Source organism: Streptomyces sp. 4N124 (assembly GCF_052245395.1).
Classification (GTDB): Bacteria; Actinomycetota; Actinomycetes; order Streptomycetales; family Streptomycetaceae; genus Streptomyces.
On sequence record NZ_JBQQBS010000037.1, the window covers coordinates 1 to 57,003 of the forward strand.

General features: G+C 70.3%; 49 protein-coding genes, 1 tRNA gene and 1 pseudogene (1 of these 51 only partly in view). 23 read left to right on the forward strand and 28 right to left on the reverse strand.

What is annotated here, in order from left to right:
• Positions 1-26 precede the first annotated feature (26 nt).
• The 10 genes from ACTWQO_RS30870 to rsmI all read right to left on the reverse strand — a co-directional run bounded on the left by ACTWQO_RS30870 (position 27) and on the right by rsmI (position 12,504).
• Positions 27-1,877: an outer membrane protein assembly factor BamB family protein gene (locus ACTWQO_RS30870; RefSeq protein WP_443240658.1), complete on the reverse strand. Its 1,851-nt coding sequence runs from the start codon at positions 1,875-1,877 to the stop codon at positions 27-29.
• Positions 1,878-2,111: 234 nt separating this feature from the next.
• On the reverse strand, positions 2,112-3,911 hold the full coding sequence (locus ACTWQO_RS30875) for an ABC-F family ATP-binding cassette domain-containing protein (RefSeq protein ID WP_443240659.1): 1,800 nt from the start codon (positions 3,909-3,911) through the stop codon (positions 2,112-2,114).
• 361 nt (positions 3,912-4,272) lie between these two features.
• Positions 4,273-4,983 (reverse strand): alpha/beta hydrolase, encoded by a 711-nt coding sequence (locus ACTWQO_RS30880; RefSeq protein WP_443240660.1) that lies wholly within the window; start codon positions 4,981-4,983, stop codon positions 4,273-4,275.
• 192 nt (positions 4,984-5,175) lie between these two features.
• The gene (locus ACTWQO_RS30885; RefSeq protein WP_443240661.1) at positions 5,176-6,288 is read right to left on the reverse strand and encodes a peptidoglycan recognition protein family protein; all 1,113 of its coding nucleotides are present in this window, start codon (positions 6,286-6,288) and stop codon (positions 5,176-5,178) included.
• A gap of 210 nt (positions 6,289-6,498) precedes the next feature.
• A complete protein-coding gene (locus ACTWQO_RS30890; RefSeq protein WP_443240662.1) occupies positions 6,499-7,392 on the reverse strand; it encodes a 4-(cytidine 5'-diphospho)-2-C-methyl-D-erythritol kinase in 894 nt (297 codons plus the stop codon).
• Positions 7,389-8,282, reverse strand: a complete 894-nt coding sequence (gene rsmA, locus ACTWQO_RS30895; protein WP_443240663.1) for a 16S rRNA (adenine(1518)-N(6)/adenine(1519)-N(6))-dimethyltransferase RsmA — start codon at positions 8,280-8,282, stop codon at positions 7,389-7,391. The genes ACTWQO_RS30890 and rsmA overlap by 4 nt, the downstream gene beginning before the upstream one ends.
• 132 nt (positions 8,283-8,414) lie before the next feature.
• Positions 8,415-9,734 carry a ubiquitin-like domain-containing protein gene (locus ACTWQO_RS30900; protein ID WP_443240741.1) on the reverse strand — a complete coding sequence of 440 codons (1,320 nt, stop codon included), beginning with the start codon at positions 9,732-9,734 and terminating at the stop codon, positions 8,415-8,417.
• Positions 9,735-10,064: 330 nt separating this feature from the next.
• A complete protein-coding gene (locus ACTWQO_RS30905; RefSeq protein ID WP_443240664.1) occupies positions 10,065-10,946 on the reverse strand; it encodes a TatD family hydrolase in 882 nt (293 codons plus the stop codon).
• 72 nt (positions 10,947-11,018) lie between these two features.
• Positions 11,019-11,417 carry a hypothetical protein gene (locus ACTWQO_RS30910; protein ID WP_443240665.1) on the reverse strand — a complete coding sequence of 133 codons (399 nt, stop codon included), beginning with the start codon at positions 11,415-11,417 and terminating at the stop codon, positions 11,019-11,021.
• Between the two features lie 229 nt (positions 11,418-11,646).
• The gene (gene rsmI, locus ACTWQO_RS30915; RefSeq protein ID WP_443240666.1) at positions 11,647-12,504 is read right to left on the reverse strand and encodes a 16S rRNA (cytidine(1402)-2'-O)-methyltransferase; all 858 of its coding nucleotides are present in this window, start codon (positions 12,502-12,504) and stop codon (positions 11,647-11,649) included.
• Between the two features lie 62 nt (positions 12,505-12,566).
• Between rsmI and ACTWQO_RS30920 the strand changes: the two genes are divergently transcribed.
• From ACTWQO_RS30920 to ACTWQO_RS30930, 3 genes are all read left to right on the forward strand, one after another.
• Positions 12,567-14,318: a dolichyl-phosphate-mannose--protein mannosyltransferase gene (locus ACTWQO_RS30920; RefSeq protein WP_443240667.1), complete on the forward strand. Its 1,752-nt coding sequence runs from the start codon at positions 12,567-12,569 to the stop codon at positions 14,316-14,318.
• Positions 14,319-14,390: 72 nt separating this feature from the next.
• Positions 14,391-16,019, forward strand: coding sequence for a penicillin-binding transpeptidase domain-containing protein (locus ACTWQO_RS30925; protein WP_443240668.1), 1,629 nt, complete (start codon positions 14,391-14,393; stop codon positions 16,017-16,019).
• Between the two features lie 111 nt (positions 16,020-16,130).
• A complete protein-coding gene (locus ACTWQO_RS30930) occupies positions 16,131-17,810 on the forward strand; it encodes a penicillin-binding transpeptidase domain-containing protein (RefSeq protein WP_443240669.1) in 1,680 nt (559 codons plus the stop codon).
• 62 nt (positions 17,811-17,872) lie between these two features.
• On the opposite strand, the gene ACTWQO_RS30935 is transcribed toward ACTWQO_RS30930, so the two are convergent.
• Positions 17,873-18,220, reverse strand: coding sequence for an SsgA family sporulation/cell division regulator (locus tag ACTWQO_RS30935; RefSeq protein ID WP_443240670.1), 348 nt, complete (start codon positions 18,218-18,220; stop codon positions 17,873-17,875).
• 168 nt (positions 18,221-18,388) lie between these two features.
• Between ACTWQO_RS30935 and ACTWQO_RS30940 the strand changes: the two genes are divergently transcribed.
• The 6 genes from ACTWQO_RS30940 (at position 18,389) to ACTWQO_RS30965 (ending at position 23,291) form a co-directional block, all read left to right on the forward strand.
• Positions 18,389-19,435, forward strand: a complete 1,047-nt coding sequence (locus tag ACTWQO_RS30940; RefSeq protein ID WP_443240671.1) for an energy-coupling factor ABC transporter permease — start codon at positions 18,389-18,391, stop codon at positions 19,433-19,435.
• 1 nt (position 19,436) lies between these two features.
• Positions 19,437-20,198, forward strand: a complete 762-nt coding sequence (cbiQ, locus tag ACTWQO_RS30945) for a cobalt ECF transporter T component CbiQ (RefSeq protein WP_443240672.1) — start codon at positions 19,437-19,439, stop codon at positions 20,196-20,198.
• Positions 20,186-20,953, forward strand: coding sequence for an energy-coupling factor ABC transporter ATP-binding protein (locus ACTWQO_RS30950; protein WP_443240673.1), 768 nt, complete (start codon positions 20,186-20,188; stop codon positions 20,951-20,953). Before cbiQ ends, ACTWQO_RS30950 begins: the two co-directional genes overlap by 13 nt.
• Positions 20,954-20,999: 46 nt before the next feature.
• The gene (locus ACTWQO_RS30955; RefSeq protein WP_443240674.1) at positions 21,000-21,461 is read left to right on the forward strand and encodes a MarR family winged helix-turn-helix transcriptional regulator; all 462 of its coding nucleotides are present in this window, start codon (positions 21,000-21,002) and stop codon (positions 21,459-21,461) included.
• 129 nt (positions 21,462-21,590) lie between these two features.
• Positions 21,591-22,061, forward strand: a complete 471-nt coding sequence (locus ACTWQO_RS30960; protein WP_443240675.1) for an organic hydroperoxide resistance protein — start codon at positions 21,591-21,593, stop codon at positions 22,059-22,061.
• Between the two features lie 54 nt (positions 22,062-22,115).
• Positions 22,116-23,291 (forward strand): serine hydrolase domain-containing protein, encoded by a 1,176-nt coding sequence (locus ACTWQO_RS30965; RefSeq protein WP_443240676.1) that lies wholly within the window; start codon positions 22,116-22,118, stop codon positions 23,289-23,291.
• Between the two features lie 3 nt (positions 23,292-23,294).
• Here ACTWQO_RS30965 and ACTWQO_RS30970 read toward each other — a convergent pair whose 3' ends face one another.
• Positions 23,295-23,810: a hypothetical protein gene (locus tag ACTWQO_RS30970; RefSeq protein ID WP_443240677.1), complete on the reverse strand. Its 516-nt coding sequence runs from the start codon at positions 23,808-23,810 to the stop codon at positions 23,295-23,297.
• 129 nt (positions 23,811-23,939) lie between these two features.
• Positions 23,940-24,215 carry a DUF1876 domain-containing protein gene (locus tag ACTWQO_RS30975; RefSeq protein ID WP_443240678.1) on the reverse strand — a complete coding sequence of 92 codons (276 nt, stop codon included), beginning with the start codon at positions 24,213-24,215 and terminating at the stop codon, positions 23,940-23,942.
• 176 nt (positions 24,216-24,391) lie between these two features.
• Here ACTWQO_RS30975 and ACTWQO_RS30980 point away from each other — a divergent pair, with 176 nt between their 5' ends.
• Positions 24,392-25,909: a metallophosphoesterase gene (locus tag ACTWQO_RS30980; protein ID WP_443240679.1), complete on the forward strand. Its 1,518-nt coding sequence runs from the start codon at positions 24,392-24,394 to the stop codon at positions 25,907-25,909.
• A gap of 82 nt (positions 25,910-25,991) precedes the next feature.
• Here ACTWQO_RS30980 and ACTWQO_RS30985 read toward each other — a convergent pair whose 3' ends face one another.
• The gene (locus ACTWQO_RS30985) at positions 25,992-26,465 is read right to left on the reverse strand and encodes a hypothetical protein (protein ID WP_443240680.1); all 474 of its coding nucleotides are present in this window, start codon (positions 26,463-26,465) and stop codon (positions 25,992-25,994) included.
• Between the two features lie 457 nt (positions 26,466-26,922).
• On the opposite strand from ACTWQO_RS30985, the gene ACTWQO_RS30990 reads away from it, so the two are divergent.
• From ACTWQO_RS30990 to ACTWQO_RS31005, 4 genes are all read left to right on the forward strand, one after another.
• Positions 26,923-27,606, forward strand: a complete 684-nt coding sequence (locus ACTWQO_RS30990; protein ID WP_443240681.1) for a maleylpyruvate isomerase family mycothiol-dependent enzyme — start codon at positions 26,923-26,925, stop codon at positions 27,604-27,606.
• Between the two features lie 195 nt (positions 27,607-27,801).
• On the forward strand, positions 27,802-28,224 hold the full coding sequence (locus ACTWQO_RS30995; protein ID WP_443240682.1) for a hypothetical protein: 423 nt from the start codon (positions 27,802-27,804) through the stop codon (positions 28,222-28,224).
• A gap of 288 nt (positions 28,225-28,512) precedes the next feature.
• Positions 28,513-29,097, forward strand: a complete 585-nt coding sequence (locus tag ACTWQO_RS31000) for an RNA polymerase sigma factor (protein WP_443240683.1) — start codon at positions 28,513-28,515, stop codon at positions 29,095-29,097.
• Positions 29,094-29,666: a hypothetical protein gene (locus ACTWQO_RS31005; protein ID WP_443240684.1), complete on the forward strand. Its 573-nt coding sequence runs from the start codon at positions 29,094-29,096 to the stop codon at positions 29,664-29,666. Before ACTWQO_RS31000 ends, ACTWQO_RS31005 begins: the two co-directional genes overlap by 4 nt.
• 462 nt (positions 29,667-30,128) lie before the next feature.
• Here ACTWQO_RS31005 and ACTWQO_RS31010 read toward each other — a convergent pair whose 3' ends face one another.
• Positions 30,129-30,635 (reverse strand): YbaK/EbsC family protein, encoded by a 507-nt coding sequence (locus ACTWQO_RS31010; RefSeq protein ID WP_443240685.1) that lies wholly within the window; start codon positions 30,633-30,635, stop codon positions 30,129-30,131.
• A 102-nt stretch (positions 30,636-30,737) separates the two neighbouring features.
• Between ACTWQO_RS31010 and ACTWQO_RS31015 the strand changes: the two genes are divergently transcribed.
• Positions 30,738-31,367, forward strand: a complete 630-nt coding sequence (locus tag ACTWQO_RS31015) for a class I SAM-dependent methyltransferase (RefSeq protein ID WP_443240686.1) — start codon at positions 30,738-30,740, stop codon at positions 31,365-31,367.
• A gap of 136 nt (positions 31,368-31,503) precedes the next feature.
• Here ACTWQO_RS31015 and ACTWQO_RS31020 read toward each other — a convergent pair whose 3' ends face one another.
• Entirely contained in the window at positions 31,504-32,661 is a 1,158-nt protein-coding gene (locus ACTWQO_RS31020; protein WP_443240687.1) for an RNA-guided endonuclease InsQ/TnpB family protein, read from the reverse strand.
• Between the two features lie 225 nt (positions 32,662-32,886).
• Here ACTWQO_RS31020 and ACTWQO_RS31025 point away from each other — a divergent pair, with 225 nt between their 5' ends.
• Complete coding sequence (locus ACTWQO_RS31025) at positions 32,887-33,048, forward strand: hypothetical protein (protein WP_443240688.1); 162 nt, start codon at positions 32,887-32,889, stop codon at positions 33,046-33,048.
• A gap of 443 nt (positions 33,049-33,491) precedes the next feature.
• On the opposite strand, the gene ACTWQO_RS31030 is transcribed toward ACTWQO_RS31025, so the two are convergent.
• A complete protein-coding gene (locus ACTWQO_RS31030) occupies positions 33,492-34,061 on the reverse strand; it encodes a YceI family protein (RefSeq protein WP_443240689.1) in 570 nt (189 codons plus the stop codon).
• A gap of 98 nt (positions 34,062-34,159) precedes the next feature.
• On the opposite strand from ACTWQO_RS31030, the gene ACTWQO_RS31035 reads away from it, so the two are divergent.
• Positions 34,160-34,819 (forward strand): GNAT family N-acetyltransferase, encoded by a 660-nt coding sequence (locus tag ACTWQO_RS31035; RefSeq protein WP_443240690.1) that lies wholly within the window; start codon positions 34,160-34,162, stop codon positions 34,817-34,819.
• Between the two features lie 53 nt (positions 34,820-34,872).
• On the opposite strand, the pseudogene ACTWQO_RS31040 reads toward ACTWQO_RS31035, so the two are convergent.
• Positions 34,873-37,092: pseudogene (locus ACTWQO_RS31040) on the reverse strand (MMPL family transporter).
• 189 nt (positions 37,093-37,281) lie between these two features.
• Entirely contained in the window at positions 37,282-37,884 is a 603-nt protein-coding gene (locus ACTWQO_RS31045) for a TetR/AcrR family transcriptional regulator (RefSeq protein ID WP_443240691.1), read from the reverse strand.
• A gap of 191 nt (positions 37,885-38,075) precedes the next feature.
• On the opposite strand from ACTWQO_RS31045, the gene ACTWQO_RS31050 reads away from it, so the two are divergent.
• Together ACTWQO_RS31050 and ACTWQO_RS31055 are read left to right on the forward strand one after the other, a co-directional pair.
• A complete protein-coding gene (locus tag ACTWQO_RS31050; RefSeq protein WP_443240692.1) occupies positions 38,076-41,309 on the forward strand; it encodes a S41 family peptidase in 3,234 nt (1,077 codons plus the stop codon).
• 80 nt (positions 41,310-41,389) lie between these two features.
• The gene (locus ACTWQO_RS31055) at positions 41,390-44,050 is read left to right on the forward strand and encodes a hypothetical protein (RefSeq protein WP_443240693.1); all 2,661 of its coding nucleotides are present in this window, start codon (positions 41,390-41,392) and stop codon (positions 44,048-44,050) included.
• 62 nt (positions 44,051-44,112) lie between these two features.
• Here ACTWQO_RS31055 and ACTWQO_RS31060 read toward each other — a convergent pair whose 3' ends face one another.
• From ACTWQO_RS31060 to ACTWQO_RS31075, 4 genes are all read right to left on the reverse strand, one after another.
• Positions 44,113-44,331, reverse strand: a complete 219-nt coding sequence (locus ACTWQO_RS31060; protein ID WP_443240694.1) for a hypothetical protein — start codon at positions 44,329-44,331, stop codon at positions 44,113-44,115.
• A gap of 77 nt (positions 44,332-44,408) precedes the next feature.
• Entirely contained in the window at positions 44,409-45,293 is an 885-nt protein-coding gene (locus ACTWQO_RS31065; protein WP_443240695.1) for an SDR family oxidoreductase, read from the reverse strand.
• Complete coding sequence (locus ACTWQO_RS31070; protein WP_443240696.1) at positions 45,290-46,207, reverse strand: alpha/beta fold hydrolase; 918 nt, start codon at positions 46,205-46,207, stop codon at positions 45,290-45,292. Before ACTWQO_RS31070 ends, ACTWQO_RS31065 begins: the two co-directional genes overlap by 4 nt.
• Positions 46,204-47,709, reverse strand: a complete 1,506-nt coding sequence (locus ACTWQO_RS31075; RefSeq protein WP_443240697.1) for a flavin-containing monooxygenase — start codon at positions 47,707-47,709, stop codon at positions 46,204-46,206. The genes ACTWQO_RS31070 and ACTWQO_RS31075 overlap by 4 nt, the downstream gene beginning before the upstream one ends.
• Before the next feature lie 163 nt (positions 47,710-47,872).
• Here ACTWQO_RS31075 and ACTWQO_RS31080 point away from each other — a divergent pair, with 163 nt between their 5' ends.
• Complete coding sequence (locus tag ACTWQO_RS31080) at positions 47,873-48,493, forward strand: MerR family transcriptional regulator (protein WP_443240742.1); 621 nt, start codon at positions 47,873-47,875, stop codon at positions 48,491-48,493.
• Here ACTWQO_RS31080 and ACTWQO_RS31085 read toward each other — a convergent pair.
• The gene (locus tag ACTWQO_RS31085; RefSeq protein WP_443240698.1) at positions 48,490-49,281 is read right to left on the reverse strand and encodes an exodeoxyribonuclease III; all 792 of its coding nucleotides are present in this window, start codon (positions 49,279-49,281) and stop codon (positions 48,490-48,492) included. The genes ACTWQO_RS31080 and ACTWQO_RS31085 overlap by 4 nt on opposite strands.
• Before the next feature lie 68 nt (positions 49,282-49,349).
• Between ACTWQO_RS31085 and ACTWQO_RS31090 the strand changes: the two genes are divergently transcribed.
• Positions 49,350-49,841: a GNAT family N-acetyltransferase gene (locus ACTWQO_RS31090; protein ID WP_443240699.1), complete on the forward strand. Its 492-nt coding sequence runs from the start codon at positions 49,350-49,352 to the stop codon at positions 49,839-49,841.
• Here the strand turns inward: ACTWQO_RS31090 and ACTWQO_RS31095 are convergent.
• The gene (locus ACTWQO_RS31095) at positions 49,822-50,493 is read right to left on the reverse strand and encodes a response regulator (protein ID WP_443240700.1); all 672 of its coding nucleotides are present in this window, start codon (positions 50,491-50,493) and stop codon (positions 49,822-49,824) included. The two genes, ACTWQO_RS31090 and ACTWQO_RS31095, sit on opposite strands and share 20 nt — an antisense overlap.
• Positions 50,454-51,737, reverse strand: coding sequence for a sensor histidine kinase (locus tag ACTWQO_RS31100; RefSeq protein WP_443240701.1), 1,284 nt, complete (start codon positions 51,735-51,737; stop codon positions 50,454-50,456). The genes ACTWQO_RS31095 and ACTWQO_RS31100 overlap by 40 nt, the downstream gene beginning before the upstream one ends.
• Before the next feature lie 166 nt (positions 51,738-51,903).
• Between ACTWQO_RS31100 and ACTWQO_RS31105 the strand changes: the two genes are divergently transcribed.
• Together ACTWQO_RS31105 and ACTWQO_RS31110 are read left to right on the forward strand one after the other, a co-directional pair.
• Entirely contained in the window at positions 51,904-52,641 is a 738-nt protein-coding gene (locus ACTWQO_RS31105) for an ABC transporter ATP-binding protein (protein ID WP_443240702.1), read from the forward strand.
• Positions 52,635-55,172 (forward strand): FtsX-like permease family protein, encoded by a 2,538-nt coding sequence (locus tag ACTWQO_RS31110; protein WP_443240703.1) that lies wholly within the window; start codon positions 52,635-52,637, stop codon positions 55,170-55,172. The genes ACTWQO_RS31105 and ACTWQO_RS31110 overlap by 7 nt, the downstream gene beginning before the upstream one ends.
• Here ACTWQO_RS31110 and ACTWQO_RS31115 read toward each other — a convergent pair.
• Positions 55,120-56,655, reverse strand: a complete 1,536-nt coding sequence (locus ACTWQO_RS31115) for a carboxylesterase/lipase family protein (protein ID WP_443240704.1) — start codon at positions 56,653-56,655, stop codon at positions 55,120-55,122. The two genes, ACTWQO_RS31110 and ACTWQO_RS31115, sit on opposite strands and share 53 nt — an antisense overlap.
• A gap of 286 nt (positions 56,656-56,941) precedes the next feature.
• A tRNA-Ala gene (locus ACTWQO_RS31120) sits at positions 56,942-57,003 on the reverse strand (it continues 12 nt past the right edge of the window).

The window sequence follows — 57,003 nt, forward strand, 5'->3', positions numbered from 1 at the left end:
GGTCAAGGTCATGCCTGGTGCGCGCCTCACTTGCCGAAGGCGAGCATCAGCTTCTCCTTGCTTTCGTCGTTGCCGCTCAGCCGGGTGCTCGCAAGGTAGAAACGCCCGTCGACCCAGTCGAACACGCTGGAGAAGAAGCCGTTTTCGATGTCCGCGGTGCCCGCCGGGTTCTGCAGCAGCTTCGTCGGCGTGTGGCTGCTGCCGGTCACCGGGATCGACACGACCTGGCCGCCCGCGTCGTACGACGGCTGGACATACGCGATGAGCTTGCCGTCCTCGACCTTGATCGGCAGCATCGGCTCTTCCGCCGGGGACTTGACGCGCCACTTCTCCTTGCCGTTGGCGAGGTTGATCGCGACGATCTCGTTCGCCGTGGTGGTGGCGTCGGTGGGCAGGTAGAGCGTGTCGGCGTCGGCGGCCGAACCGGTGCAGCCCTGCAGATCACGCTGGAGGATGGCCCAGCCGCACTTGGAACCGATGTTGATGTCGACGCTGACCTGCGAGCGGAACTTGCCGCCGGCGCCGAAGGTGGAGATGTTCCACGCCTTCTTGTCCTCGTTGGTGCTGTAGATGACCAATGGGTCGATGGAGTAGACGCGCGCGACCTTCCAGCCCGTCTGGAACTTCCGGGTCCACTTGGCCTTGCCGGTCGCCGGGTCGAGCTCCTGCACCTCGTCGTGCTCATTGGTGCCGGTGGCATCGCAGGACGCCACGGCGATCAGCTTCTCGCCGCCCGCGAACGCGTCAGGGAAGCACTTGTCGCCGTACCTCGTCTTGTCCCAGAGCTTGTCGCCGCTGTCGATGTCGTACGCCGTACCGGACTGCGAGCGGCCCACCATCAGCGTCTTGCCGGTGATGGACAACTCGACGTCGAGCGTGCTGTCGAACAGCGCGCCGTCGCCGACCGTGCCCTTCCAGCCCTGTTCGCCGGTGTTGAGGTCGACCTGCTGGAGCTGGTTGCACTTGGCGCGGTCGCTGCTGCCGTTCATGTACGCCACGACGATCTTGTCGCCGGACGACTTCTGCGGCGTGACCGCGCAGATCTTCTGCGGGAAGGTGATCGGGTCCCAGGTCTCGCCGCCGTCGCCGACGTTGTAGGCGAAGAGCTGCTTGTACGCCGCCTTCACCGCCGCCTTGTCGGTGATCCACAGGCCGGGGGCGTCGGCGCCGCTGCCGGGCGCGTCCGGTGCCTCCTTGTACCAGAGCACCTTCGACTCGCCTGCCTGGCGGCCCTCGTTGAGGTCCTCCGGGTCGGAGCCGCCGTCACCGCCGCCGCCGTCACCGTCACCGGAGCCGGTCGGGGCGTCGGAGCCCTTCGGGTCGTCGCTCTTCTGGGCGACCGGCTTCTTGTCCTTGTCGTCGCCGCCGCTGGTCACCGCGAACACGGTGCCGCCGATGACGACCAGCGCCGCGACCGCGGCACCGATGACGAGTGCGGGCTTTCCCTTGAAGGGGTTGCGCGAGCCGGGGCCGGGCGCGCCCGGATACTGCGGCGGCGGGTAGCCGTAACCCTGGGCGGGCGGCTGGCCGTAGGGGCCGGGCTGCTGCTGGCCGTACGGTCCCGGCTGCTGCGGCGGCTGGGCGTACGGACCGGAGGTGTAGGGCCCCGGCTGCTGGCCGTACGGGCCCGTCTGCCCCGGCTGCTGCGGGTAGCCGTACCCCGGCTGCGGGGTGCCGGGCGGCGGGCCCTGCGGGGTCGGCGGTGCCTGGGGCAGGCCCTGGGGCGGAGGGGGTGTCTGGGGGGCGCCCTGCGGTGGGGGCGGGGGCTGCGGAGCGTCACCCTGCTGCGGGGGCTGCGGTGCTCCGAAGCCGCCCTGGCGTGGGTCCTGTGGTGCTCCGAAGCCACCCTGCGGCGGCTGGTTGGGCGGCTGACTCATGAGCGGTTCCCCCTTCGACCGGTGTGGTGCCACGTTCTGTGCCGTCGCGTCTCGGCCACACCAGCCGTCTCTCAGACTTTTCTCAGACGAGCCTTTCTATCACCCGCCGCCGACAGCGCACCGGCGCCCATCGGCCCCTGTTCCCAAGGGAGGACCGGCCTGTGATGCCCTCGTTATGACCCTTCACGCCCCCTTCACGCACCAGCGCCCCACCCGCGCGAAGGACCCCAAGTACTACGCGTCCTCGGCGAGTTCCAGCCAGCGCAGTTCCAGTTCCTCCCGCTCGCCCGCCAACTGGCGCAGCTCGGCGTCCAGTTCGGCCACCTTCGCGAAGTCCGTGGCGTTGTCGGCGATCCGGTCGTGCAGCTTGGTCTCCTTCTCGGAGATCTTGTCGAGCTGCCGCTCGATCTTCTGGAGTTCCTTCTTGGCGGCGCGCTGGTCGGCGGCGCTCGGCCCGGCGGCCTTCACCGCGACGGGCGCCGCGGCGGCCACCGCCTCCTCCATGCGCCGGCGCCGCTCCAGGTACTCGTCGATGCCGCGCGGCAGCATCCGCAGGGTGGCGTCGCCGAGGAGGGCGAAGACCCGGTCCGTCGTCCGCTCGATGAAGAACCGGTCGTGGGAGATGACGATCATCGAACCGGGCCAGCCGTCGAGGACGTCCTCGAGCTGGGTCAGGGTCTCGATGTCGAGGTCGTTGGTGGGCTCGTCGAGGAAGAGGACGTTGGGCTCGTCCATGAGGAGCCGGAGGATCTGGAGCCTGCGCCGCTCACCACCGGACAGATCACCGACGGGCGTCCACTGCTTCTCCTTGTTGAAGCCGAACGTCTCGCACAGCTGCCCGGCGGTCATCTCGCGCCCCTTGCCGAGATCGACGCGCTCGCGCACCCGCTGCACGGCTTCCAGCACCCGCAGATTCGGGTCGAGTTCGCCGACCTCCTGGGAGAGATAGGCGAGCTTGACGGTCTTCCCCACAGCGATCCGCCCGCCGGCCGGCTGCGCCTCACCCTCGGTCCGTGCCGCCTCGGCCATGGCGCGCAGCAGGGAGGTCTTGCCGGCGCCGTTGACACCCACGAGCCCGACGCGGTCGCCGGGGCCGAGCTGCCACGTCAGATGCTTGAGCAGCACCTTCGGTCCGGCCTGGACGGTCACGTCCTTCAGATCGAAGACCGTCTTGCCGAGCCGCGAGGACGCGAACTTCATCAGCTCGCTGCTGTCCCGGGGCGGCGGTACGTCCGCGATCAGCTCGTTGGCGGCCTCGACGCGGAAGCGGGGCTTCGACGTACGGGCGGGGGCGCCGCGCCGCAGCCAGGCCAGCTCCTTGCGGACCAGGTTCTGCCGCTTGGTCTCCTCGGTGGCGGCGATGCGCTCGCGTTCGGCGCGCGCGAAGACGTAGTCGGAGTAGCCGCCCTCGTACTCGTGGACGTCGCCCTTCTGCACGTCCCACATGCGCGTGCAGACCTGGTCCAGGAACCAGCGGTCGTGGGTGACGACGACGAGCGCCGAGCGCCGCTCGCGGAGGTGGTTCGCGAGCCAGGAGATGCCCTCGACGTCGAGATGGTTGGTCGGCTCGTCGAGGACGATCAGGTCCTGCTCGTCGATGAGCAGCTTGGCGAGCGCGATACGGCGGCGCTCACCGCCGGAGAGGGGGCCGATGACGGTGTCCAGCCCCTGTGGGAACCCGGGCAGGTCAAGCCCCCCGAACAGCCCGGTGAGCACATCCCTGATCTTGGCGTTGCCCGCCCACTCGTGGTCGGCAAGATCCCGGATGACCTCGTGCCGGACGGTGGCGGCCGGGTCGAGCGAGTCGTGCTGGGTCAGCACACCCAGCCGCAGCCCGCCGGAGTGCGTGACCCGTCCGGTGTCGGCCTGCTCCAGCTTGGCCAGCATCCGGATGAGGGTCGTCTTGCCGTCGCCATTACGGCCTACGACGCCGATGCGATCCCCCTCGGAGACGCCGAGGGAGATCCCGTCGAGCAGGGCACGGGTGCCGTACACCTTGCTGACGTTCTCGACATTGACCAGATTGACGGCCATTTCTCTCCTGACACGGGGGTCGATCGACCCTCCAGGGTAGTCCGCGCGGCGGTGCGGGGTCCGTCCGGCGGGGGTTCCCTGCGATTACCGCGACGCGATCCGCCAGGGATCGGGTCGCGTAGTCCAAGAAGGGCGGCTCCGCTCCACCTGTCCTCGGCGAATTCACCGTGGACGTTGCGGGTGCCCCGGCGGACTACGTGGCGCGTCTGCGCTCGGTTGTCTCGGCATGAGGACTCCAGAGGCTGGCAATGGCGGGACGTCACGTCAGCCGGCCCGTCCCGCGTGCGCATCTGGGTCGACTGCTGGCGCCCGGCACGTCGAAGGCCCCTTGGTCCGACCAGGATGCGGACCCCAAGCGGATCTACTCTCCGACCCCGCGGGCGACCTCACCGATCAGGTCGGCCAGTAGCCCCGGGTGGGACAGAAACGGATGGTGGCCGGTCGGCAGGTCGATCACACCGGACGCCCGCCGGGCGAACTCCCGCTGCTTCGCCGGCGGCGTGGCCCGGTCCCCGGTACAGACGACGTACGTCGAGGGGGTGTTGTGCCAGGCGATGCCGCGCGGAGCCTGAGCGAAGGCCGCCTGCGACTGCGGTCCCAACCGCCGGAAGGCGCCCGCCTCGGCCTCTTCGTCGCAGTCGTGCAGGAAGGCGCCCCGCAGGTCGACCGCCGTATTGGGGACGACCGTGCCGTCATCCCGCGGGACGACCCACGGGGCGGGTTCAGATCCGGCCAGGGAGGCGAGGGATTCACCGCGGTCCGGCACGACCGCGGTGATGTAGAGGAGGTGGCTGACGTCGTCCCTGCCCGCGGTGGCGTCGGTGATCACCATCCCGCCGTAGGAGTGCCCGCACAGCAGGGCGGGGTGCCCAGGCTCCTGGTCCAGCACGGACCGCACCGCGTCAGCGTCGGCGTACAGATCCGCCCCGTATGCGGCGCCCGCCCGCGCGCCGCAGCTGGGCAGTTCGACACTGCGGCTCTCCAGCCCCAGGGCGGCGAGTGGCTCCACCATCCGGTTCCACCACGAGTCGGCATCCCGCGCGCACGCGCCATGGACGAATACGACCCGCATCCAGGCCTCCCTCAGCTTCCCGGCCGCCCCGTGACAACCGCACGCCCAGGCCATCATGTCCAGCCCGAAGGTCAACCGCTTTCGGCCCACATGGCACCCGTGCCGGCCTCCCCCTTCCGGCACGGGCTGCGCCCCGTGAGGCAGCTGGCAGTTGGCCCGCATGCCTACGCAGGCCAACTGTCGGGCCGAACGTCAGGAACCCGTGCCCGCGACCGCCGCACGGACCTCGCCGAGGAGGTCGTACATCGTCTGGCCGGGGCAGTCGGTCTGGAGCCAGTCGCGGTGGCCGCTGATCGTGTTGACGTCCTTCGTGACGCCGTTGACCGGGTTGACGAAGGTGACCTGGGCCTGGGGGTCCAGGCCCTTGAGGCGGGTGATCACCTTGATGAGGCGGGTCAGTGAGGCCTTGGCGGCGTCGGTGGGCGGCTGGCCGGTCAGGTTGCCGAGGAGGGCGATGCCGAGGTTGCCGGAGTTGAAGCCGGCGGTGTGGAAGGCGGTGACGAGGTTGCCCTTCGGGTCGAAGGCGGGGATGCCGTCGTCGCCGGAGTAGCGGCCTTCGTAGACGGTGCCGGCCTCGTCGATGAGGAAGTGGTAGCCGATGTCGCCCCAGTCGTTGGTGATCGCGTGGAACTCGTAGATGCCGCGCACGGTCGCCGCCGGGTCGGGGTCGGCATTCGGGGTGTCCGTGTGGTGGACGGTGATCGTCTGCAACGGGTAGTACGTCTCGGGCGAGTTGACCTTGCCGTCCTTGTACCGCTTCGACTCGTCGGCGCCCCACGCGGGCCGCGACAGGTACTGCACCCCACGCACCCGGGTCGGCTCGGTCGGCACCCGGAAGGTCTTGCCGGCCCCGCCCGTCGTGTCGATCGCCAGCGAGCGCACCCCGCTCGCCCCCTGCGGCGCCTTCAGCTCGTACCCGGTGGCGTCCCCCGCCGCCACCAGCGCCGTGCCGCCGTTCTCGACGGTCGCGCAACCGCCGCTCAGCTCCTGCCACTTGCCGTCCGCGAACCGGATCCCGGCACCGGCCTCCGCGCCGGTCCAGCGGACGCCGACGTACGAGATGGCGAAGGGGGCGGTGGTCGCGGCGGTGCCGGTGGCGGCCTCGGTACGGGTGGCCGGGAACTTCTGGGGCTCGGTGCCCGGAGTGCCGGACGAGGTGTCCGACGTACCGGAGTCCGAGTCGCCGGCCGCGAAGACGACCGGGGTCAGAGCGGCTCCCGCGGCTACCGCACCGCCGGCGGCGATCATGCCGCGCCGGGAGAGGGAGCGCTTCCTGCGGTGGTCGGGTGTGGGGGATGCAGACACAGGTGTGCCTCCAGGATCAGTTCACTTGGGGGACACCGCGCCGCGCGCACTCTGCGATGTGACACGGCGAGTGCTTGAAGTTGAAATGACCCTACGCGCCACGCTCGCCCCACCCGCACCAACTCAGGCCAAGGAACGGTGAATTCACTGTGCCCGTCGGACAAATGGGGCGCGTTTGACCCTGGAGAGGTTTCAGAACCCGGGGATGCTTCAGACCACGGTTGCGCCCGGCGCCGGGCCCGACGCCTGCCGTACGGTCCGGCACGTGCCGGACGCGAGCAGCGCCTCCGCGACCTTCGACGCCGACTCCCGGTCCCGGGCGAGGAACGCCGTCGTCGGTCCCGACCCCGAGACCAGCGCCGTCAGCGCACCGGCCGCGCGGCCCGCGGCGAGGGTTTCGGCCAGCTCCGGGAAGAGCGAAAGCGCGGCGGGCTGAAGGTCGTTGGAGACGGCGGCGGCGAGCGCGTCGGGGTCGCCCTTCGCGAGCGCGTCGAGGAGTTCCTGGGAGGCCACGGGCTCGGGGATGTCCAGGCCCTCGCCGAGCCGGTCGAACTCACGGAACACAGCCGGCGTCGACAACCCGCGTTCCGCCATCGCGAACACCCAGTGGAAGGTGCCGCCGACCTCGAGCGCCGTCAGCTTCTCCCCGCGCCCCGTCCCGAGCGCCGCCCCGCCGACCAGACTGAACGGCACGTCGCTGCCCAACTCGGCGCAGATGTCGAGCAGTTCGTCGCGGGAGGCGTTGGTGCCCCACAGCGCGTCACAGGCGAGCAGCGCACCCGCGCCGTCCGCACTCCCGCCCGCCATACCGCCGGCCACGGGGATGTCCTTGACGATGTGGAGATGGACGTTCGGGGTACGGCCGTACCGCGCGGCCAGCGCTTCCGCCGCACGCGCCGCCAAGTTCGTACGGTCCAGGGGGACTTGACCGGCGTCCGGACCCTCGCAGGTGACGCGGAGTTCGTCGGCCGGCGTGACGGTGATCTCGTCGTAGAGGCCGACCGCGAGGAACACATTGGCCAGATCGTGGAACCCGTCGGGCCGGGCGGCGCCCACAGCCAACTGGACATTGACCTTGGCGGGAACGCGAACGGTGACGCTCACTGCTGACCGGGCTCCTTGTTGTCGGCGGCGCTCTTGCCGTGCTCGGCGATACGGACGAACTCCTCGACGGTCAGCGACTCGCCGCGCGCCTGCGGTGAGACACCGGCGGCGACGAGGGCGGCCTCCGCGGCGGCGGCCGACCCGGCCCACCCCGCGAGCGCGGCGCGCAGCGTCTTGCGGCGCTGGGCGAAGGCCGCGTCGACGACGGCGAACACCTCGCGCCTGGTGGCCGTCGTCTTGATCGGCTCGACGCGCCGGGTGAGGGACACGAGCCCGCTGTCGACATTGGGCGCGGGCCAGAAGACGTTGCGCCCGATGGCGCCGGCCCGCTTGACCTCGGCGTACCAGTTGGCCTTCACGGACGGGACGCCGTACACCTTCGAGCCGGGTGGGGCGGCCAGCCGGTCGGCGACCTCCGACTGCACCATCACCAGCGTGCGCTCGATGCTGGGGAAGGTCTCGAGCATGTGCAGCAGCACGGGCACGGCCACGTTGTACGGCAGATTCGCCACCAGCGCGGTCGGCGCGGGACCCGGCAGCTCGGTCACGTGCATGGCGTCGGAGTGCACGAGCGCGAACCGCTCGGCCCGCTCCGGCATCCGCGCGGCGACGGTGGCGGGCAGCGCGCCGGCGAGCACGTCGTCGATCTCGACGGCGATGACCCGGTCGGCGGCCTCCAGCAGCGCGAGGGTGAGGGAGCCGAGCCCCGGGCCCACCTCGACGACCACGTCATCGGGCCGTACCCCGGCGGTACGGACGATCCGGCGGACCGTGTTCGCGTCGATCACGAAGTTCTGGCCGCGCTGCTTGGTCGGACGCACGCCGAGGGCTGCCGCCAGTTCGCGGATGTCGGCGGGGCCCAGGAGGGCGTCGGGGGGGCTATTACTCACGGCTACAAGGGTACGGGGCGCTGGGCGCGGGCATTCGGGGTGTTCTGGGGAGGGTACGCAGGCTGCGGGCCGGTGGGGGCTGGTCGCGCAGTTCCCCGCGCCCCTTACGGGGCGCGACACCGCGGCGACCGGTCACCTGTGCAGGCGCGAACCACAATGCGGCCAAGGACTCGCCCCCCGCCGCACATACAACCTCTTCGCCCGATGCGTCTGTTCCTCCGCCGACGCGTCCTGCGGTCGGCCGCTGCCGCCGAGGCTGTGCCAGGTCTCCGTGTCGACCTGGTAGAGCCCGCCGTACGTCCCCGAAGGATCGACCGCGTTCGGCCGCCCCCCGGACTCGCACGCGGCGAGGCCCTGCCAGTCCAGGTGGTCCGCCCCCTGCACGGACGTGGGCATCGGCTTCGTTCCGACCGCCACGACCCGGTCCCGCGGCTCCCGCACCACCTCGGTCTTCACCCGCCGCGGCTTCTGCTTGACCCCGTTGACGGTCCGGAGCACGTATGTGACTCGCCGGAGCCCCACCTGGCCGGCACGTTCGACGACCTCCGTCCCCTGGAACAGCGAGGGATCGTCCACCCGCCGCACCTGGACCGGGATCGCTTCCTCCCGGACCTCCTTGGTCCGGGTGATCCGCAGGACGGAGACGGTCTGCCCGTCCCGCGGGAAACTCCCCGGCGCCACGGACGTGGTGTCCTGCCCGCGCAGGGTGACCCCGGCCTCCTCGACGACCTCCCCCACGGTCGCCGCGTTCGTACGGACGGTCCGTGCCCGTCCGTCCGCCATGACCGTCACCGAGCGCTCGGTGCGGACATCCAGCGCGAGCCCTTCACGGCCGATGCGCCGGGAGCGGGCGATGGACACGTACGCGCCCTCCGCACGCACCCCCAGCTGCTTGAGCGCCTCTTCCACCGTGCGCGCCGTCGTCCACACCTCGCGCCGCTGACCGTCGAGGGTGAGCCGCACGGGCCGCCCGTAGCGCACGGCGACCTCGTCACCGTTGGCGAGCGCCGCACCGGGCGCGGGCGCCACCTCGTCGTGCACTCCCGTCTCCAGGCCCTGGTCCGCGAGCAGCTCGGTCACGTCGTCGGCGAAGGTGTGGAGCGTGCGCGGCTCCCCGTCGACGGTGAGCTCGATCGCCTTGTCCTTGGCGACGAACGCGGAGGTGCCGCCCGCGAGGAAGGCGACGACCAGCGCCTGTGGCAGCAGACGGCGCATGGAGCCGTCGGCGCGCTCGGCGTACCGCGCCTTGCGCCGACGCGCGGACCGCCGATGCGCCCCGGAGCGCACAACGGGCGCGGGCGCCTCGTCATCCGCTTCCTCATCCGCGTCCTCATCCACCTCCACGGCACTCTCGACCTGCCGCGGCACCACCGGCTCGAGCAGCTCGTAGGCCGGCGCGTAGGTGTCCCCGTACGCCCAGGCGGTCTCCCCCTGCGCCTCGCCGGGCGCCATCCCGACCCCGTACCCCCAGGTCTCGGCGCTGTACGGATCGAACGCGCCGCCCGAGGCGTCGTACGCCCCGTACGACACATACGGCCCGTACGCCGCGTCCACTCCGTACGGCGACTCCCCCGCGTACTGCGAGTCCTGCACGTTCTGCGCGTACTGCGAATTCCGCGCGTACTGCGAGTTGCTCACGCCGAGACGCTCCAGAAGGCCAGAGGGGTCCGGATCGGGCCCAGAACCTAGCGGAGCGCTGATCACTCTCCAAAGTCACGCAACTACACAGAGTGGCAATGAGGCTGTGGTTGCACCTCGGGAGCGTTATCGGACGGTTATGCGTCAGTAGCCGAAGGCAGTAGCCGTGTTCGAGCCGAGGGCCGCGGCCAGCGTGTCCTCGTCGATGCCCCGTATGGCGGCCATGGCACGCACCGTGACCGGAATGAGATACGGCGCGTTGGGCCGTCCGCGGTACGGCACCGGCGTGAGGAAGGGCGCGTCGGTCTCCACGAGGACCAGCTCCAGCGGGGCCACGGCGAGCGCGTCGCGCAGGTTCTGGGCGTTCTTGAAGGTGACGTTCCCGGCGAAGGACATGTAGTAGCCGGCGCGGGCGCAGATCTCCGCCATCTCCGCGTCGCCCGAGTAGCAGTGGAACACCGTCCGCTCGGGCGCGCCCTCCTCCTTCAGCACGCGCAGGACGTCCGCGTGGGCGTCGCGGTCGTGGATGACCAGCGCCTTGCCGTGCCGCTTGGCGATCTCGATGTGGGCACGGAAGGACCGCTCCTGTGCCGCCTTGCCCTCGGGCCCGGTGCGGAAGTAGTCGAGTCCCGTCTCGCCGACGGCCTTCACATGGGGCAGCGCGGCCAGCCGGTCGATCTCGGCGAGCGCGGCGTCGAGCCCCGCGTCCCCGCCGGGCTCGCGCGCTCCCTGCCGGGACCAGCCGTCGGGGTCGCCGTGGACGATGCGCGGGGCCTCGTTGGGGTGCAGGGCGACGGCCGCGTGCACCGCGTCGTGCGCCGCCGCCGTGTCCGCCGCCCACTGCGAGCCGCGTACGTCACAGCCGACCTGCACGACCGTCGTCACGCCGACCGACGCGGCCTTCGCCAGGCCCTCCTCCACCGTGCCGGGCTGCATGTCGAGATGGGTGTGCGAGTCGGCGACGGGCACCCGGAGCGGCTCGGGCAGCGGCGGTGCGGCGTTCTTGTCGGACGCGTTCGAAGGCATGCCCCGATCCTACGAAAGGGGCATGCCTCCTCGGCGGGCCGTCTCAGCGGGCCCTCTCGGCGGGCGCCCGGATCAGCTCGCCTTGCGGTGGAAGACGTTCAGCAGATCGGCGAGGTGCCAGTGGTGGGGTTCCCGGGCGGCGGGCTCCGGCACCTCGACCGGCCCCGTCTGCGCCGGCACCGGACGCCGCCGATGCTCGGCGTCCCGCACGGACGAGACCTGCCCCGCCCGCATGATCCGTACGACATGGTTGTCGCAGTTCTGACACGTGGGCCGGCTCAACGGGGACGGCACGATCCGCCCGTCGGCCACATACATGACGAACTCATGGCCGTCGGCGTCCGTGTGGTGCTCTATCTCGTACGACTGCTCCCAGCCGTGCCCGCAGCGCATGCAGGCGAAGGAATAGGACTCGTTCACTACGGCGGTCGCCCCGTTGCGAAGGCCGGTCTGCCCTGCGATCTCACTCATGCCAGCTCCTGTTGTCCGCTGGAGAGGACGGGTTGCGTCCCGTCTTCCAGTGGACTGCCGGGCCGGAGCGAAAGCACGGGACCTGTCCAGTGTTGGGGCTCATTTGGGCGTTCCTTGCCGAAAGGGCCCGGTCGCTTTACCCGCCGATGGGGCGCTCGCTCAGGGGAGATGCGCCCTGCTCAGAGGGTGTTTACGCCTGTCTTACGCCCCTCACGCCCCCGCGTTCTTCTCACGCCCCCGCGTTCTTCGCCGCCACCACCGCGTCGAAGACCTCCCGCTTCGGCACCCCCGCCTCCACGGCCACCGCGGCGATCGCCTCCTTGCGCCGCTCCCCCGCCTCCTCCCGCACCCGCACCCGCCGCACCAGCTCCTCGGCGTCCAGTTCCCCCGCCCCCGTCTCCGGCGCCCCCTCGACCACGACCGTGATCTCCCCGCGGACGCCGTCCTCCGCCCACGCGGCCAGCTCGCCGAGCCCGCCCCGCCGTACCTCCTCGTACGTCTTGGTCAGTTCGCGGCAGACGGCGGCCCGCCGGTCCGCGCCGAAGACCTCGGCCATCGCGGCGAGCGTCTCGTCGATCCGGTGAGTGGACTCGAAATAGACCAGTGTCCGCCGCTCCTGAGCGACCTCCCGCAGCCGCGACAGCCGCTCCCCCGTCTTCCGCGGCAGGAAGCCCTCGAAGCAGAACCGGTCGACGGGCAGCCCGGACAGCGCGAGGGCGGTCAGCACGGCGGACGGCCCCGGCACCGCGGTCACCTTGATGTCCTGCTCGACGGCCGCGGCCACCAGCCGGTACCCGGGGTCGGACACCGACGGCATCCCCGCGTCCGTGACGAGCAGCACACGCGCGCCGCCGAGCAGTTCCTGGACCAGCTCGGGCGTACGGGCGGCCTCGTTGCCCTCGAAGTACGACACCACGCGCCCCTTGGGCGTCACGCCGAGCGCCTGGGTCAGGCGCCGCAGCCGCCGGGTGTCCTCGGCGGCGACTACATCGGCTCCCGTCAGCTCTTCCGCCAGCCTGGGCGGGGCGTCGGCGATGTCGCCGATGGGGGTACCGGCAAGGACCAGGGTTCCGGGTGCGACTGTCACGTTTCCATCCTCGCAGCACCCATGCACGGGACTCCCACAGAACGTTTCCCTACGATGGCGCGGTGACCAGTACAGCGTCGTCGATGGACTCCACGGACATCCGGCAGGGCCAGGCCCTTCACGACCAGCGGCCGTCGTGGCAGCAGCGGCTGCGCCGTTTCGGCTACACCGCGGGGCCCAGAACCGACATCCGGGACCGGCTGGTGCCGCCGTACACCCGGCCCAGCCCGCGTCTGTGGGCTGCGCTCGGACTGCCGCAGGCGCTGGTCGAGCGGCTGATGCGCTGGTCGGGCTGGGGCGGTCCGCTGCTGGTGACGCTGTTCGCGGGCGTGCTCCGGTTCTGGAACCTGGGCAGCCCGAAGGCGGTGATATTCGACGAGACGTACTACGCCAAGGACGCGTGGGCGCTGGTCCACCGCGGTTTCGAGGTCAACTGGGACAAGAACGTCAACAACCTGATCCTGTCCTCGAACGGCGACGTCCCGATCCCCACGGACGCGTCGTATGTCGTGCACCCGCCGGTCGGCAAGTACGTCATCGGGCTCGGCGAGCTGATGTTCGGCTTCAACCCGTTCGGCTGGCGGTTCATGACGGCGCTGCTCGGCACGCTGTCGGTGCTGATGCTGTGCCGGATCGGCCGCAGGCTGTTCCGCTCGACCTTCCTCGGCTGCCTGGCGGGCGGGCTGATGGCGGTGGACGGGCTGCACTTCGTGATGAGCCGTACCGCGCTGCTCGACGGCGTGCTGATGTTCTTCGTGCTCGCGGCCTTCGGCTGCCTGGTGATCGACCGGGACAAGACGCGCGAGAAACTCGCCGCCGCGCTGCCCGGCGACGCCGACGGCCGGGTCGGCCCCGATGTGCACACGGCGGAGAACACCAGGTTCGGGCTGCGTCCCTGGCGGCTGCTGGCCGGCCTGATGCTGGGCCTGGCCATCGGCACCAAGTGGAACGGCCTCTACATCCTCGCCGCGTTCTGCGTACTGGCCGTGCTGTGGGACGTCGGCTCCCGCAAGGTGGCCGGTGCCCGCCACCCGTACCAGGCGGTGCTCCGGCGGGACCTGGGCTGGACGTTCCTGTCGACGGTGCCGGTCGCCGTGGTCACGTACCTCGGCTCCTGGCTCGGCTGGATCCTTTCGCCGACGGACGGCAGCGGCGGCTACTACCGCAACTGGGCCGCGACCGACGGCAAGAACAGCGACTGGTCCTGGCTGTTCCCGGACTGGTGGCGCAGCCTGTGGCACTACGAGCACCAGGTGTACGAGTTCCATGTCGGCCTGAGCTCTCCGCACACGTACCAGTCCAACCCGTGGAGCTGGCTCGTCGACGGCCGCCCGGTGTCGTACTTCTACGAGTCCCCCGCCCCCGGCAAGGACGGCTGCCCGGTCGACGCGGGCGAGAAGTGCGCGCGTGAGGTGCTGGCGATCGGCACGCCGCTGCTGTGGTGGGTGGCCGCCTTCGCGCTCCTGTATGTGCTGTGGCGCTGGTTCTTCCGCCGCGACTGGCGCGCGGGCGCGATCGCCTGCGGTATCGCGGCCGGGTACCTGCCCTGGTTCATGTACCAGGAGCGCACGATCTTCTTCTTCTACGCCGTCGTCTTCCTGCCGTTCCTCTGCCTCGCCGTCGCCATGATGCTCGGCGCCCTCATCGGTCCACCGGGGTCCAGCGACACCCGCCGCGTGGCGGGCGCGACGGGTGTGGGCGTGCTGGTGCTGCTGATCGCCTGGAACTTCATCTACTTCTGGCCCCTGTTCACCGGGACGGCGATCCCCATCGACGACTGGCGGTCTCGGATGTGGCTCGATACCTGGGTCTAGTTGGGTAACTCCCCTCACAGTTCCCCCTCAGGCCACTTACAGTGCGAGGACTGAACGGGAGGGGAGCGCATCATGCGCAAGGGGGTCAAGACCACCGTCATCGGTGGGGTGTTCGTCGTGATGCTGGGAGGCGCGGGGTACGGCGCCTTCAACCTCGTGTCCGCGCTGAACGGTGACGGCGGGATCGGGGCGAGCGAGCCGGAGCCCGTGAGAACCGGGCCGCCGAGCGGCGACGAGGTCAAGGAGACGACGGGGAAGTTCTTCGCGGCCTGGGAGAAGGGGCAGGCGGCGACGGCCGCGGCCCTCACCAACAACGAGCTGGCGGCCGAGCCGCTGTTCACCGCCTACGGGCAGGACGCGCGCATCACCGGCGTCAGCATCACTCCCGGCGCGGGGACCGGGGCGACCGTGCCGTTCACGGTGAAGGCGACGGTGTCGTACGACGGGAAGTCCAAGCCGCTGACGTACAAGAGCACCCTCACCGTGGTGCGCGGGAAGACCACCGGGAAGGCGCTGGTCGACTGGAAGCCGTCCGTCGTCCACCCCGAACTGCAGCGGGACGACACCCTCGTCACGGGTGAGGCGGCGAGCCCGCCCATCGAGGCCGTGGACCGCGACGGGACCGTGCTGACCGAGGACAAGTTCCCGTCCCTCGGCCCGATCCTCGACGAGCTGCGCGGCAAGTACGGCGAGCAGGCGGGCGGTACGCCGGGCGTCGAGCTGGCGATCCGGCACGCGTCCGCCGAAGCCGCCGACACCTCGCTGCTGACCCTCGCGGAGGGCAAGGCGGGCCGGCTGCCGACGACGCTCAGCGCGAGCGCGCAGGCGGCTGCCGAGAAGGCGGTGAAAAGTTACGACGAGTCGTCCGTGGTCGCGGTCAAGCCCAGCACCGGCGAGGTGCTCGCGGTGGCCAACAACCGCAAGGACGGCTTCAACGCGGCCTTCCTCGGCAAGCAGGCACCCGGCTCGACGATGAAGATCATGAGCGCGGCCACGCTCATCGACAACGGCATCACCGAGATGAACGGCCCGGCTCCCTGCCCGAACGACGCGACCTGGCAGAGCCAGAAGTTCCGCAACATCAAGGGCATGGACCCGAACCTGAACGCGACCCTCTCCGAGAGCTTCGCCCGTTCCTGCAACACGGCGTTCGTGAAGTACGCGGACGCGGTGAAGGTGGACTCCCTGACCAAGGAGGCCGAGGAGCGGTTCGGGCTCGGCAAGGACAACTGGCAGACCGGCATCCCGTCCTTCGACGGCCAGGTCCCGGCCTCCGGTGGCCCGGACACCGCGGCCAACATGATCGGCCAGGGCCAGGTCCAGATGAACCCGCTGAACATGGCGTCGGTCACAGCGACCGCGATCACGGGCGCCTTCCGGCAGCCGGTCATCGTGCCGCAGAAGCTCGACGACCGTGAACTGGCGAGCGCGCGCGGCCTGTCCGCGGACACCGTCGGCCAGCTGCGCGCCATGATGAACCGCACCGCGACCAGCGGCACCGCGGCCGAGGCGATGTCCGGGCTGGCCGGCAGCATCGGCGCGAAGACCGGCTCCGCCGAGGTCGACGGGCAGAAGACGTCCAACAGCTGGTTCACCGGCTACCGCGACGACATCGCGGCGGCGGCCATGACCGAGGAGGGCGGGCGCGGCGGCGACGCGGCCGGGCCGATTGTCGCAGCTGTGCTACGGACCGGCGGCTGAACGGGCGGCGGAACTCACCCGCACAGGACGGGACTCTAGGGTGGTTGCCGTCGTTGATGAGGTGCACGAGGGCAACGGGGACCCTGGGGACTCGCGGAGGATTCGGAAGCTGTGGGAACGAGAAGGCGCGTCGCCGAGCGACGGAGCACGAAGAAACCCGCCGTCATCGGCGGGACGATCGCCGTCGTCATCGCCGGCGCCGGAGTGGGCGTCTACGCGCTGTACGGCGCGGGGGCCGCGGCCGACGACCGTACGTCTCCGACGGCGGCGAGCGCCAAGGAGAAGTCGGTCAAGACCGGCCCCCTGTCGGCGACCGAGGTCACCACGGCGGCCCGCACGTTCCTCACGTCCTGGCAGCAGGGCAAGGTGACCACCGCGGCGGCCGCCACGAACGACGCCACGGCGGCCACCACCCTGCTCACCGGCTACACCAAGGACGCCCACATCAAGGACGTCACCCTCACCGCGGGCACCCGCACCGGCGACAAGGTGCCCTTCACGGTCAAGGCGACGGTGTCGTACAAGGGCACCAGCAAGCCGCTGACGTACGGCAGTTCGCTCACCGTCGTCCGTGACACCAAGGACGGCAAGCCCTACGTCGACTGGCACTCCGCCGTCGTCCACCCGGACCTCGCGGACGGCGACACCCTGGTCACCGGCGCGTCCGGCACCCCGCCGGTCAAGGCGCTGGACCGGGACGGCGGGGAGATCACGACCGCCAAGTACGCGTCGCTGGGCTCGGTGCTGGACGGGCTGCGCGAGAAGTACGGCAAGACGGCGGGCGGCAAGGCGGGCATCGAGCTGCGGGTGATCCGCGGCAAGGAGTCGAAGGCCAAGGAACTCTCCGACGAGACGGTCCTCGAACTCAGCAAGGGCACCCCGGGCACGGTCAAGACGACCCTGGACCCGGCCCTGCAGTCCGCCGCCGAGGCGCAGGTGGCCAAGAAGGCGAACTCGTCGGTCGTGCTCCTGCGCCCGTCGACCGGCGAGATCCTCGCCGCCGCCAACGCCTCGCACGGCTTCAACACGGCGTTCCAGGGCTCCCTCGCCCCCGGCTCCACGATGAAGGTCATCACCTCGTCGCTGCTGATCGAGAAGGGGCTCGCGTCGGAGGACAAGGCGCATCCGTGCCCGAAGTACTTCACGTACGGCGGCTGGAAGTTCCAGAACGACGACAAGTTCCAGATCAAGGGCGGCACCTTCAAGGCGAGCTTCGCCCGCTCCTGCAACACGGCCTTCATCAGCCAGGCCCCGAAGCTGGACGACGACGACCTCACCCAGCAGGCCCAGCAGGTCTTCGGCCTGTCCCTGGACAACTGGGCGATCGGCGTCCCCTCCATGGACGGCTCCGTGCCGGTCCAGTCGGACGCCCAGATGGCGGCCTCGCTGATCGGTCAGGGCGGCGTCCGCATGAACCCGCTCAACATGGCGTCGGTCTCGGCGACGATCAAGACGGGCGTCTTCCGCCAGCCCTACCTGGTCTCCCCGGACGTCGACAACCGCACCCTCGCCACCGCCTCCCGCACCATGTCCGCCTCCACCCTCTCCCAACTGCGCGACCTGATGGCCTACACGGCGGCCTACGGCACGGCGGCGGAGGCAATGTCCGGCGTCACCGGCGACGTGGGCGCGAAAACCGGCTCCGCCGAGGTCGACGGCCAGAAGAAGCCCAACGGCTGGTTCACCGCCTACCGCGACGACCTCGCGGGAGCGGGCGTGGTCCAGTCGGGAGGCCACGGCGGAGAAACGGCGGGCCCGATCGTGGCGGCGCTGCTGAAGATGGGCAGCTGAAGCGCCGGCTCCGCCGCGTGGGCGCGACAAGCCACAACGGACCCGCAGACGAAGCACGCACCTCAATGCGGGACCGGCGCCGCCAAATACGTCCTACGCAGGAACCGCATCAACGCTTTCGTGTCGAACTGCACCACCGAAACACCCTGCGCCGAGTGGAACTCGACAACCGCCTGCACCCGGCCGCAAGGCCACACTCGTACGTCCCCGGTACCGGCAGGTGCCCGCAGCCCCTGCTCCAGCAGCGCCCGCGAGAACGTCCACTCGTGCGACGCCCCCGGCAGGCCGACCCGTACCGAACGCGGGTCGGCCTCGGGGTCGTAACGCAGGACAACCGGGATCGTGTCGCTGTCCTCGATGGGCGCGTCCGTGACGATGTGGGCTCGTGCGTACTGTTCGACTGCAGACATCGGACGGCCCCTTACACTGCGTTACCAAAGTAAAAACTGTGCATCCGCTTCCCCTCTAATGTCCCATATTTTGCGGATTACGCCTGCTGACGTCGCACATCTCACGTAGCCGATGTACGAGCCACTCGCTCTTGCAAGACGTTCGCAACAAGCCACTATCATCGAACGGTGCACGTACCTGACGGATTCATAGACGCCCCCACCTCCGCCGTGACCGGCGTCGTCGCCGCGGCGGCGGTCGCGGTGAGCCTGCGCGGCGCGCGCCGGGAACTCGACGAGCGCACCGCCCCGTTGGCCGGTCTGGTCGCCGCGTTCATCTTCGCCGTGCAGATGCTGAACTTCCCCGTCGCGGCGGGGACCAGCGGCCATCTCCTCGGCGGCGCGCTCGCCGCGATCCTCGTCGGCCCCTACACCGGCGTCCTGTGCGTCTCCGTCGTCCTGCTCATGCAGGGCATCCTCTTCGCCGACGGCGGCCTGACCGCGCTCGGCGTGAACATCACGGACATGGCGATCGTCACGACGGTCGTCGCATACGGCGTCTTCCGCGCCCTGGTGAAGCTCCTGCCGCGCACCCGCCGCTCCGTGACCGCCGCCTCCTTCGTCGCCGCCCTCGTCTCGGTCCCGGCCGCGGCTGCCGCCTTCACGTTCCTGTACTGGATCGGCGGCACCACCGACGTCTCCCTCGGCAAGGTCGCCACCGCCATGGTCGGCGTGCACGTCCTCATCGGCATCGGCGAGGCCGCGATCACCTCGCTGACGGTGGGCGCCGTGATCGCCGTACGCCCGGACCTCGTGTACGGCGCGCGCGACCTGCGCCAGCGCCTGAAGCTGCGGGTGAACGGCGAACTCGTCGACGCGCCCGCCCCCGAGATCGCCGTGGCCGCCCGCACCTCCCACCGCAAGGTGTGGATCGGCGGTCTGGTCACCTCCCTCGTGCTGGCCGGTTTCGTCAGCTTCTACGCGTCCGCCGACCCGGACGGCCTGGAGAAGGTCGCCGCCGACAAGGGCATGGACCAGAAGGTCGAGGAGCACGACACCGCGGACTCGCCGCTCGCCGACTACGGCGTCAAGGACATCGCGAACGCCCGCCTGTCCGGGGGGCTGGCGGGCGTGATCGGCGTGGGCGCGACGGTGGTCGCCGGCACCGGCGTCTTCTGGGCGGTGCGCAGGCGTCGTACGAGCGACGACTCCTCTCCCGTCAGCACGAGCGTCTGACATGGGAGCGGGCCACGCGCACCGGCTCTACCGGCACGGGCACTCGCCCGTGCACGCCCTGCCGCCGCACACCAAGCTCGCGGCGGTGTTCGCCTTCGTGGTCGTCGTCGTGTCGACGCCGCGGGAGGCGATGTGGGCGTTCGGGGGGTACGCCGTGCTGCTCACGACGGTCGCGGGCGTCGCGCGGGTGCCCGCCGGGTTTCTGCTGAAGCGGCTGCTGATCGAGGTGCCGTTCGTCGCGTTCGCGGTGCTGCTGCCGTTCGTGGCGGAGGGCGAGCGGGTCGACGTGCTCGGCCTCTCGCTGAGCGTCAACGGGCTATGGGGCGCGTGGAACGTGCTCGCCAAGGGAACCCTGGGCGTCGCCGCCTCCGTACTGCTCGCCTCCACCACCGAACTGCGCGAACTGCTGCTGGGATTGCAGCGGCTCAAGCTGCCGCCACTGCTCGTACAGATCGCGTCCTTCATGATCCGGTACGGCGATGTCATCGCGGACGAGATGCGGCGGATGCGGATCGCCCGGGAGTCGCGGGGCTTCGAGGCGCGCGGGGTCAGGCACTGGGGTGTGCTGGCCAAGAGCGCGGGCGCGCTGTTCATCCGCTCCTACGAACGCGGTGAGCGGGTGCATCTGGCCATGGTGAGCCGCGGGTACGCCGGTTCGATGCCGGTGATCGACGAGGTGACCGCGGACCGGGCGCAGTGGTCGTACGCTCTCGCCCTCCCCGCCGCCGCCCTTGTCGTCTGCGTGTTGGGATGGACCCTGTGAGTACTGCTTCCCTGGAGGTCTCCGGCCTCGCCTTCGCCTACCCCGACGGCCACCAGGCCCTGTTCGGCGTCGACTTCTCCATCGCGCGCGGCGAGCGGGTCGCGCTGCTCGGGCCGAACGGCGCCGGCAAGACGACGCTCGTCCTGCACCTCAACGGCATCCTGACCGGCGGTACCGGCACCGTGCACGTCGCCGGGCTGCCCGTCGGCAAGCGGCACATGGCCGAGATCCGGCGGCGGGTCGGCATCGTCTTCCAGGATCCGGACGACCAGCTCTTCATGCCGACCGTGCGGGAGGACGTGGCGTTCGGGCCCGCGGCGGCCGGGCTGAAGGGGGCCGAGCTGGAGGCGCGCGTCGACCACGCGCTGGAGCTGGTCGGCATGGCGGAGTTCAAGGAACGGCCGCCGCACCACCTCTCCTTCGGCCAGCGTCGCCGGGTGGCCGTCGCGACGGTGCTCGCGATGGAGCCGGAGATCCTCGTCCTGGACGAGCCCTCCTCCAACCTCGACCCGGCATCCCGCCGCGAACTGGCCGACATCCTGCGGTCGTTGGACGTGACCGTGCTCATGGTCACGCACGACCTGCCGTACGCCCTGGAGCTGTGCGCCCGGTCGCTGATCCTGAGTGAGGGCGTGATCGCCGCCGACGGCAAGACGGGCGAGCTGCTCGCCGACGAGGAGCTGATGCGGGCGCACCGGCTGGAGCTGCCGTTCGGCTTCGACCCGCGCACTGTGACCGCGGCGAACCGTCCATGATGCGCTTCCGTGACGGCCGTCCGCGGTCGTCCGTGACAATGGACGCGTGACGAACCAAGAGGACGCCGGATCGCTGCTGCTGGACGAGCAGCTGTGCTTCGCGCTGTACGCCGCCCAGCGCGCGGTGACGGCCATGTACCGTCCGCTCCTCGACGAGCTGGGGCTCACCTATCCGCAGTACCTGGTGCTGCTGGTGCTGTGGGAGCGCGGCGAGGCCACGGTGAAGGAGCTGGCGGCGGCGCTGCGGCTCGACTACGGCACGCTGTCGCCGCTGCTCAAGCGGCTGGAGAGCGCGGGTGTGGTGCGCCGGGAGCGCGCGGCACACGACGAGCGCTCCGTGGTCATCGCGTGCACGGGGCGTGGAGAGGAACTCAGGGAACGCGCGGCGCGCATACCCGGGGCGCTCCTCACGGCCACCCAGCTCGGCGGCGCGGATGTCACCCGGCTCCGCGAGGAGTTGTGGCAGCTCGCACAACGGGCGCAGGCCGCGGCCGAGCGCTCCCGCTGAGCTTCGGTTACCGCCGGTTTCCTCCCCCTCCCGCCCACAGCCGCCATTACCGGCGAGTACCTTGTGCACGATGCACTTGCACACACCTGTGTTGCCTGCTGCCCCGTCCCATCAGGGGGAGGTCCTGCCATGATCGACGGCGCCGAAGCCGACATCCGTCCAGACAGCCGTACCGACACACGCCCCACGAAGATCGTGTACGTCGCCGAGGCCACCGCCCACGGCGGCCGGGACGGCTATGTCACCAGCCAGGACGGCCAGATCGAGCTGAAGGTCGCGATGCCGCCCGAGCTGGGCGGCGACGGCAACGGCACCAACCCGGAGCAACTGTTCGCGGCGGGCTACAGCTCCTGCTTCCACAACGCGCTGGTCCTGGTCGGCCGCCGCGAGGGCTACGACCTGACCGGCTCGACCGTCGCCGCGAAGGTCGGCCTCGGCCCCAACAGACAGCGCGGCTACGGTCTCGCGGTCGCCCTCAGCGTCTCGCTCCCGGTCCTCGACACGGACATCGCGGCGAAGCTGGTGGACGCGGCCCATGAGGTGTGCCCGTACTCCAACGCGACCCGCGGGAACATCGACGTGACGATCCTGCTTGGCTGAGGTGAGGGGGAGACCCCGGAGCGAGACGAACCCGGCGAGACGAGGAGTACGCACGTGGACGTGAACGGCACTGTCGCCGAAGGCTTCGAGCCGGTCAGGGACGCGTTCGCAGCGAACTTCGAGACGCTCGGCGACCGGGGTGCGGCGGTCGCCGTATACCGGGACGGGCGCAGGGTCGTCGACCTGTGGGCCGGTACCAGGGACATCGACGGCACCGAGCCCTGGCTGCGCGGCACCGCGCAGATCGTGCGCTCGGCGACCAAGGGCGTCGCCGCCGCCGTACCACTGCTGCTGCACCAGCGGGGACTGCTCGACCTTGACGCGCCGGTGGGCGAGTACTGGCCGGAGTTCAAGGCGCGCGGCAAGGAGCGGGTACGGGTCAGGCACGTCCTGAACCACCGGGCCGGCCTGCCGGTCCTCGACCGTCCGCTCACACCCGAGGAGGCCCTGGACCCGGCACGGGGCGCCGAGGCGGTCGCCGCACAGGCCCCGGTCTGGGAGCCCGGCACCGACCACGGCTACCACGCGCTGACCTACGGCTGGATGCTCGACGGACTCGTCCGGCGCGTGACGGGCCTGTGGGCCGGCGAATGGATCGCCGCGGAGATCGCCGGACCGCTGGGCGCGGACCTGTGGCTGGGCCTGCCGGAAGCCGAGGAAGCCGCCGGCCGGACGGGCCGGGTGGGCCGTATCGAGACCCCCGAACCCGCCACCGGGGCGGGCCTGCGCGTCCGCCCGAGGCGTGCGGTGACCGAGGCGTACGACGACCCGGCCTCCCTCACCCGCCGCGCCTTCGCCGCGATCACCCCCTTCCCCGACCAGAACGCCCCGGCGTACCGCGCGGCGGCCCTGCCCTCGACCAACGGCATCGCGACCGCCGACGGACTGGCTCGCTTCTACGCGGCGCTGATCGGCGAGGTCGACGGCGCCGCACGGCTGTTCACGCCTCAGACGCTCGCGTCGGCCCGCGCCGAGGAGTCGGCGGGCCCCGACCGCGTCCTGGTGGTCAGCACCCGCTTCGGCCTCGGCTACATGCTGCACGGCAGCGCGTCCCCGCTCCTCGGCCCCGGTTCCTTCGGCCACCCGGGCCGCGGCGGCTCCCTGGGCTTCGCCGACCCGGAGACCGGCATCGCCCTCGGCTATGTGACGAACGGCTTCCGCAAGACCGTGACGGCGGACCCGCGGGCGCAGGCGCTGGTACGGGCGGTGCGGCGGGCGACGGCTGCATAGCCTTCAGCGGGAAGACAGCGAGGTCGCGCGGAACTGCCAGATCTGGGCCGGGTCCTGAGGGCGCAGGGCGGTCAGGTCGATGTGCGGCGGGTGGATCCGCAGCGGGCTGCCGTCGAGGGCGAGCCCGGTGCCGGGAGCCCTGAGGTGATGGCCGTTCGTGGCCGTGACGAGGGACCACTCGACGGGGACGGCGTGTCCCACGACCCGCTTGCGGAGCCCCCGGGTGCGCGCATAGCCGAGGTAGGTGCCTTCTTTGACGTTACGGATGGTCCTGTTGCCGTTGGCCAAGGGCTGGACCTCCCACACCTGGCCACCGCCCGCGCCCTCCGGCAGCAGCACGACAGCCCCCTCCGCTTCATTGAGCGTGAGGAACTGCCAGTGAAAGCGGGAGATCGTGTAGAGCCCGCTGCGCAGCGGCGCGGCGGCGCGGGCGGGACTCGCGGCCGGGAAGAGGGCGGCCAGCCCCGCGGCCGCCACGGCGCCGAGCGCGCCGCGCCGGCTGATGGATCGCTCTGTCATGCCGCGATCGTGACGCCCCGCCGCCTCCGCGATCCGCCCGGACCCGCTCGGGCGGGCCGATTTCCCTCAGCCGTGTGAGCCCGCCCGGACCGGTGTACCTCCCTGACCAGACGTGAATCGGATGCCCGATCAGACGTGAATCGGATGCGAAGTACGCCCGGACGCCGAGTCGATCTCGGTGTGCGCCTTGGTCAGCATCTGCATGGCGAGTTCGTTCAGTGCGCGGGCCGCGGCGATCTCCTCGCCGACCCGTGGCTGATTCGGGTCCGTGTGGTGGCGCGTGGCGTGCCCATGCGCCCGTACTTCGCTGCCGTCGGGCAAGCGCACCAGCGCGGCCGCCCGGGTGTGAGTCTCGTCCTCCTGGAACTCGAGCTCGACATGCCATCCCACTGTGGTGTGCATCATGACGATCACCTCCGGAACACTTGCTTCCAGGGTGCTCCTTCCGGCCTACGGCCGCATCCATGAGGCGTGTCCGAAGTCACGCGGACACGCCGCGAGTGACGGATGTCGCACGCCGGACCGTATGACGCCGCCGACAAAACCGCCGCAGTTAACGTCAACGGGGCACAAACTGCAGTATGCGCTGCTGCCTATCCGCTCCCCTGTCGGTCCTGGCCGCCCTCCCCAACCCCTGCGACATCATGCGCTCCGGCGCACTGCTGGGGCCCGCTGTGCTGCGCGGTGCCCTCACGCGCGCCCAGCGGGCACGCCACGCCTTCCCCCACCACCCCGACGCTCTGGCCGCCGTACACCTCGAACTGGTCACCCTCACCGAGGACCGCGCGATCATCACCTGGTTCACCGGCATCCCCGGCACCGACGACGGCTGGGGCCATATGCTGCCCGCCTTCACCGAGGGCGAGGTCGTCTACGGCACACACCCCGGCCGGCTGACCCGTACCGCGTCCGAAGGCCGCCTGACCGCGCACCACCAGGTGGAGATCACCGGCCTGGAACCGGGCCAGACGTACTACTACCAGGCCCGCTCCCGCGGTACGGCCGCCACACCCACGCCCCTGCACCTCGTGCGCGGCAACGCGGTCGGCACCAATCTGCACGGCATCGGCTCGCGCGGCGGGCCGTACTCCTTCACCACGCCCCAGCCGCCGCCCGGCCGCCACCTGATGTCCATCGCCCTCTGCAACGACCTGCACCTCGGCGAGACCACCGCCGGCCGGGTGGCCGGAATGCCGATGCTGCGCGGCATCTCGCAGCAGCCCGGGCTCGCCCCGTATCCGGAGATCATGGGCCGGGCCCTGGTCGAGGAGGCGCGACGGCGCGGGGCTGACGTGCTGCTGGCCGCCGGGGACATCTCGGCGGGCGGCGCGCCGCGGGACCTGGCCGAGGCGAGACAGATCCTGGACGGTTTCGGCGTCCACGGGCGGGACTACTTCGTCGTACGCGGAAACCACGACCGCCCCGGGCCCGCTGGAGACACCTTCCGCGACGGCTTCCTGGGCGGCACGGGCCCTGGCTACCTCACCCACGACCTGGGCGGACTACGGCTGATCGGGCTCGACACCTACGAGAAGAAGGGCAACGGCGGCGACGCGGGCGGGCTCGGCGACGAGCAACTGTCCTGGTTCCGGGCGCGGCTGCGGGAACAGCGAGACCAGCCCACCCTCGTCTTCGGCCATCACCCGCTGACCGTCCGGGACTCCGTCTTCCCGATGGGGCGCGGCCAGCGGCTCGACCGCCGCCAGGCCCGGGCCATCGTCGACGCGTACGCCGCCTCGCCGGGCGTCTTCCTCCACCACGCGGGCCACACCCACCGCAACAAGCGCACGGTCCTGATGCGCGCACCGCACGTCACCCAGCAGGAAGTCAGCGCGGTCAAGGACTACCCGGGCGGCTTCTCCCTCCTGCGCATCCACACCGGCGGCTACGCCCTCAACTACTACAAGTGCGGCACCGACCCGGCCCGCGAGTGGAGCGAACGCAGCCGCCGCGTCGCCGGAGGCCTCTGGCCCCACCACGCCCTCGGCCGCTCCCCCGCCGACCGCAACAGCATGCGCACCCACGACCTGTCCGGCATCGCCGTCCCGCGCCAGCGGACCGCTTCGGCGGCTTTGCCGGGCGCGTCGGGGCTGTCGTGAGGGTAGCCGTATCGGTTCTTGTTCGCCGAAGTGGTCGTCCGCCCGCCGACGAAGTTGGGCATGGACCGATGTGGGGCGCTGATCAATACGCCTTCGTGCGGTTGAAGTCCGCGATGTTCAGCTTTACGTCGGCGTCATTGATCACTGTTGGCGACTCGCCTGTTGTCGTCTGGCCGGGCTGAACATTAGTGACGAATTCCGTCGAATTGGCCACGCGTTTGCCGCTTGGGTCGATCGCCTCCCACTCCCAGGAGTAGTTGGACTTCTCCGAGCTGTTGTTCTTGATCGTCCACGTCACCCAGATGTTTGTGAAACCAGCTTGGGAGCGGTCATCGAGCTTGAAGCTGATCAAGTCCTTGCGTTCGCTGGCTCCGGGTTCCTCCCGGCCGCCTTGGGGTGATTCCTCTTGTTCGGTCTGCTGCTCCTCGGTCTTCGTCGGACCAGTGGGCGCAGGAGTCGACCCGCCGTTCCCGTCGGTGTCGCAGCCCACGAACGTTGCGCCGCCGGCTGCCATCAAGACTGCTACAAAAGTTGCTGCAATGAGCCTGTGTTGCATGACCGTGCCCCTTGTTCTTTACAACCGTCGTACACCCGATCGATTGGCGCGGCACTTCGGGAGGCCCTTAAGAATCCTTCCGTGCAGGGCCGAGGAATCGCGCAGCGCTGTTCGGTCCTGTCCATGTGGGGAACTTGGTCGCCTGGCCCTCGACTGCCCGAACCCCTTGCTCGCTGCGGCGTCTGGTCACCGAGGCACCTCCCGCTCTTCACTGGCGATCTCACGGTTCGCGGCGAGGTCTGTCGCGACTCCAGCGGCCAGGGGTGCGGCGCCGAGGTGTGGCCGGAGCGACCCTTCCCGCTGTGTTGCGCTCTGAGGCAGCAGATCGCGCGTGATCAACCAGCGCACGGCTAGTGGTGCCCAACCTCGGCGTGCGCCAGACACACACCTCGGCCGTGCCGAGGACTCAGAGCGCATTGACCTGCTGCACCAGTTCCGCTCAAGTAGCTTGATCGGCATGGATCAGGGGCGGGTAGTTGAAGCGTTTCGTCTTGAGGCGGGGCAGCTCGCGCGGGCGATGACCGGGGTCTCGGCGGCCGAGTGGCGTCTGCCGACGCGGTGTGCGCCGTGGACGGTGAGCGATCTGCTGGCGCATGTCCGGGTGGTGATTGCCTGGCTGCCGGGCATGCTGGCCGCGCCGGCGCCGACTCGTGCCGAGGTCTCGGCAGTGGAGTACTACCGGCCCGACGACCGTTTCGCTCCGGACACCAACGCGGCTCGGATCGCTCTGGCCCAAGGTCATGCGGCCGCACAGCTCAGCGGTGCCGCGCTTGCCGACGACTTCAACGCCACGTGGCAACAGGTGGACCGACTGTGCCGGGCCGAGCCCGAAGGGCGTGTGGTTCGCACCCGGCACGGGGATCCGATGTTCCTGTCGGAGTTCCTGCTGACGCGCGTGGTCGAGGTCGCCGTGCACGGCCTGGACCTGGCCGACGCCCTGGGGCGCGAGCCGTGGCTGACTTCCCAGGCCGCCGATTTGGTGCAAGACCTTCTGCTCGGCCCGGACGGGGCAGCTGCGCTGGAGAAGCTGGGGTGGAGTCAGCTTCGCTTTCTGCGCAAGGCGACGGGGCGCGAGCCGATCACCAGGGAGGAAGCATTGGACGTCAGCCGCCTGGGCATCCGATGGCTCACGCTGGGCTGAGAACGGCGTCAACTGACCCCAGCGAAAGGGCAGATCTCAACACGCACGGCAGATCTCAGCACGCACTCATGGCGCGCGACGAGGCGGGCGGAGTCCCGACCTGGGCTTTGTCTTGTCACAGTCGTGTGACCACTCTGGCCCCCAGCACCTCGCCTACGCAGGATGTCCCCGGACGTACAACATCCTGGGGGAATCATGCGTATCCGTGCCACCACCGCAGCCGTCACCGCCGTACTCGCCGTCAGCCTTGTCGGCTGCAGCAGCGACAACGGCACCGACAGCAAGGCCGACACCGCTCCGAGCAGCGCACCTGCGGCTCCGAACACCGCGGACAGCAGTGGCACCTCCGAGGCCGACAAGGTCGCCCTCCCCGAGCCCACCGGCGACAAGAGAACCGCCGTCATCGCGGCCATGAAGGACGTCAATCCCAAGCTCGTCCAAGACGAGGACAAGGCCATCGAAAAGGCGCGCTACCAGTGTGTGAATCTCGATGGCGGTGTCTCGGACACGGTCAACAGTGCAATGGAACTGTTCTCCTACGACGGCGTCATGCTGACCGAGGACGACGCACGTCACCTCAACATCGGGCTGCGCAACACACTCTGTTCCGAAGCCTGATCAGCCACCGCCTCCGGCCCGGCCGCATCCGTATGCTGCCGGGCCTCGCCGTATCCGGCGTGTGCATCGTCTGCGGGCGGACGCGCACCCAGGGCCCCGGCGTTCTCCCCTGGTTGTCCGGCGCCGTCGCCGTGGCGAAGTGTGACGCCTGACAGACGAGTTGGGAGGGCGCTCGAACCTCGGCCGGGCGCCGATGAAACGGTTGACCGCCGTCCGGCTAATCAGCGGGTGAAGGGACCACCGACCGCCTTGGAGGAACGGGTGCCCTTAATACCTGAATGGGCGGCAGTGCCCGGACAACGCGCGAGCCGGGCCGCGCCGCCCCGGCCGGACGCCGCCGGATTCGCGGTGTTCTACGAGGAGAACTTCGACGCTGTCCTCGGGTTCGTGGCCCGGCGCACGTCGTGCCCGCAGGTGGCCGCGGACCTCACCGCGGACATCTTCGTCGCCGCACTGGAGGCCGCCGGTCAATACGACCCTGAGCGCGGGGCGCCCGCCGCCTGGTTGAAGGGCATCGCCCGGAACGTCCTGTTCTCCCATTACCGGGGCAACGTCCGCGAGCAGCACGCGGTGGCCCGGCTGAACGGACGCCGGCTGCTGGACGAGGAGGACATCGCCGTACTGGAGGAGCGGATCGACGCGGAACGGGCGGCGCGTGCGCTGGCCGAGCGGCACAGCGCGCTGAGCGAGCCGCTGCGCGAGGTCCTCGATCTGGTGGCCGTCGACGGCCTCACCCCGCGCGAGGCCGCCCAGGTCCTCGGGCTCAACCAGGCGACGGTGCGGGTTCGCCTGCACCGCGCGAAGCGCGCGCTGCGCGCCGAACGTCCGTCCGTCACCGACCGCGCAGAACACAGCTTGGAGGTTGTCTCATGAACACGCCCACCGGATTCAAGCAGCGCCTGGCGTCGGAGCTGTCGGCCATGGCCACGGCCCCGGCCCCCGTTCCGGGCACCCGGGCCCCGGCCCGTCGTCGGCGCATCCCGTTCACGGTCGCGGCGGTGGCGACGGCCGCCGTCGCGGCGGCTGTGGTCGTGCCGACGCTGACCGGCTCGGGCAGCTCGCCCGCGTACGCCGTGACCCGGCAGGACGACGGTTCGCTGATCGTGGAACTGAATCGTGCCGAGGGCGCGCCCGGCCTCCAGAAGCAGCTGAACAAGATGGGCGTGCGGGCGGCCGTCCTCGAGGGAGACGACCGCTGCGCCACGGGCGCGCCGCCCGAGGCTCCCGGCTCCCACGAGCGCTACCCGATGACGTTCAGCGACTCCGAAGCCCCCTGGATGGGCCACATCCATCCGGACCTGATCCATGACGGCGAGACGTTGCTCCTCGTGGCGGAGTCCAGGGACGACGGCACCACCCGGGCGGTGTCCTCCCGGCTGGTGACGAAGGTCCCGACGTGCAGCGTGCCGGGAATAGGCGGCGGCCCGGACGCGCACGCCTGACCCAGGACCGCCGCAGGGAAGCCGCCCATGACGGACGGTCAGCCGATCGACAGCCAACGATGATTCGAGGAACAGCAATGTCAGCACGTCACGCCACCGCCCGCAGCCTCCGTCCGAGCCGGGTTCGCACCGCTTTGGGCATCTCTGCTGCGGGCGCTGCGCTGGCTCTCGGCGGGGGCATCTCCGCCCACGCCGCAACAGGCCCGGCGACCGCCTCCACCGACGCGGAGGAGACGCACCCGGCTACCGCGGTGGCGTCCGCTTCCACCGGGAAGCACGCCAAGCCCGCCTCTGCCGGATCACACTCCAACGCCACGGCTGAGGCCCCGGTCCGCGCCCGCTGATCGGATTCCGGGTCGCTTCGGCGGCACGGCCTGAACGCAAGCTGCCCCGCCCGCCCGGTGCCCCGGGCGGGCGGGCCCGGGTACCCACGGCCTCCAGGGAGTTGGCGGTTCAGAGCAGTCACGCGGTGTGCTCGCGTACGTCCACGAGGGTGGCGCCGGCGTGGGCGATCAGCGTCTTGGGGTCCATGGGGAAGACGGTGTGCGGGGTTCCGGCGGCGGCCCACACGAGGTCGTGGTCGAGCAGGGAACCGTCGGCGAGGACCCGGGTCTTCGTGCGGTGCCCGAAGGGCGGCACGCCTCCGATCGCGTACCCGGTCGTCTCCCGTACGACGTCCGCCTTCGCGCGCGTCACCTTCTCGGCTCCGAGTTCCCGCCGCACCAGCTCCACGTCGACCCGTGAGGCCCCGTCCATCAGCACCAGTACCGGTACGCCGTCCGCCGCGAAGATCAGCGACTTGCAGATCTGGCTCAGCTCGCAGCCGATCGCGGCGGCGGCCTCGGCGGCGGTGCGGGTGGCGTCCGGGAACCGGCGGATGCGGCTGTGGAGTTCGCCGAGTCCCAGCTGTTGGAGTGCTTCGGCGAATCGGGGGTGGGCTCCGGAGGATTCGGTGGCGGAGGTCGTCATGAACGGCACGCTAACTCACAGCACCCTTGCTCTTCGCGTTCGTTTTCATCGGTGTCACCGCGCCCCGCGCAGAGCCCGCAGATCCCGCCGAGGGAGAAACCCATGTCCCGCTACCTGTTCGACAACACCGACGCCCGTACACCCGACCGCTTCTCGACCCTGGAGTCGTGCTACGACCCCGTCTCCCGCCGCCAGTTGGAACAGACCGGCCTGGCCACCGGCTTCCGATGCCTGGAAGTCGGCGGGGGCGGCGGCTCGTTGGGGGCGTGGATGGGGGACCGGGTAGGTCCGGAGGGGGAGGTCACGGTGACCGACCTCAACCCCCGCTGGGCCGAGTCCCGGCCCCGGCCACCGCAGGTACGCCTGCTGCGCCACGACATCGTCAACGACCCGTTGCCGGGCGGCGACTACGACCTGATCCACGCCCGGCTGGTCCTGCTGCACCTGCCGGAGCGGATCGCCGTATTGGAACGGCTCGTGTCAGCCCTGCGGCCGGGCGGGTGGCTCCTGCTGGAGGAGTTCGACTGCACCTGGATCCCCGTCCTCGCGACCCCGGATGACGATTCCATCGCCCTGTTCACCCACGTCCAGGCCGCGCTGCTGGCCCAGTTGGAGAAGGCGGGCGCCGAGGTGGCGTGGGGGCGCCGGGTGCCTTCGGCGATGACACGGGCGGGGCTCACGGACGTCACGGCTACGACGTACGCGGAATCCTGGGCGGGCGGCGGCACGTAGATCGACCTGCACCGCGTCACCTTCTCGGCCGTGAACGGCCGAGCTTGTGTACTCGGTCGTTCACACCTTGTCGCGCTCCCGGCTGCCCCCTACGACAGGACGGTCACGGGTCGCATCTCCCCACAATCCGGCCTGTTCAGGCTGGTGCGGGGACGGGTGCGGGGACGAACACCCACGCCGAGCGCGCGCGGTTGCGCACGTTGACCCCGGCGACGTGATCGGCAGGCCCAGCGAGACCGCACCGACGACAGGAGAAACGGTCCCGGTCGGGCCGGTTGGCCCGCGCGGTGTGCCCGCAGCGCGGGCAGCGCTGCGAGGTATGGGCCGGATCCACCTCCACAAACGGCACCCCGGCCCGGCGGACCTTGTAGGCCAGGTGCTGTCCGAGCTGGTGGAACGGCCAGGAAGACAAGGTGCCCCGCTGGTCGCGGCGAAGCCGTGCCCGGTCCCGGATCCCGTCGAGCTGCTCGACGGCAATCCCGCGACAGGTGCGTTGCGCGACGGACACGATCTCCTTCGAGATCCGGTGGTTCACATGGGTGGCATGGCGCTGCTCCTTCTTCGCCCGGCGGGCCAGGCGGCGGGTGGCCGAACGGCTTTGCTTTGCCTGGAGTTCGGCGCGTTTGCGGGCCTGCCAGCGCCGGTAGCGGTTCAGGCGACGGCCCTGGTAGTTGGTGCCGTCGCTGGTGGTGGCGAGGTTGACGATGCCGCGGTCGACACCGATCCAGTCGGTCGGCTCATACACGTCGGGATCGGGAATGTCGCAGGTCGCGATCAAAAACCACTTCCCGCCCCGCTGGACCAGATCGGACTCGCCCTTGCGGTACTCGGCCAGCGTCTTGAGCTGGTCCGACGAGCCGGTGTAGCGGATGCCGCGCAGCCGCCCGTCCACCGTCCAGATCGACACCGTCCGCGCGTCCGTCTGCCAGGACAAGCACCGGTCGTCGAACGGCTGCGCCGCCTCGGGCCGGAAAGTGACCGGCGAGCCGACCGCCTTGCGGTACCGCTTCGACTCGGGGCCGCCCAGCCGCCCGGCTTGCAGGCTCGCTGCGAGCGCACCGTAGGCGTCCACGACCTTCTTCACCACCCGCACCGCGGGCTGCGCCGACAGCCCGAAGGCGGCCTTGATGTCCGCGTAGACCAGTTTCTGAAGCCCGTTGCGGTCCTTGATGCCCGATTGGAAGGCGGTCCGGGAGACGTGGTCGGCGGCCCGGTTGCAGGCACGCAAGGTCGCCTCCAGCGCCGCCGCCTGCTCCGGCGACGGCAACAGCTTCACCTGCACCACCAGCTTCACGAGCCCAAACCTAGGTAGCACCTCGCACACCCGGGCGGATTTCGCACATCTCCACCCATCCGCGCGACCATCCAGGACGCGTGTGCGAATTCCCCGGCTCCGCCGAACAGCATGTGGGCACTCCGTGCCCGGCCATGGGACGCGGTGACGCTCCGCGTCACCGGTTCGAGATGCGATTCCTCCCCGGCGTGAACGCCGGGGAGGAATCGCAAGAATCAGGTGAATATGGAGCAGGCGGAGGTGGGGCTTCGGGGGGATGGCGTTACGGAGGGGGAGCTGCGGCGGTTCTACGCGTTGCTGAAGAACCCGGGGTTTGTGATCAACTCCTATCCGCTGATCAGCACGCGGGGGCGGCGGCCGGAATCTGGCGAGGGCGAATTCCGGTGACCGTCGGGGCCGCCCGCTTCTTTGGCAGTGTCGTGCTTCCGCGACCCGAGTAAAGGGCGCTCCGCTGCGCTACGCGTCGGCTACGCCGATTCCGCTTCGCTCCACCCTTGACTCGGCTCACTCCAGCACGAGTGAGAAGCGAACGAGCGGCCCGGAGAGGTGGGTGGCCGACGCATGTTCGCGGCCAGGTGAGCTGGGATGCCGGCCGGGATGAGCGGCGCGGCCGCGCCTCGCCTGCACGCCGGGTCGGCTCAGCGGCTTGCGGGGCGGTGGGTGGTGCGCGGTCGTACCCCGCGAGGCATATGGGCCTCGCGGGCCCTGCCAGAGCCGGTAATTGGCAGATTTGGGCCAGCCTCTGTGCTGCCGACCGAGGGGTCCTGGCTCAGGGATGGCCCGAACGTTCCAATTGCTGCTTTCCGGCGGGCCGGGAGTGGCGGGTCGGGCTATCCCAGTACCGCCGTGTCGGTCAGGGGGGCGAGGTCGAACTCGATGCGGACCTCGTCCGTGAGTCGCAGGGCGCCGGCGAACGCCTTGTACGGCTTGATGCCCCAGGTGCTCTGTACGACGGTGGCGGCGCCGTGCACACCCCCCTCGGCGTCCAGGCGCGCCTCAAGGGTGATCGGATGGGTCGTGCCCATGATCGTGAGATCGCCGGTCACGGTGAAGGCGTGCGGGGTGCCTGCGATCTCGGTCGACGTGAAGGTGATGCGCGGATGCTCCGCAGTCCTGAGGATCTTCTCTCTGATCGTCCGCTCGATGTCCGCTCGGTCGTCGTCCGTGAGCGGCTTCAGGCCTCCGACTCCCTCCCGGACCTCCAGGGAGTCGACCTCGATCGAGGTGACCACGGACGACTTGCCCGGATCGGCGACATCGACCGTGACATCCCCGGACCAGCGGGTGACCTCGATCGTCAGGTCATGGCCGGCCTTGCGGCCCAGCCCGGCGCGGCTGGTCTTGATCCGTAGCTGCCCTGTGTCCGAGCCGATGTGGTGCTTTCCGCTTACAGGGTCCATACGGCCAACATACGTCCGGCCCCTCGTCAGCGCCTGACCTGCGTCACGAAAACCGCATTGTGGGGGCGGGGTCGGTCCCGGACGGGCAGCATGCGGTGATGACCTCGACGCCCGCCGGGACCCATGACGTCACACCCGCCGCCGTACGCCCCTATCGCCCCGCCGATCGCGAACGCCTCGACGACATCTGTGTTCGCACCGCCCACGTCGGCCAGGACAGCCGCCCCCACTACGCCGACCCCGGCATCTTCCCGGTGATCTTCGCGCAGCCCTACGTCCATCTGGAACCGGAGCTGGCGTTCGTACTGGACGACGGGCAGGGGCAGGCCGTCGGTTACATCCTGGGGACCGCGGACACCCCACGCTTCGTCGAGGGCTTCCGGGCGAAGTGGCTGCCGAGGGTGGCGGACCGGTATCCGGAGCCCAGCGATCCGCCGCGCACGCTCGATGACGAGATCGTCGCGCTGCTGCGCCGTCCCGAGCGGCTGCTGCTGCCCGAGGTCGCCGACTACCCCGCCCATCTGCACATCGACCTGCTCCCGGAGTGGCAAGGACGCGGCTACGGACGGGAGTTGATGCGGGCGTTCCTGCGGGCGCTGCACAGCAGGGGTGTGCCGGCCGTGCATCTGTCGATGCTGACCGCCAACACGCCCGCGAGAGCCTTTTACCGTCGTCTCGGCTTCCATGAGATCGCGGTGCCCGATCCGGGGCCGGTCACGTATCTCGGGCGCGGCACGGAGGCAGCAGAAGGCCGGTGAAGGCCGCCGTCCCCACGGAGCCCTCACCGGCCGGTCCTACGGAATCCGGTACCTCAGACGCGTACCAGCTCCCGTTCCTCGTCCGGATCCGCGTTCTTGCGGTCCTCCGCGGTCCTCAGGCCCTCGCCCTCGACATCCACGTTGGGCAGCGCTCGGTCCAGCCACTTCGGCAGCCACCAGGCCTTGTGGCCGAGCAGTGCCAGCACCGCCGGGACGATCGCCATCCGCACCACGAACGCGTCGAAGAAGACCGCGATCGCGAGGCCGAAGCCGATCATCTTGATCATGGACTCGCTCGAGCCGATGAAGCCGCCGAAGACCGCCATCATGATCACCGCGGCGGCGGTCACTACCCGGGCGCCGTGCCTGAAGCCCGTGACGACCGCTTGGCTCGGCTTCTCGCCGTGGACGTACGCCTCGCGCATCCGGGTCACGAGGAACACCTCGTAGTCCATCGCCAGGCCGAAGACCACGCCGACCATGAAGATCGGCATCATCGACATGATCGGGCCGGTCTCCTCGACACCCATGAGGCCGGCCAGCCAGCCCCACTGGAAGACCGCGACCACGGCACCCAGCGCCGCCAGCACGCTCAGCAGGAAGCCGAGGGCCGCCTTCAGCGGGACCAGGATCGAGCGGAAGACCGCGATCAGCAGCAGGAACGCCAGCCCCACCACCAGCGCCAGATACGGGACCAGCGCGTCGTTCATCTTCTGCGAGAAGTCGATGTTCATCGCGGTGGTGCCGGTGACCAGCACGTCCGCGTCCGTGTCGGACTTGATCTGCGCGCCCTCGTCACGGATGGAGTGGACGAGGTCCTCGGTCTGTGTCGAGGAGGGCTTGGAGTCGGGGATCACGGTGATGGTGAAGGTGTCCCCGGCCTTGTTGAACGCCGCCGGGCTGACGGATACGACACCGTCCAGGCCCTTGATGTCATCGATCGTGGTCTGCGCGACCGCCTTCGGATCGTCGCTGCCCTTCGCGTCACCGGCGATCATCAGCGGCCCGTTGAAGCCGGGCCCGAAGCCGTCGGAGAGGGTGTCGTACGCCCGTCGCTGTGTCGTGGACGTGGGCTGCGAGCCGTCGTCGGGAAGGCCCAGCTCCAGCGAGGCGACCGGAACCGCGGCGGCTCCGAGACCGATGACGCCGAAGAGGAGGACGGCGACGGGACGGCGTACGACGAAGCTCGCCCAGCGCGTGCCCATGTTCGGCTTGGTCTGCGCCGCCGCGGACTTCCGGCGGCCGAACAGCTTGCTCTTCTCCCCCGCCGGCTGCACCTTGCGGCCCGCGTACCCGAGCAGCGCCGGGATCATCGTCAGGGCGATCAGTACGGCGATGACGACCGTGGCCGCCGCCGCGAAGCCCATCTTCGTCAGCATCGGGATGTTGACGACCGCGAGTCCGGCCAGCGCGATCACGACCGTGAGGCCCGCGAAGACGACCGCGGAGCCCGCCGTACCGACGGCCCGGCCGACGGCTTCCTCTCGGTCCCGGCCCTCGGCGAGTTCGGCCCGGTAGCGGGAGACGATGAACAGCGCGTAGTCGATGCCGACCGCGAGGCCGATCATCGTGGCCAGCGTGGCCGTGGTGTCGCCGAGGTCGAGGGCGTTGGCCAGAGCCGTGATGCCCGAGACGCCGATGCCCACGCCGATGAGCGCCGTCAGCAGCGGCAGTCCGGCCGCGACCAGGGAACCCAGGGTGATGACAAGGACGACCGCGGCGACGGCGATACCGATGATCTAGGTGGAGCCGGTCTCGGGCGTCGCCTGGAGCGCGTCACCGCCGATCTCGACGGTCAGTCCGGCATCCCGCGCGTCCTGCGCGGCGTCCTCCAGCGCCTCCTTGGAGGCGTCCTTCAGTTCCATGCCGGAGACGTCGTACGACACCGCCGCATACGCGACCGTTCCGTCCTTGCTGACCGCGTTCGCCTTGAACGGGTCGGCGACGGAGGTGACCTCGGAGCCGTCGGACAGGTCCTGGACGGTCTTCTCGACGGTCGCCTTGTTGGCGGCGTCGGTCATCTTCTCCCCGTCGGGCGCCTGGAAGACGACCCGCGCGGTCGCGCCGTCGGCGCTCATGCCGGGGAAGCGCTCCTCCAGCAGGTCGAAGGCCTTCTGGGCCTCGGTGCCGGGGATCGAGAAGGAGGCGGAACCCGCCGCGGGGGCGCTGGCCGCGCCCACACCCGCGAGCGTCAGCAGCGCCACCCATATCAGGGCGACGAAGTGGCGTCGCCTGAAGGCGAGCCGGCCGAGTTTGTAGAGAAACGTTGCCACGAGGGCGTACTCCCGGTCAGGTCGTGGGTGTAACAGGGCAGGGGTGATCAGCCCGATGGGTGGCAGGCGTGATCGGCCCGACGACGTGAGCGGTTACGTCAGGTGAGGCTGCTGTGGGGAATTACCGGTTGTGGAGAATCACCGGTTGTGGGGAATCACCGGTTGTGGGGAATCACCGGTTGTGGGGAATCACCGGTTCGCGGATACGCCGAGGGCGGGGAGGACCACGGCATCGATGTACGAGGTGAGGAAGGCCCGGGTCGGCGGCCGGTCCTCGATCAGGCCCCGGGCGACGAACGCACCGACCATCATGTGCGTCACATAGCCCAGCGCCGGGTTGTCCGCCCGGATCTCACCCCGGTCGACGGCCCGTTGCAGCACACGATCGAACTCCGCCATTTCCGGCTCGACGAGCTTTTCGCGGAACTCGCGCAGGAGGTCGGGGTTGTTGTGCACCGCCATCGCCAGGCCTCGCATGAGCCCGGCGTTCTGCTCCATCTCGCAGTCGTCCGTCTGCTCCATGTGGGCGTGCAGATCGCCCCGGAGCGTGCCGGTGTCGACGCCTTCGAACGGACCGGGCTTGCTGTGCCGCACGGCCTTCACGACCAGCTCGGGCTTGCCGCCCCACTGGCGGTAGAGGGTGGCCTTGCTGGACCGGGTGCGGGCGGCCACGGCGTCCATGGTGAGGGCGTCGTAGCCGACTTCGCGGAGCAGGTCGAGCACGGCCTCGTACAGCTCGGCCTCGCGCTCGGGCGTGATCCGACTGCGACGCACCGTTGCGGCCTCAGCCATCCCACTCACCTTCTCCTGCTCCTCGCCGGAGCGACCCGGCTTCAACGACGCTGCTTCGAACGACACTGTTTCGTACGTCACGAATGTAGCGCAGACTCCCGCGAAACGAAACCGTTTCGTACGTGTGCTGCCTCACGTGTGTTCGTTCCGCATAAGTTGCCCGGGCCCATCGACGGGAAAAGCATGGGGAGGTGAGCTATCTGCGCCTGCCGCACCTCAGCGGCGACCTCCTGTGCTTCGTGACCGAGGACGATCTGTGGCTGGCCCCCCTCGACGGACCGGGCCGAGCCTGGCGGCTCACCGTCGACCGCACCAAGGCCGGCCACCCCCGCTTCTCGCCCGACGGCCGCCATATCGCGTACACGAGCTGGCGCAGCCTGGTCCCGGAGCTCCATGTGGTGCCGGTGGACGGTGGCGCCGGACGGCAGCTGACGTACTGGGGCAGCGCGGACACCCGGGTGTGCGGCTGGACCCCGGACGGCGACATCCTCGCCGTCGCCTCCCACGGCGAGCCCTTCTCCTACTTCACCTGGGCCTACAAGGTGACCCCCGACGGCGACCCCGGCCGCAAGCTCCCCTGGGGCCCGGTCTCCGACATCCAGGTCGCCGACCTCGACGGCGAGCGCAAGACCCTGCTCCTCACCGGCACCCCGCCCCACGAACCGGCCGCCTGGAAGCGCTACCGCGGCGGCGCCATGGGCCGCCTCTGGCTGCACGGCGACCGGCTCCTCGCCGACCTCGGCGGCCACCTCGAATCCCCCCTGTTCGTCGGCGGCCGCATCGCGTTCCTCTCCGACCACGAGGGCGTCGGCAACCTCTACTCGTGCGCCTACGACGGCTCCGGCCTGCGCCGCCACACCGACCACGACGCCTTCTACGCCCGGCACGCCGCGAGCGACGGCACACGCGTCGTCTACCAGTGCGCGGGCGACCTGTGGATCGTCGACGACCTGACCGCCGACTCGAAGCCGCGCAAGCTCGACGTACGCCTGAGCGGCCCCCGCGCGGGCCGCCGCCGGTATCAGGTGCCCGCCGCCCAGCACGTGGACGGCATCTCCGTCGACGAGACGGGCCGCGCGAGCGCGGTGATCGTACGAGGAAGTCTGTACTGGCTGACCCACCGCGACGGCCCGGCCCGTACGATCACCGACACTCCGGGCGTACGGGTCCGGCTCCCGGAGATGCTCGGCAAGGTCGGCCAGGTCGCGTACGTCACGGACGCGGGGGGCGAGGACGCCGTCGAGATCGCGTACCTGCCGCGAGCGACGGGCGACCGCGCACCCCGCCGCCTCGCCTCCGGCGAACTGGGCCGCGTCCTGGAGTTGGTCTCCGACCCCCAGGGCGAGCGCCTGGCGATGGCCTCGCACGACGGACGCCTCCTGCTCATCGATGCGACGGAGGACTCCAACGGCGAGGTCACCGAGCTGATCAGCTCGATCAACGGCCCGGTACGGGACCTGGCGTTCTCCCCCGACGGCGCCTGGCTGACCTGGTCGCACCCGGGTATCGGCCGCTCGCTCCGCCAGATCAAGATGGCGAGGATCAAGGACCGTTTCATCGTCGACGTGACGAACGGCCGCTTCGAGGACGAGAACCCGGTCTTCACGCGAGACGGCCGCTATTTGTCCTTCCTCTCCTGGCGAGGCTTCGACCCGGTGTACGACGTCCACACCGGCGACCTCTCCTTCCCCCTCGGCTGCCGCCCCTACCTGGTCCCGTTGTCCTCCGCGACCCCCTCCCCCTTCGCCCTGAACCCCGAGGGCCGCCCGGCGGCGGGCGGCCTGGACCCGGTGGAGGACGACGAGGGCGGCGACGGCGCGGTGACGGTCGAAGTGGAAGGCCTGGAAAGCCGAGTCACCCCCTTCCCGGTCGCCGCCTCCAAGTACTCGGCGCTGTACCCGGTGTCCGGCGGCGGACTGGTCTGGCTGCGCTGGCCTATCTCGGGCGCGCTGGGCGAGACGTTCGCCAATCCCGACGACACGACCGGCCGCCCCACCCTCGAATACTTCAACATCACCAAGGCGAAGAAGTCCGAACTGGTCGAGCACCTGGACTGGTTCGCGGTGAGCGGCGACGGCACCCGCCTGGTCGTCGTCGACGAGGGCGACCTGCGAGCCGTCCCCTCCACCGAATCAGGAGACAGCGATACGACCGTCTGGATCGACCTCCGCCGCATCCTGCACGAGGTCGACCCGGCCGCCGAGTGGAACCAGTCGTACGAGGAGGCGGGCCGCCTGATCCGCGCCTACTTCTGGGAACCCGGCATGTGCGGCATCGACTGGGACGCGGTGCTGGACCAGTACCGCCCCTTGCTCGAACGAGTGGCCTCCCCCGACGAGTTCGCGGACCTGCTCCGCGAGGTACTCGGTGAACTGGGCACCTCCCACGCCTACGTCTCCGCGGCCCGCCGCAACGAAGGCCCCCCGCACTACCAGCGCTGGCAGGGCCTCCTCGGCGCCAACTTCGTCCGCAGGGACGGCGGCTGGACGGTCAAGCGCATCCTGCCCGGCGAGTCGTCCGACTCCAAGGCCCGCTCCCCCCTCGCCGGCACCGGGATCCGCGAGGGCGCGGTCCTGACCCACGTGGACGGCCGCCCGGTCGCCCCCGACACAGGCCCTTATCCCTTGTTGGCGGGAGCAGGCGGTACGACGGTGGAGCTGACGTTCACCCCGGCGGAGGGCGAAGGCCGCTCCCGCAGGGTCGCCGTGGTCCCCCTGATCGACGAACGCCCCCTGCGCTATCAGGACTGGGTGGCCAAACGCCGCGCAGTCGTACGCGAGTTGAGCGGCGGCCGCTGCGGCTACCTCCACATCCCCGACATGGGCGGCTCCGGCTGGGCCCAGTTCAACCGCGACCTGCGCATGGAGGTCTCCCGGCCGGCCCTCATCGTCGACGTCCGCGGCAACGCCGGCGGCCACATCAGCGAACTCGTCGTCGAAAAACTCACCCGCACCATCCTCGGCTGGGACCTGACGAGAAACGCCCAGCCGGTGTCGTACGCCTCGAACGCCCCAAGAGGCCCGGTAGTCGCCCTGGCCGACGAGGCGACTTCTTCGGACGGCGACATGATCACGGCAGCCTTCAAGCTCCTCAAGCTGGGCCCGGTGGTCGGCCAACGCACCTGGGGCGGAGTAGTCGGCATGACCGGCCGCCACCGCCTCGGCGACGGCACGGTCATCACGGTCCCCATGAACGCGGCCTGGTTCGACGCCTACGGCTGGTCCATCGAAAACCACGGCGTCACCCCCGACTTGGAAATCCTCCGCACACCACTGGACTGGGCAGAGGGCAGACACGCCCAGCTGGACGACGCGGTGAAACTGGCCCTGGACCTGCTCCAGACGTCGCCTCCGGCAACGCCGCCGGACTACTCACACGTACCGGACCGCTCTCGGCCCAAGTTGCCGCCGCGCACGGTGGATTGACATGCGGAGAACGGCGTATTGACGGCGCATCACCTCGACGGGATCGTTGCTCTTCAGCCGAAACACGGGGGAGGCTGTTGATGAATTCTTCCGGCCTGTACAACCGGGGAGAAAGCCCGTTCGAAATAGACGATTCGAAGCTGCTGGACGATGCGATCTCGACGGTGATCGGGAATCCCGAGATCAAATCCACCATCGCCGAGCTGCAAAACCCTATCGATCTCGCAGCCAAGGTCAAAGAGCACCGGAGGAACATCCTGCACAACATCGCGGACCCGCTGAACCGGGCCCGCACGCTCGGCGACCGGCTGAACGAAGAACTGATCACCTCGGACGAATTCCTCACGAATCTCGTCTCCGCCTCGGCGGGTCTGCGTTCCGCCCAACGCGCCATCCGGGACGCGCTGAGCGGATCGGCCGGTCGTACGACCCAGCCCTACGAGGTACTCCTGGCGAACGCCCGCGAGTATCGGGCGACAGCCGAGTCCGTCCTGGCCTCAGGGGTGGAAAGGCACTTCAAGGCGGTCCTGCGAGCCGTGACGCCACCTTCGGCCGCAAGCGCGTCCGAGGATTTCCGCGCCGACCTGGAGATCGAACTCGCCGGGCTCAAAGAGGTTCGGCACCAGATCGACGAGATGGCGAGGCGGAGATTCGCGCAACTGGTGCCACCGGCGCGCAGTCAACTCGGGTTCAGGGCCCTGGAGGGACAGTGGGAAGCGGCCGTCCACGAACTGTCGCAAACCATCGAACTGACCGTTCAGAGCTTTGTCCTGACCGATCTCAACTCCGAACTGGCACAGCAGTACAACACGCGTATGCGAGTACGTTCGGCGGAAGGACTGCGCGAACGGCTCACTCGCGAGAAAGTCGTCCGGACACCCGCGTACGACCAACTCGACGTCATGATGCGGCAACGGCAGGGGGGCAGTTTCGGCATCTCGGGTCCGCGCGGGGTCGGAAAGACGACACTCATCGAGTTCTTCACCAAACTCGACGGCGTCCGGGACAAAGACGGTCCCGAGGAAAAGCAGGCATTGGGGGCGCAGGTGTCGGCGCCCGTCCAGTACGACCGGGAAGAGTTCGTGCTGCACCTGCACGCCACACTCTGCCGCAAGATCATCGGTTCCGACGGGGACCGGGCCCTCGATGCCCCGAACAGTGAGGAGTCGAGGATCCGCATACCTCTCGTTGCCCATATCGGCATGACGTTCGTGGGTTCGGTGTTCCTCGTCGCAGCGACGGCTCTTCTGGTTCACGCCTTCGCGGTCCCACCGGTCCCGACTGACCTCCAGGTATGGGGCGGGGTTTCCGCGAGCGCGGTCGCGGCCGGACTGCTCGGGTATCTCATGGCCGTCACTTTCGCTCTCCTGATCGACGTGGTGGCCCAGCCTCGGGCCTCGTCCGTGGAGTTCGCTGCGTGGCAGGGCCCCAGCGTCCGGCGGTTGTACCTCGCCTCCCGTCTGTTTCTGCCCGTCGCGGCGGCGGGGGCCGCACTGTTCGTCCTCGCTCCCTCGTGGGACGGGACCTGGACGTTCCTGCTCGGCGCGGTGACGGGCGCGGCCGGACTGTCGGTGCTCTCGGTCACCGCCGGCCCGCTCGTCCTGCGCCGGTCCCTGTCGGAGAGCTCGGTCGGTCTCCTCCTCTCGCACGCCGCCTGCTCGGCGAGCCTGGTCGAGGCCGCCGTCGACGAGTTGCGCCGCATCCGTTACCAGCAGTCGTTCAGCAGCGAGCGGTCCATGGCCGGAAGGGTCGGGGGCAACCGCCGGTTCCCGCTGGCCATGGAAGCGGGGGTGAAACAGGGCACAGCATGGGCCGAGCGCCGCCGTACCTACCCCGAGATCGTCACCGACTTCCTGAACTTCCTGGTCAGGGTCGTGCAAGAGTGCCACGTCGTCATCGCCATCGATGAGCTCGACAAGATCAAGGACGGGGACTCCGCGCAGGACTTCCTCAATGACATCAAAGGGATCTTCGAGGCTCCTGGCTGCTTCTTCCTCGTCTCCGTCTCGGAGGACGCGGCCGGGAACTTCGAGCGCCGGGGCGCGCCCTTCCGTGATGTGTTCGACAGCGCCTTCGACGACATGGTCACCATGGACCGCCTGGGCCTGGCGGATGCGAGGAAGATCCTTTACGGTCTTCTCCTCGGCTGGACAGAGCCCTTCATCGGGCTGTGCTACGTCCTGTCCGGCGGTCTGCCCCGGGATCTGCACCGCAGCGCCCGAGGCGTCATCGGGGACGTCTTCCGGGAACACGGGAACGGAAAACCCGAGATAGAGCTCGAGAACGCCATGCTCGACCTGCTCAGGCGCGAATGCGGCGGCCGTCTGCGGGCCGTGCGGAAGTCAGTGACCAGCGACTCGCTGGACGCGGCGGGCCTCGGCCTGCTCGACGTGCTGGACGGCATCGAGCCCGACGAGCGCACGACCGCAGCGCACTTCAGCCGGTGGCACGACGAGCTCCACCGTTGGACGTCCGCCCGGAGCGCCACACCGGACACGGCCCAGCAGCCGCGCGCCGTCCGGCTGGGGAGAGAACTCGAGGCATTCATGTACTTCACCTCGACCGTGTGCGACTTCTTCGCCACCGACCGGATCTCCACGCGGATGCGGGAGGCCCGCAACGCGGTGCCCGGCAGGAAGTGCCTCGATCGACTGGCCTCGGCCCGCCACGCGATCTCCCTCGATCCCGGCGCCTCCCTGTGTCAGACCAAGAGTTTCCGGGAGGCCTGGGGCCTCGACTGAGCGCCGGAACGCAAGTTGGGGTGCCCCTCTCACGGGGCACCCCAACTGCCAGTCGCGACGCGTCAGGCGTCGTAGTCCTGGTTGAACCGGTCCTCTTCCTCCCGCCGGAGGCGTTCCGTCTCCTCATCACGCGGCCGGCCACTCCGCTGAGGCTCCTGCTCCTGCCCCCGCTCCTCGCGCTGGCGCCCATGCTCTTCCCGCTGGCGCCCCTGCTGAGCCTTCTCCTTGGCCTGCTGCTGCCACTGCTCGGCCTGGTCCTGGAACTTGTCCTTCATGCCCATGTGGTTTCACTCCCGAAATGGGTGAGGGGGATCGGGCTCGACCAGCCTCACACGCGGTGTGACGCTCCGCATGTCGATCAGTTACGCCGCGTAACCCGCTCCTGCTCATCGGCGGAGCCGCCCGCACCGACCAGCCCCGTCCGCATGCCCTCCAGCCGATGGGCGAACCGCTTCATCTCCCGCTGCCCAACGGTCCCGATGACCCCGGGCAGATACCCCCGCACGCCCTGCATCCCGCGCAGCCACCACTGCCCGTACACATGGCTGGACCGCCGCTCGATGCCGGCGACGATCCGGTCCACCGCGGGACCCAGCGGATACGTCTTGTTGGCGGGCCAGGGCAACCGCTGCCGCAACTCCCGCATCACATCGTCCTGGTCGGCCCCGCGCACCATGTCCGTGTCGGTCCACGACAGATACCCGACCCCGACCTTCACGCCCTGGTACCCGACTTCGGCCCGCAGGCTGTGCGCGTACGCCTCGACGCCCGACTTGGACGCGCAGTACGCGGTCATCATCGGCGCCGGAGTGATGGCCGCGAGCGAGGCGATCTGGAGCAGATAGCCGCGGCTCTCCCGCAGCACCGGCAGGAACGCACGCGCCGTCACCGCCGACCCGATCAGATTGACCTCGATCACCCGCCGCCAGGCGTCCGGATCGGAGTCGGCGAAGGGACCGCCGGTCGCCACACCCGCGTTGGCGACCACGATGTCGACCTTCCCGAACCGCTCCTTCACTTCGCCCGCCACCCGCGCCATCGCCTCGTGGTCGGTGACGTCGGCGTGCCAGTGGTCACTGTCGCCGTGCAGCCGGTCGGCGACCTGCTTGAGCGCGTCCGGCTCCAGGCCGACCAGCGCGAGCTTCGCGCCGCGCGCGGACAGCTTCCGGGCGAGCAGTTCGCCGACGCCGCGCGCGGCCCCGGTGACGACCGCGACCTGCCCCTCCAGGCTGACCCTGCTCATGCGCCCTCCTTGACCTGTGCGTACGTCGTGACGAGTTCCCGTATCTTCCCGGTGACCAGCTCCGGCGCCTCGATCGGCGTCATATGGCCGAGGCCCGGCAGTTCGGTGATCCCGACGCAGTTGGGCAGTGCGGCGACCAGCGAGCGGGCGTGCGCGACCGGCGTCAACCGGTCCGCCGTACCGACGACGACGGCCGTCGGGACCGTCAACTCCCTTACGCCGTGGACGACATCGAGCAGGTCGAGCACCTGCGACCAGGCGTACCGCACCTTGCGCGGACACGCGTGCACGATCCGCGCGCACGCCTCGACCATGTGCGGATTCGAACCCGGGCCCATCGTCGCGTACTTGAGGATCCGCCGGGCGAGCGGCGTGAACGGTCCGAGGGGCGCACGGGAGCCGAGGATCCGCCGGGTCAGCGCGGTCCGCAGCCGCCCGGCCCGCATCGGTACGACCGTCGACTCGGCGACCAGCCGCGACGCCCCTGTGCTGCACAGCAGCACCGCCGCCGCATGCCGCCGGAACCCGGGCCGCGTGGAGGCGGCCATGACCGTCATCCCGCCCATGGAGTGGCCGGCGAGCACGGCCTTCTCGCCCGGCGCGAGAGCCGCTTTCAGTACGGCTTCGAGGTCGTCCGCGAGCGCGTCCGTACTGCAGGCGCGGCTCGCCGGGCTGCGCCCGTGGCCACGCTGGTCGTAGGCGATGACCCGGTGATCGACGGCCAGTTCGCGTATCTGGGCCGCCCAGAAGGCGGTGGAGCAGGTCCAGCCGTGGGCGAGGACGACGACGGGGGCGTTCTCGGGGCCGTGCAGCTCGACGTGGAGCCGGGCGCCGTCGGCGGAGACGGCGGTGAGCTCGCGGGCGGGGACGGGTGGGGCGTACGGGCCTGAGGCCACGTGCATCAGACGGCTCACGCGTCCACCTCGGCCTTCTTCTCCGCGGACACCCGCAGGACGTCGTACTCCGACAGATCCACCCGCCGCGTCGCCCGCCGGAACTCGGTCGTCGTGCCCGGCCAGATGGTGGTGTTGCGGCCGCTGGCGTCCAGGTACCAGCTGGTGCAGCCGCCGGTGTTCCACACGGTGCGCTTCATGCGCTCCTGGACCTTGTCGTTCCAGGCCTGTACGGCGTCCGGCCGGGCGTCGAGGGCGGCGCGACCGCCCAGGACGCTCAACTGCCGTACGAAGTCGGCCAGGTAGTTCAGCTGGGACTCGATCATCAGGATCATCGAGGAGTTCCCCAGCCCCGTATTGGGCCCGATGAGGGTCATCCAGTTGGGGAACCCGACCGCCGAGGCTCCGCGCAGCGCGTTCATGCCCGTCTTCCAGGCCTCGGCGAGCGTCCGCCCGTCCGTGCCCACCACCCGTTCGGCGATGGGCATGTCGGTGACGTGGAAGCCGGTCCCGAAGATGATCGCGTCGACCTCGGCCTCGCTGCCGTCGGCGGCGACGAGGGTCGATCCGCGGACCTCGCTCAGCCCGCTCGCGACCACGTCGACGTTGGGCTGGGCGAGCGCCGGATAGTAGTCGCTGGAGAGCAGGATCCGCTTGCAGCCGATGCGGTAGTCGGGGGTCAACTTGGCGCGCAGGGCCGGGTCCTTGATGGAACGGGCCATGTTGCGTTTGGCCAACTGCTCCACCAGGCCCAGTTCGTTGGGGTGCTTGGTGAAGGCCTGGACCTGCAACTCCCGTATGCCCCACAGCAGTCCACGGCGGGCCTGGGCGGTGAAGGGCAGGGCCCGGTGCAGCGCGCGCTCCGCGCCGCTGATCGCCCGGTCGACGCGGGGCATCACCCACGGCGGGGTGCGCTGGAAGAGGGTGAGCCGCTCGGCGAGGGGCTGGATGGCCGGCACGATCTGGATGGCGGAGGCGCCCGTCCCGACCATGGCGACCCGCTTGCCGCGCAGGTCGTAGTCGTGGTCCCAGCGGGCCGAGTGGAAGACCTTCCCGGGGAAGGAGTCCAGCCCCGGGATGTCCGGGGTCTTGGGCTCGGACAGCGGCCCGGTGGCGGAGACGACGATGTCCGCCGAGAGGGAGCCACTGCTCGTCTCGATGTCCCAGCAGAGCCGCTCGCCGCTCCAGGTCATGCGCTGGACCTCGGAGTTGAAGCGGATGTGGGGCCGGAGCCGGAAGACGTCGGCGACATGCTCCAGGTAGGCGCGGATGTGCCGCTGCCCGGAGAAGGTGCGGGGCCAGTCGGGGTTGGGCGCGAAGGAGAACGAATACAGATGGGACGGCACATCGCACGCGCACCCGGGATAACTGTTGTCCCGCCAGGTGCCGCCGACGCTGTCGGCCCGCTCCAGGACGACGAAGTCGGTGACACCCTCGCGCCGCAGCCGTACGGCGGCTCCCAGCCCGCCGAACCCGGACCCGACCACCGCCACCCGCACATGCTCGTGCTCCTGCTGGGCCATGCCGCCTCCACGCATCCGCTCGCGACTCTGCCAGTGAACACTGGCGCAATGGGAGAGTAGGGCAGGACCGTACTGATGGGTAGGGGTCCTGCGCGGGAAAGTTACCGGCGGTACAACATAGGCTTCCGGCGTGGCAGAAGACGGAGGACGACGCGAGTACCGCATGGAGGAGCTGGCCCGCCTGGCCGGCATCACCGTCCGCACCCTGCGCTTCTACCGCGAACGCAAGCTGATCCGGCCACCCCGCCGCGAGGGCCGCATCGCCTGGTACGACGACCACCACCTGGCCCGCCTGCGCACGATCGCGGCACTACTGGAACGCGGCCACACCCTCAACGGCATCGCGGAGCTCGCGGAGGCCCTCGAACACGGCCGCGACGTCGCCGACGTACTCGGCGTCGACACCCCCACCGAAGAGGAGCCGGTCCACCTCACCCCCGAGGAACTCGCCGCCCGCTTCGAGGGCGAGGTCACCCCGGAAAACCTCGCCGCCGCGATGGACCTCGGCTACCTCGGCACCGACGGCGACGAGATCGTCCACGTCAGCCGCCGCCTCCTGGACGTATCAGCCGCCCTCGTCCGCGAAGGCATCCCCTTGGCGGAAGTCCTGGCAGCCGGCAAACAGGTACGCGAACACGTCGACGCCCTCGCCGAACTCTTCGCCGACGTAGTCCTCCGCCACGCCACAGAGGACGACATGCAACGCCTGCGCCCACTGGCCCGGAGCGTGGTGGAGGCGGAACTTTCGCTGGCGATGGACCGGCGGATGCGCAAGAAGGGCTAGCGGTCGTAGACCACGGTCACGGGCGCGTGGTCCGACCACCGCTCCGCGTGCGTGGCCGCCCGCTCGACGTACCCCTTGAGGGCCTTCGCGGCCAGTCCGGGCGTCGAGACGTGGTAGTCGATCCTCCATCCCGCGTCGCCGTCGAAGGCCCGCCCCCGATACGACCACCACGTGTACGGCCCCGCCACATCCGGATGCAGCGCCCGCACGACGTCGACGTACTCGTCGAACACCCGGGACAGCCACTCCCGTTCCTCCGGCAGGAAGCCGGAGTTCTTGGTGTTGCCGCGCCAGTTCTTGAGGTCGGTCTGCTGGTGGGCGATGTTCCAGTCGCCGCAGACCAGGACTTCGCGGCCGTCGGCGGCGGCGCGCTCGCGCAGGTCCTTCAGGTAGGCGAGGAACTCGCCCATGAAGCGGACCTTCTCGTTCTGCCGCTCGGTGCCGACCTCGCCGGAGGGGAGGTAGAGGGAGGCGACGGTGACACCGGGCAGGTCGGCCTCGACGTAGCGGCCGCTGGTGTCGAACTCGGCCGAGCCGAAGCCGACCTGGATGCGGTCGGGTTCGCGGCGGGAGTAGAGGGAGACGCCGGCGCGGCCCTTGGCGGCGGCGGGGGCGTGTACGACATGCCAGCCGTCGGGCGTGCGCACATGCTCGGGCAGCTGCTGCGGCTCGGCGCGCACCTCCTGCAGGCACAGCACGTCGGCTTCGGTCTCCGCGAGCCACTCCACGAAGCCCTTCTTCGCGGCGGCGCGCAGCCCGTTCACATTCACAGAGGTCACAGTGAGCACCCGGGCACCCTACCGGCACACTGGACAGAGTCTAGATTTCACCACCTCATAGATATACGATTGATAGCATGCATATACGTCGCGTCCCTTTCGACCACCCCGACGCCGTCAAGCTCGACGACGAGGTCCAGGCCGAGTACCACGAGCGCTACGGCGACGGCGGCGACGCCACCTCCCTCGCCCCGTCCGACTTCGAGCCGCCGAACGGCGTGTACCTCATCGCGTACGACGACCAGGACCGCCCCGTGGCCACCGGCGGCTGGCGCAGCCAGGACGAGAACGCCGAGGGCAACCAGGACGGGGACGCCGAGCTCAAGCGGATGTATGTCATCGCGGATATGCGTGGGCGAGGGCTGGCACGGCGCATGCTCGCCGCCCTCGAGGACGACGCGCGCGCGGCGGGCCGTGTCCGCATGGTCCTGGAGACCGGGCTCCAGCAGCCGGAGGCGATAGGCCTGTACACGTCCAGCGGTTATGAGCCGTGCGAGAAGTTCGGTTACTACCGCTTCTACGAGTCCAGCCGCTGCTTTGCGAAGCAGCTCAACTCCGCAGATAGGTAAGGACCGCGAGGACCCGCCGGTGGACGTCGTCGGCCGGCGGCAGGTCCAGCTTGGTGAGGATGGAGCCGATGTGCTTGCCGACGGCGGCCTCGGACACCACCAGCGCCTTGGCGATCGCGCCGTTCGAGCGCCCCTCGGCGATCAGCGCCAGCACCTCCCGCTCGCGCGGGGTGAGACGGGCGAGCGGATCCCGGCGCCGGCGCAGCAGTTGTCGTACGACTTCCGGGTCGACGACCGTGCCGCCGGACGCCACTTCTGCGAGCGCGTTCACGAACTCCTCGACCTGGCCCACCCGGTCCTTGAGCAGATAGCCGACGCCCGATCCGTCGCCGGAGTCGAGCAGTTCGGCCGCATACGCCCGCTGCACGTACTGGCTGAGCACCAGCACCGGCAACCCGGGCCGCTCCTCGCGCAGTTGGACGGCCGCGTGCAGCCCCTCGTCCTGGAAGCCGGGCGGCATCCGTACGTCCGTGACGACGACGTCGGGTTCGTGTTCGGCGACCGCCGCCCGCAGGGCGTCCGCGTCGCCGACGGCGGCGACCACCTCGTGCCCGAAGCGGGTGAGCAGCCCGATCAGCCCTTCGCGCAGCAGCACACTGTCCTCGGCGAGGACTATGCGGAGGGTTCTGGTGCGGGGCGGCTCGGACGGCAAGGAATCTCCATGCGCAGCAGGGTCGGTCCACCCGGCGGGCTGGACAGGGTGAGTCTGCCATCGAGGACCGACACCCGGTCGGCGAGGCCGGTGAGTCCGGTGCCCTGCGACATATCGGCTCCGCCGCATCCGTCGTCCTCGATACGGAGCACCAGGCGTCCGCCGTCGTACCGCCCGTGTATCCCCGCCGTCTCCGCCCCGCTGTGCTTGGCGACGTTGGCGAGGGCCTCGCGGGCGACGAAGTACGCGGCTGTCTCGACGGGTCGGGGCAACCGGCCGGGCAGGTCGAGGTCCAGGTCCACCGGCACCGGGCTGCGGTCGGCCGCGTCGGTGAGGGCGGCTTCGAGGCCGTAGTCGGCGAGGACCTTCGGGTGGATGCCGTGGATCAGTTCCCGCAGTTCGGCCAGGGCTCCGTCGGCGTCCGCGTGGGCCTTGGCCAACTGGTCGGCGAGCGGGCCCGGCGGCGCGTCGAGGCGGGCGAGGCCGAGGGTCATGGTGAGGGCGACGAGGCGCTGTTGGGCTCCGTCGTGCAGATCGCGTTCGATACGGCGGCGCTCCGCCTCGAAGGCGTCCACCAACCGCACACGGGAGCGGACCAGTTCGGTGACGCGTTCGCTGTCCTCGGCCTTCGTGGTGAGCAGCGCACGCGCCAGCTCGGCGCGCGCTCCGGCGGCGCACCCGAGGGCGTACGCGCCGGGCGCGAGGAGCGCCAGCCCGAGCACGGCGACCCCGAAGGCGCCGGGCCAGGTGTCGATGGTCCACAGCTTGACCACCTTCGCCTCGCCGTCGACGGCGACGACCAGGGGTGCGCAGGCCATGGACAGTGGAAGGCCCGCCAGGAGTACGACGGCCAGCGCGTCCAGCGGCCACAGCACCAGCCCGAACAGCACGGCGTACGCCAGCTCCCGCCAGGTCGCCGCCTCCTTCAGCCGCGTCGACAGCCACGCCCGCAGCCCCGGCACGGCAGGCTCCCGATGCTGCCCGGCGGCCACCTGCTGCCCGGCGATCCGCAGCCGCCACCGCTCCACGCCCGCCACGGGTATCCCGGCCAGCGCGGTGAGCAGCAACAGCGGCAGCCCGACGACCACGACGGACAGCGCGGCCCCGACCACCACCCCACTGACGATCACCACCAGGACGACCGCCCCGCACACCGCCCCGCTCGCCAGATAGGCAACGGCCCGCCAGGGCCACGGGGACAGCAGGTACCCGCGACTGCCCAGCGCCCGCCAGATGTTTCGCATGGGGATCACCGTAGGAGGCCGGAGCGTCCCCCGCGATCGGGCTGCGCGGAGAGTCGGGGGTATGCCTGGCCCTACCCCAAGTCTCGGTCCTGCCGCACTGCTTCGGACGGCGGTCGGGCGGTTTCGTGGACGCCACAAAGCCGAACGACCATGACTGCGGGGAGAGATGAGACCCAACGCGATCGAAGTGCGGGACATCAGCAGGCAGTACGGCGGCGGCGACGGCGGGGTGACGGCGCTGGACCGGGTCTCGCTGGCGTTCCCGCCGGGCACCTTCACCGCCGTCATGGGCCCGTCGGGGTCGGGCAAGTCGACACTGTTGCAGTGCGCGGCCGGGCTCGACCGGCCCACGTCCGGCTCGGTCAGGATCGGCGACACGGAGCTGACCCGGCTGAGCGAGCGCAGACTGACCTTGCTGCGCCGGCAGCGGATCGGCTTCGTGTTCCAGTCGTTCAACCTGCTGCCGTCCCTCACCGCCGAGCAGAACATCGCCCTGCCCCTGCGCCTGGCCGGACGGCGCGTGGCCAAGGCCGCGGTACGCGAGGCGCTGCACCGGGTCGGCCTCGGTGACCGGGCCCGGCATCGGCCCTCGGAGCTGTCCGGCGGGCAGCAGCAGCGCGTCGCCATCGCCCGTGCCCTGATCACCCGCCCCGAGGTCCTCTTCGGCGACGAGCCGACGGGCGCGCTGGACACGCGGACCGGGCGGGAGGTGCTGGATCTGCTGCGCGGCCTGGTCGACGCCGAGGGCCGCACGGTGGTGATGGTGACCCACGATCCGGTGGCGGCGTCGTATGCGGACCGGGTGGTCTTCCTGGTGGACGGTCGTGTGCACGGGGAACTGAGCGGGGCGTCGAAGGGGAAGATCGCCGCGCACATGACGGAGCTGGAGGCCCTGCCGTGCTGACCACCACCCTGAACGCGCTGCGCACCCGCTGGACCACCTTCGCCGGCAGCTTCGTCGCACTCTCGCTCGGCGTCGCGCTGATGACGGTCATGGGGCTGACCCTGGCCTCCTCCGTGGACGCGCCCGGGCAACCGCCGGAACGGTTCGCCGCGGCCCCGGTCGTGGTGCAGGGCCAGGACACCCTGCGCGTCGGCGACCGCACCCAGAAGCTGGCCCAGCCACGCCCGGTCCCCGCGCGGACGGTCGCCGCGCTGCGCACCCTCGGCAAGGTCACCGAGGACCGCGCCTTCGCCGTACGAGCGGAGCGCGCGCCCGGCGATCTGGTGGGTCACCCATGGTCGACGGCCGCGTTCGCCCCGTACGAACTCAGCGCGGGCCGTGCGCCCCGAGCCGCGGACGAGGTGGTGGCGACGGGCGACTGGACCGCCGTAGGGCAGAAGCTGCGCACGGACCACGGGACGGTGCGGGTGGTCGGGACGGTGCGGGTGGTCGGGCAGGTGCGGGTGGTCGGGCAGGTGCGGGCACGCGGCTTCGAGGACGCGCTCTTCTACCCGGATGCCCGGGCCGCCGCGCTGTCGCCGCCGGTCATGCGACTCGTCGTGGACGCGAAGGCGTCGGAGGTACGACGGCTGGTGACTCCCGGCGTGCGTGTCCTCACCGGGGACGAACGGCGGCTGGCGGACACCGATCCCGACCGTGACGCCGAGGCGCTCACCGCGCTGAACGCCCTGTTCGGCACGGCGGGCGGCGTCACCGCGTTCGTGTCGGTGTTCGTCGTGGCGTCCACGTTCGCCTTCGCGGTCACCCAACGGCGCCGCGAGTTCGGGCTGCTGCGCATGGTGGGGGCCACGCCGGGCCGGCTGCGTCGCATGGTCGTCGCGGAGGCGCTGACAGTCGGCGCGCTCGCGTCGACGGCAGGCTGCGTAGCGGGGGCGTACGGCGCCCCGCACCTCGCCGACCTGGTCGTCGAAGGCGGCCTCGCCCCGGCCTGGTTCACGATCGGCGACCACACCTGGCCGTACCATCTGGCGTTCTGGACGGGCCTGTTGGCCGCCCTGTGCGGGTCGGTCGCCGCGTCCTGGCGGGCCGGGCGGACCGGTCCGACGCAGGCGCTGCGGGAGGCGTCGGTGGACAGCGGGGCGAACCGGCCGGGCGGGACGCGGCCATGGGGCCGACTGCTCTGCGGGACAGCCCTGCTGCTCACCGCCGCCGTGACCCTGGTCCTGGCGCTGCTGACCGAGCCGGACGACCTGTTGCACCGCAAGACGTACATCAGCCGCCCGATGCTCCTGATCACCGCGATCGCCCTGCTCTCCCCGGTCCTGGTGGGTCCGCTGACCCGGCTGATCGTCCGGTTGCCCGGCGCGATCGGCCTGCTGGTCCGGGAGAACGCCGCGGCCGGCGTCGGACGCACGGCCGCCGTGGCCGCCCCGGTGCTGGTCACGGTCGCTCTCACGGGCTCCCTGCTGGGCGCCACGGCGACCTTGAACGAGGCACGGGCGACCGAGGCACGGGAGCGGATCGCCGCGGACTTCGTGGTGACGTCCACGAGGGCGCCCTTGGATGCGGCGACCGTGGGGCGGCTGCGGGAGGTGCCCGGGGCCGAGGTGTCCCCAGTCGCGTCGAGCGCGGTGTACGTCCTCGAGGACGGCGTCGCCCTCATCAAGTCCCAGGCCCACGCCGTCGATCCACACCAACTCGCCGCCACCGCACGCCTGCCGCTCACCGACGGCCGCCTCACCGACCTCGACGACGACTCGATCATCGTCAACGAGGAGTGGTCCCGGCACAGCGTCGGTCAGCGAGTGACGGTCTGGCTCGGCGACGGCACCCGACGGTCCCTGCGGATCGCCGGGGTGATGCCGGTGGGGACCGGGGACAACGGGGTGTACGTCACGGTGGCGAACGCGCCGGGGGCGGTAGTGGAACGGGTGGATGTGAAGGTGCGGGACGGGGCGGACAGGGCGGATGCGGCGGGGGCGTTGCGGCAGGCGGTGGGCGGCCGAGGGCACGCGGCGCACGCTGACGTCGTCCCCTCCGACGAGTGGCTCCGGACGGCCTTCCCCACGACCGGCCTCGCCGACACCGACAGAACCACCCGCCTCGGCATCCTGCTCGTCCTCGGCATCGCCCTCCTCTACACCGGCATCTCCCTCGCCAACACCCAGCTCATGGCGGCCTCCGACCGCGCACGAGAGCTGACGGCCCTACGCCACGCCGGCGCCACCCGCACCCAGGTGCTGCGCCTGGTCGCCGCCGAGGCCCTGACGGTCGTGGTGATCGGCGCGCTCCTCGGCCTCCTGGTGACCGGCCTCAACCTGCTCGGCATGTGGAGCGCCCTCGCCCTGCAGTCCGTGTGGTCGCCGATCCGACTCCCCTGGGCGGAACTCGGCGCGGCAACGGGCGCGTGCGCGGTGCTGGCTGTGGTGTCCGCGGTACTCCCGACCGCGGTGGCGCTGCGCCCCCGCACAATGCCTGTCAGGACGTGGGAACGCCTGCCTGTGCGGCGAGGCGGTCCGGGTTGGTGGTGAGCCAGTCGTAGCTGACGCTGTTCCAGAACGAACACTGGTGTCGATCCGCGTACACCTCGGACTTCAAGGCCTGGCTGTCATCACCGGGCAACAGAGACATGTACGTGCCGCTGCGGTACGACGGCCAGGCTGCCAGTCCTCCGGTGGTGGGGTTCGCGTGCTTCACGAACGCGCCCCAGTAGCGCACCATCGCCCTGGACAGCTGCTGTTGCTCCTCAGCCAGCGACTTCGAGGTCTCCATGGGCAACAGGTACCCGAGCTCGCTGGCATGTGGGGCGCCGGAGTCGAAGCCGGGCGGAGTCTTCGCCGGGGTGGGTGGGTGCGGGTCGTCGAACTCGTAGAAGTACGTCTTCGGTTGCCGAGTGGCGAACTGAGCCGTGAGGTTCTGGTACTGGCAGCCGCCCAGTCCGTAGAAGACGCTGCTGTCGCCCCACAACGTGCCGATGGCGTACGTCGCCGTGTACGGGCTGTCGTAGGCGCTGTAGGGGTAGCGCGCGAGTACGGCGTCGGCCTGTGCGCCGAACTCCAGCCTGACCGCCCGCTCGTACTGACCCTTCGTCGCGTTCGCGAACGGCAGGGCCCATTGGCGCACCTCGTCGCGGGTGCTGCCGATGAGGAGGGGGACATTGTGGATCCGGCCGGATCGGACGGCAGCGCTCGGCGCGAGGGGCAGTTCGGGAACCCCGGACACGGGAAGGGGACCGGTCAGGATGCCGCCGACGAAGCCCCTGTCGGCGGCCCGCAGTTCGTTCGCCGACTTGGCCCGTAGACAGGACGCCCTGGTCGCCGGAAGGGAACAGCCGACGGCCGCGGCGTAGGCCTCGCCCTTGGCGGTGGCCTGTGCGACCGTGAGGCTCGGGCACCCGCCGCTCTGGATGATGGCACCGACGAACAGATCGCGCGCCGGAGGCGAGGCCAGCAGAGCGCAGACGGAGTGGCCGCCGGCCGACTCGCCCGCGATGGTCACGCGGCCCGCGTCCCCTCCGAAGGCACCTATGTTGCGCTGCGTCCAGCGAAGAGCCGCCTCCTGGTCGAGCAGGCCGTAGTTGCCCGCACCCTGCCTGCTCAGCCCGGGCACGCCGAGGAAACCGAAGACGCCCAGCCGGTAGTTGATCGTGACGACCACTATGTTGTTGGCCTTCGCGATCCGCGAGCCGTCGTAGAGGTCACCGGCACCGCTGGAGAAGCCCCCGCCGTGGATCCAGAACATAACCGGCAGCGGGCGGCTCGTTCGCCGTTCGGGGGTGTGGACGTTGAGATACAGACAGTCCTCGCTCATGCCCGGGCCGGTGCTGGTGGACGCATGCGGGCAGCGCGAGCCGTACGCGGTGGCCGACCGCGGGCTCGACCAGGCGGAAGCCGGTGCGGGAGGCTGCCAGCGTCTGGTGCCGACCGGTGGCGCGGCGTACGGAATGCCGAGGAACCGATCGACCCCGTCCGCCGTGGCTCCCGCGACCGACCCTTTGTCGGTGGAGATCGTCAAGGAGCGAGGGGCCGCGGACGAAGGTACGGCCGATACAACGGTCAGCAGGGCGAGCAGACTCACAAGAGCCGCGAGTTCTCGTCGGACCATGGAGCGCACTGAACCTCCCGAGAGGCAGGATCGAGCGGGAAATCCACATGCTCCGTTTCGAGCAACAGGTGTGCAACGCCGCCAGTCCGCTCAACGGACCTGTACCTTCAGGTGCCTCAAACATCGGGAGACGAGGGCATCCATCGGCATGACAAAGCCCCTACCGGTGATCACCAGTAGGGGCTTTGAGCTGCGGTGGACCTGTGGGGATTTGAACCCCAGACCCCCTCGATGCGAACGAGGTGCGCTACCGGACTG

Coding starts and splice junctions, on each gene's coding strand:
- ACTWQO_RS30870 (WP_443240658.1), bottom strand. CDS start 1,877: ATGAGTCAGCCGCCCAACCAGCCGCCGCAGGGTGGCTTCGGAGCACCA.
- ACTWQO_RS30875 (WP_443240659.1), bottom strand. CDS start 3,911: ATGGCCGTCAATCTGGTCAATGTCGAGAACGTCAGCAAGGTGTACGGC.
- ACTWQO_RS30880 (WP_443240660.1), bottom strand. CDS start 4,983: ATGCGGGTCGTATTCGTCCATGGCGCGTGCGCGCGGGATGCCGACTCG.
- ACTWQO_RS30900 (WP_443240741.1), bottom strand. CDS start 9,734: ATGGCGCCCGGCGAGGCGCAGGGGGAGACCGCCTGGGCGTACGGGGAC.
- ACTWQO_RS30905 (WP_443240664.1), bottom strand. CDS start 10,946: ATGCCTTCGAACGCGTCCGACAAGAACGCCGCACCGCCGCTGCCCGAG.
- ACTWQO_RS30910 (WP_443240665.1), bottom strand. CDS start 11,417: ATGAGTGAGATCGCAGGGCAGACCGGCCTTCGCAACGGGGCGACCGCC.
- ACTWQO_RS30925 (WP_443240668.1), top strand. CDS start 14,391: ATGCGCAAGGGGGTCAAGACCACCGTCATCGGTGGGGTGTTCGTCGTG.
- ACTWQO_RS30935 (WP_443240670.1), bottom strand. CDS start 18,220: ATGTCTGCAGTCGAACAGTACGCACGAGCCCACATCGTCACGGACGCG.
- cbiQ (WP_443240672.1), top strand. CDS start 19,437: ATGGGAGCGGGCCACGCGCACCGGCTCTACCGGCACGGGCACTCGCCC.
- ACTWQO_RS30950 (WP_443240673.1), top strand. CDS start 20,186: ATGGACCCTGTGAGTACTGCTTCCCTGGAGGTCTCCGGCCTCGCCTTC.
- ACTWQO_RS30960 (WP_443240675.1), top strand. CDS start 21,591: ATGATCGACGGCGCCGAAGCCGACATCCGTCCAGACAGCCGTACCGAC.
- ACTWQO_RS30970 (WP_443240677.1), bottom strand. CDS start 23,810: ATGACAGAGCGATCCATCAGCCGGCGCGGCGCGCTCGGCGCCGTGGCG.
- ACTWQO_RS30975 (WP_443240678.1), bottom strand. CDS start 24,215: ATGATGCACACCACAGTGGGATGGCATGTCGAGCTCGAGTTCCAGGAG.
- ACTWQO_RS30980 (WP_443240679.1), top strand. CDS start 24,392: ATGCGCTGCTGCCTATCCGCTCCCCTGTCGGTCCTGGCCGCCCTCCCC.
- ACTWQO_RS30985 (WP_443240680.1), bottom strand. CDS start 26,465: ATGCAACACAGGCTCATTGCAGCAACTTTTGTAGCAGTCTTGATGGCA.
- ACTWQO_RS30990 (WP_443240681.1), top strand. CDS start 26,923: ATGGATCAGGGGCGGGTAGTTGAAGCGTTTCGTCTTGAGGCGGGGCAG.
- ACTWQO_RS30995 (WP_443240682.1), top strand. CDS start 27,802: ATGCGTATCCGTGCCACCACCGCAGCCGTCACCGCCGTACTCGCCGTC.
- ACTWQO_RS31005 (WP_443240684.1), top strand. CDS start 29,094: ATGAACACGCCCACCGGATTCAAGCAGCGCCTGGCGTCGGAGCTGTCG.
- ACTWQO_RS31010 (WP_443240685.1), bottom strand. CDS start 30,635: ATGACGACCTCCGCCACCGAATCCTCCGGAGCCCACCCCCGATTCGCC.
- ACTWQO_RS31015 (WP_443240686.1), top strand. CDS start 30,738: ATGTCCCGCTACCTGTTCGACAACACCGACGCCCGTACACCCGACCGC.
- ACTWQO_RS31025 (WP_443240688.1), top strand. CDS start 32,887: ATGGAGCAGGCGGAGGTGGGGCTTCGGGGGGATGGCGTTACGGAGGGG.
- ACTWQO_RS31030 (WP_443240689.1), bottom strand. CDS start 34,061: ATGGACCCTGTAAGCGGAAAGCACCACATCGGCTCGGACACAGGGCAG.
- ACTWQO_RS31035 (WP_443240690.1), top strand. CDS start 34,160: ATGACCTCGACGCCCGCCGGGACCCATGACGTCACACCCGCCGCCGTA.
- ACTWQO_RS31045 (WP_443240691.1), bottom strand. CDS start 37,884: ATGGCTGAGGCCGCAACGGTGCGTCGCAGTCGGATCACGCCCGAGCGC.
- ACTWQO_RS31055 (WP_443240693.1), top strand. CDS start 41,390: ATGAATTCTTCCGGCCTGTACAACCGGGGAGAAAGCCCGTTCGAAATA.
- ACTWQO_RS31060 (WP_443240694.1), bottom strand. CDS start 44,331: ATGGGCATGAAGGACAAGTTCCAGGACCAGGCCGAGCAGTGGCAGCAG.
- ACTWQO_RS31065 (WP_443240695.1), bottom strand. CDS start 45,293: ATGAGCAGGGTCAGCCTGGAGGGGCAGGTCGCGGTCGTCACCGGGGCC.
- ACTWQO_RS31075 (WP_443240697.1), bottom strand. CDS start 47,709: ATGGCCCAGCAGGAGCACGAGCATGTGCGGGTGGCGGTGGTCGGGTCC.
- ACTWQO_RS31080 (WP_443240742.1), top strand. CDS start 47,873: ATGGAGGAGCTGGCCCGCCTGGCCGGCATCACCGTCCGCACCCTGCGC.
- ACTWQO_RS31090 (WP_443240699.1), top strand. CDS start 49,350: ATGCATATACGTCGCGTCCCTTTCGACCACCCCGACGCCGTCAAGCTC.
- ACTWQO_RS31100 (WP_443240701.1), bottom strand. CDS start 51,737: ATGCGAAACATCTGGCGGGCGCTGGGCAGTCGCGGGTACCTGCTGTCC.
- ACTWQO_RS31105 (WP_443240702.1), top strand. CDS start 51,904: ATGAGACCCAACGCGATCGAAGTGCGGGACATCAGCAGGCAGTACGGC.